The 57671-nt window shown below is 63.1% G+C and carries 51 protein-coding genes and 1 tRNA gene (1 of these 52 only partly in view); 18 read left to right on the top strand and 34 right to left on the bottom strand.

From position 1 onward, the window contains the following. Window positions 1-104: 104 nt before the first annotated feature. Together H8F26_RS08610 and H8F26_RS08605 are read left to right on the top strand one after the other, a co-directional pair. On the top strand, window positions 105-1655 hold the full coding sequence (locus H8F26_RS08610) for an IS5 family transposase (protein WP_197158770.1): 1551 nt from the start codon (window positions 105-107) through the stop codon (window positions 1653-1655). A 611-nt stretch (window positions 1656-2266) separates the two neighbouring features. Further along, window positions 2267-2944: a hypothetical protein gene (locus H8F26_RS08605; protein ID WP_231598019.1), complete on the top strand. Its 678-nt coding sequence runs from the start codon at window positions 2267-2269 to the stop codon at window positions 2942-2944. 64 nt (window positions 2945-3008) lie between these two features. Here the strand turns inward: H8F26_RS08605 and H8F26_RS08600 are convergent, their stop codons facing one another. Further along, on the bottom strand, window positions 3009-3254 hold the full coding sequence (locus tag H8F26_RS08600) for a GlsB/YeaQ/YmgE family stress response membrane protein (protein WP_197158768.1): 246 nt from the start codon (window positions 3252-3254) through the stop codon (window positions 3009-3011). Window positions 3255-3675: 421 nt separating this feature from the next. Between H8F26_RS08600 and H8F26_RS08595 the strand changes: the two genes are divergently transcribed. The 4 genes from H8F26_RS08595 (at window position 3676) to H8F26_RS08580 (ending at window position 8051) form a co-directional block, all read left to right on the top strand. Continuing rightward, entirely contained in the window at window positions 3676-5205 is a 1530-nt protein-coding gene (locus H8F26_RS08595) for an IS5 family transposase (RefSeq protein WP_231605560.1), read from the top strand. A 399-nt stretch (window positions 5206-5604) separates the two neighbouring features. Beyond that, the gene (gene acsF, locus H8F26_RS08590) at window positions 5605-6618 is read left to right on the top strand and encodes a magnesium-protoporphyrin IX monomethyl ester (oxidative) cyclase (RefSeq protein WP_197159078.1); all 1014 of its coding nucleotides are present in this window, start codon (window positions 5605-5607) and stop codon (window positions 6616-6618) included. A gap of 27 nt (window positions 6619-6645) precedes the next feature. Further along, on the top strand, window positions 6646-7347 hold the full coding sequence (locus H8F26_RS08585) for a glycosyltransferase (RefSeq protein ID WP_197158767.1): 702 nt from the start codon (window positions 6646-6648) through the stop codon (window positions 7345-7347). A gap of 32 nt (window positions 7348-7379) precedes the next feature. Next, complete coding sequence (locus H8F26_RS08580; protein ID WP_197158766.1) at window positions 7380-8051, top strand: long-chain fatty aldehyde decarbonylase; 672 nt, start codon at window positions 7380-7382, stop codon at window positions 8049-8051. Between the two features lie 21 nt (window positions 8052-8072). On the opposite strand, the gene H8F26_RS08575 is transcribed toward H8F26_RS08580, so the two are convergent. The 10 genes from H8F26_RS08575 to pglZ all read right to left on the bottom strand — a co-directional run bounded on the left by H8F26_RS08575 (window position 8073) and on the right by pglZ (window position 17645). Further along, a complete protein-coding gene (locus H8F26_RS08575; protein ID WP_197158765.1) occupies window positions 8073-8432 on the bottom strand; it encodes a hypothetical protein in 360 nt (119 codons plus the stop codon). A 362-nt stretch (window positions 8433-8794) separates the two neighbouring features. Further along, the gene (locus H8F26_RS08570; RefSeq protein WP_197158764.1) at window positions 8795-9727 is read right to left on the bottom strand and encodes a hypothetical protein; all 933 of its coding nucleotides are present in this window, start codon (window positions 9725-9727) and stop codon (window positions 8795-8797) included. Between the two features lie 127 nt (window positions 9728-9854). Then, a complete protein-coding gene (locus tag H8F26_RS08565) occupies window positions 9855-10241 on the bottom strand; it encodes a penicillin-binding transpeptidase domain-containing protein (protein ID WP_197158763.1) in 387 nt (128 codons plus the stop codon). 39 nt (window positions 10242-10280) lie between these two features. Then, the gene (locus tag H8F26_RS08560) at window positions 10281-10514 is read right to left on the bottom strand and encodes a VOC family protein (protein WP_370594683.1); all 234 of its coding nucleotides are present in this window, start codon (window positions 10512-10514) and stop codon (window positions 10281-10283) included. Between the two features lie 137 nt (window positions 10515-10651). After that, a complete protein-coding gene (locus H8F26_RS08555; protein WP_197158762.1) occupies window positions 10652-10918 on the bottom strand; it encodes a CDGSH iron-sulfur domain-containing protein in 267 nt (88 codons plus the stop codon). A gap of 336 nt (window positions 10919-11254) precedes the next feature. After that, a complete protein-coding gene (locus H8F26_RS08550) occupies window positions 11255-12181 on the bottom strand; it encodes a restriction endonuclease (RefSeq protein ID WP_197158761.1) in 927 nt (308 codons plus the stop codon). A 2-nt stretch (window positions 12182-12183) separates the two neighbouring features. Further along, window positions 12184-14355 carry a BREX system Lon protease-like protein BrxL gene (gene brxL, locus H8F26_RS08545; protein ID WP_197158760.1) on the bottom strand — a complete coding sequence of 724 codons (2172 nt, stop codon included), beginning with the start codon at window positions 14353-14355 and terminating at the stop codon, window positions 12184-12186. Window positions 14356-14361: 6 nt separating this feature from the next. Next, a complete protein-coding gene (locus tag H8F26_RS08540; protein WP_197158759.1) occupies window positions 14362-14760 on the bottom strand; it encodes a type II toxin-antitoxin system VapC family toxin in 399 nt (132 codons plus the stop codon). Continuing rightward, window positions 14757-15059, bottom strand: coding sequence for a type II toxin-antitoxin system Phd/YefM family antitoxin (locus H8F26_RS08535; protein WP_197158758.1), 303 nt, complete (start codon window positions 15057-15059; stop codon window positions 14757-14759). The genes H8F26_RS08540 and H8F26_RS08535 overlap by 4 nt, the downstream gene beginning before the upstream one ends. Before the next feature lie 48 nt (window positions 15060-15107). Beyond that, complete coding sequence (gene pglZ, locus H8F26_RS08530) at window positions 15108-17645, bottom strand: BREX-1 system phosphatase PglZ type A (RefSeq protein WP_197158757.1); 2538 nt, start codon at window positions 17643-17645, stop codon at window positions 15108-15110. A gap of 74 nt (window positions 17646-17719) precedes the next feature. Between pglZ and H8F26_RS08525 the strand changes: the two genes are divergently transcribed. Next, the gene (locus tag H8F26_RS08525) at window positions 17720-18985 is read left to right on the top strand and encodes an ATP-binding protein (protein ID WP_197158756.1); all 1266 of its coding nucleotides are present in this window, start codon (window positions 17720-17722) and stop codon (window positions 18983-18985) included. Window positions 18986-19017: 32 nt separating this feature from the next. On the opposite strand, the gene H8F26_RS08520 is transcribed toward H8F26_RS08525, so the two are convergent. The 3 genes from H8F26_RS08520 to pglX are packed head-to-tail and all read right to left on the bottom strand — an operon-like array spanning window position 19018 to window position 25561. Then, entirely contained in the window at window positions 19018-20274 is a 1257-nt protein-coding gene (locus H8F26_RS08520; RefSeq protein ID WP_197158755.1) for an ATP-binding protein, read from the bottom strand. Window position 20275: 1 nt separating this feature from the next. Then, on the bottom strand, window positions 20276-23143 hold the full coding sequence (locus H8F26_RS20135) for a TrlF family AAA-like ATPase (protein WP_370594682.1): 2868 nt from the start codon (window positions 23141-23143) through the stop codon (window positions 20276-20278). Window positions 23144-23146: 3 nt separating this feature from the next. Next, window positions 23147-25561, bottom strand: a complete 2415-nt coding sequence (gene pglX, locus H8F26_RS08510) for a BREX-1 system adenine-specific DNA-methyltransferase PglX (protein ID WP_197158753.1) — start codon at window positions 25559-25561, stop codon at window positions 23147-23149. A 21-nt stretch (window positions 25562-25582) separates the two neighbouring features. Here pglX and H8F26_RS08505 point away from each other — a divergent pair, with 21 nt between their 5' ends. Then, entirely contained in the window at window positions 25583-27076 is a 1494-nt protein-coding gene (locus tag H8F26_RS08505) for an IS66 family transposase (protein ID WP_197154297.1), read from the top strand. Window positions 27077-27151: 75 nt separating this feature from the next. Here H8F26_RS08505 and H8F26_RS08500 read toward each other — a convergent pair whose 3' ends face one another. From H8F26_RS08500 to H8F26_RS08480, 5 genes are all read right to left on the bottom strand, one after another. Next, entirely contained in the window at window positions 27152-28369 is a 1218-nt protein-coding gene (locus H8F26_RS08500) for a DNA methyltransferase (RefSeq protein ID WP_197158752.1), read from the bottom strand. A gap of 53 nt (window positions 28370-28422) precedes the next feature. After that, entirely contained in the window at window positions 28423-31908 is a 3486-nt protein-coding gene (brxC, locus tag H8F26_RS08495; RefSeq protein ID WP_197158751.1) for a BREX system P-loop protein BrxC, read from the bottom strand. Continuing rightward, the gene (locus H8F26_RS08490; RefSeq protein WP_197158750.1) at window positions 31905-32516 is read right to left on the bottom strand and encodes a DUF1788 domain-containing protein; all 612 of its coding nucleotides are present in this window, start codon (window positions 32514-32516) and stop codon (window positions 31905-31907) included. Before H8F26_RS08490 ends, brxC begins: the two co-directional genes overlap by 4 nt. Next, a complete protein-coding gene (locus H8F26_RS08485) occupies window positions 32513-33265 on the bottom strand; it encodes a BrxA family protein (protein WP_255518586.1) in 753 nt (250 codons plus the stop codon). The genes H8F26_RS08490 and H8F26_RS08485 overlap by 4 nt, the downstream gene beginning before the upstream one ends. Window positions 33266-33466: 201 nt before the next feature. Next, on the bottom strand, window positions 33467-33673 hold the full coding sequence (locus tag H8F26_RS08480) for a Nif11-like leader peptide family natural product precursor (RefSeq protein WP_197158748.1): 207 nt from the start codon (window positions 33671-33673) through the stop codon (window positions 33467-33469). 304 nt (window positions 33674-33977) lie between these two features. Between H8F26_RS08480 and H8F26_RS08470 the strand changes: the two genes are divergently transcribed. Continuing rightward, window positions 33978-34217 (top strand): hypothetical protein, encoded by a 240-nt coding sequence (locus H8F26_RS08470; protein WP_197158746.1) that lies wholly within the window; start codon window positions 33978-33980, stop codon window positions 34215-34217. 256 nt (window positions 34218-34473) lie between these two features. After that, on the top strand, window positions 34474-34671 hold the full coding sequence (locus H8F26_RS08465; protein WP_197158745.1) for a hypothetical protein: 198 nt from the start codon (window positions 34474-34476) through the stop codon (window positions 34669-34671). A 102-nt stretch (window positions 34672-34773) separates the two neighbouring features. Here the strand turns inward: H8F26_RS08465 and H8F26_RS08460 are convergent, their stop codons facing one another. From H8F26_RS08460 to H8F26_RS08435, 6 genes are all read right to left on the bottom strand, one after another. After that, window positions 34774-35067, bottom strand: a complete 294-nt coding sequence (locus tag H8F26_RS08460; RefSeq protein ID WP_197158744.1) for a hypothetical protein — start codon at window positions 35065-35067, stop codon at window positions 34774-34776. A 241-nt stretch (window positions 35068-35308) separates the two neighbouring features. Beyond that, the gene (locus tag H8F26_RS08455; RefSeq protein WP_197158743.1) at window positions 35309-35761 is read right to left on the bottom strand and encodes a hypothetical protein; all 453 of its coding nucleotides are present in this window, start codon (window positions 35759-35761) and stop codon (window positions 35309-35311) included. A gap of 908 nt (window positions 35762-36669) precedes the next feature. Continuing rightward, entirely contained in the window at window positions 36670-37122 is a 453-nt protein-coding gene (locus tag H8F26_RS08450; protein WP_231605558.1) for a GIY-YIG nuclease family protein, read from the bottom strand. A gap of 179 nt (window positions 37123-37301) precedes the next feature. After that, complete coding sequence (locus tag H8F26_RS08445) at window positions 37302-37643, bottom strand: hypothetical protein (protein ID WP_197158741.1); 342 nt, start codon at window positions 37641-37643, stop codon at window positions 37302-37304. A 125-nt stretch (window positions 37644-37768) separates the two neighbouring features. Continuing rightward, a complete protein-coding gene (locus H8F26_RS08440; RefSeq protein ID WP_197158740.1) occupies window positions 37769-37939 on the bottom strand; it encodes a hypothetical protein in 171 nt (56 codons plus the stop codon). Continuing rightward, entirely contained in the window at window positions 37939-40443 is a 2505-nt protein-coding gene (locus H8F26_RS08435; protein ID WP_197158739.1) for a VapE domain-containing protein, read from the bottom strand. The genes H8F26_RS08440 and H8F26_RS08435 overlap by 1 nt, the downstream gene beginning before the upstream one ends. 1573 nt (window positions 40444-42016) lie before the next feature. Between H8F26_RS08435 and H8F26_RS08425 the strand changes: the two genes are divergently transcribed. After that, window positions 42017-43240: a class I SAM-dependent RNA methyltransferase gene (locus tag H8F26_RS08425; protein ID WP_370594697.1), complete on the top strand. Its 1224-nt coding sequence runs from the start codon at window positions 42017-42019 to the stop codon at window positions 43238-43240. Window positions 43241-43266: 26 nt separating this feature from the next. Here H8F26_RS08425 and H8F26_RS08420 read toward each other — a convergent pair whose 3' ends face one another. Next, the gene (locus H8F26_RS08420; RefSeq protein WP_197158738.1) at window positions 43267-43665 is read right to left on the bottom strand and encodes a phage holin family protein; all 399 of its coding nucleotides are present in this window, start codon (window positions 43663-43665) and stop codon (window positions 43267-43269) included. Further along, on the bottom strand, window positions 43662-44054 hold the full coding sequence (locus H8F26_RS08415) for a YqjD family protein (protein WP_197159076.1): 393 nt from the start codon (window positions 44052-44054) through the stop codon (window positions 43662-43664). The genes H8F26_RS08420 and H8F26_RS08415 overlap by 4 nt, the downstream gene beginning before the upstream one ends. A gap of 241 nt (window positions 44055-44295) precedes the next feature. Here H8F26_RS08415 and smc point away from each other — a divergent pair, with 241 nt between their 5' ends. Beyond that, window positions 44296-47919 carry a chromosome segregation protein SMC gene (gene smc, locus H8F26_RS08410; RefSeq protein WP_197158737.1) on the top strand — a complete coding sequence of 1208 codons (3624 nt, stop codon included), beginning with the start codon at window positions 44296-44298 and terminating at the stop codon, window positions 47917-47919. Between the two features lie 77 nt (window positions 47920-47996). Continuing rightward, a complete protein-coding gene (locus H8F26_RS08405; RefSeq protein WP_197158736.1) occupies window positions 47997-49013 on the top strand; it encodes a PRC-barrel domain-containing protein in 1017 nt (338 codons plus the stop codon). Window positions 49014-49022: 9 nt separating this feature from the next. Here H8F26_RS08405 and msrB read toward each other — a convergent pair whose 3' ends face one another. From msrB to H8F26_RS08390, 3 genes are all read right to left on the bottom strand, one after another. Beyond that, window positions 49023-49472, bottom strand: a complete 450-nt coding sequence (gene msrB / locus H8F26_RS08400) for a peptide-methionine (R)-S-oxide reductase MsrB (RefSeq protein ID WP_197158735.1) — start codon at window positions 49470-49472, stop codon at window positions 49023-49025. Window positions 49473-49500: 28 nt separating this feature from the next. Then, complete coding sequence (locus H8F26_RS08395) at window positions 49501-50805, bottom strand: glycosyl transferase (protein ID WP_231605556.1); 1305 nt, start codon at window positions 50803-50805, stop codon at window positions 49501-49503. A 41-nt stretch (window positions 50806-50846) separates the two neighbouring features. Beyond that, window positions 50847-50928, bottom strand: a tRNA-Leu gene (locus tag H8F26_RS08390). A 211-nt stretch (window positions 50929-51139) separates the two neighbouring features. Here H8F26_RS08390 and accC point away from each other — a divergent pair. After that, a complete protein-coding gene (gene accC / locus H8F26_RS08385) occupies window positions 51140-52489 on the top strand; it encodes an acetyl-CoA carboxylase biotin carboxylase subunit (protein WP_197158733.1) in 1350 nt (449 codons plus the stop codon). Between the two features lie 76 nt (window positions 52490-52565). Here the strand turns inward: accC and H8F26_RS08380 are convergent, their stop codons facing one another. Beyond that, the gene (locus H8F26_RS08380) at window positions 52566-52895 is read right to left on the bottom strand and encodes a YggT family protein (protein WP_197158732.1); all 330 of its coding nucleotides are present in this window, start codon (window positions 52893-52895) and stop codon (window positions 52566-52568) included. Between the two features lie 95 nt (window positions 52896-52990). Between H8F26_RS08380 and psbX the strand changes: the two genes are divergently transcribed. From psbX to H8F26_RS08360, 4 genes are read left to right on the top strand one after another with little or no spacing between them, the layout of a single operon-like run. Then, window positions 52991-53113: a photosystem II reaction center X protein gene (gene psbX / locus H8F26_RS08375; RefSeq protein ID WP_197158731.1), complete on the top strand. Its 123-nt coding sequence runs from the start codon at window positions 52991-52993 to the stop codon at window positions 53111-53113. A 58-nt stretch (window positions 53114-53171) separates the two neighbouring features. Next, window positions 53172-54254: a Ycf66 family protein gene (locus tag H8F26_RS08370; protein WP_197158730.1), complete on the top strand. Its 1083-nt coding sequence runs from the start codon at window positions 53172-53174 to the stop codon at window positions 54252-54254. Window positions 54255-54292: 38 nt separating this feature from the next. Then, window positions 54293-54799: a Tol biopolymer transporter periplasmic protein gene (locus H8F26_RS08365; RefSeq protein WP_197158729.1), complete on the top strand. Its 507-nt coding sequence runs from the start codon at window positions 54293-54295 to the stop codon at window positions 54797-54799. Further along, entirely contained in the window at window positions 54796-55293 is a 498-nt protein-coding gene (locus tag H8F26_RS08360; protein WP_197158728.1) for a hypothetical protein, read from the top strand. The genes H8F26_RS08365 and H8F26_RS08360 overlap by 4 nt, the downstream gene beginning before the upstream one ends. 4 nt (window positions 55294-55297) lie before the next feature. Here H8F26_RS08360 and H8F26_RS08355 read toward each other — a convergent pair whose 3' ends face one another. The 3 genes in view from H8F26_RS08355 to H8F26_RS08345 are tightly spaced (at most 58 nt apart) and all read right to left on the bottom strand, a layout consistent with a single transcriptional unit that may run on beyond the window. Beyond that, window positions 55298-55525 carry a chlorophyll a/b-binding protein gene (locus tag H8F26_RS08355; RefSeq protein WP_231605554.1) on the bottom strand — a complete coding sequence of 76 codons (228 nt, stop codon included), beginning with the start codon at window positions 55523-55525 and terminating at the stop codon, window positions 55298-55300. 4 nt (window positions 55526-55529) lie between these two features. Beyond that, entirely contained in the window at window positions 55530-57569 is a 2040-nt protein-coding gene (locus H8F26_RS08350) for an ABC transporter ATP-binding protein/permease (RefSeq protein ID WP_197158726.1), read from the bottom strand. Between the two features lie 58 nt (window positions 57570-57627). Further along, window positions 57628-57671, bottom strand: partial view of a histidine triad nucleotide-binding protein gene (locus tag H8F26_RS08345; RefSeq protein ID WP_197158725.1) — the end only. Its footprint extends 301 nt past the window's final position; the window shows 44 of its 345 coding nt (coding positions 302-345); the start codon falls outside the window, past its right edge; it ends in the stop codon at window positions 57628-57630.

Genomic DNA, 57671 nt, shown 5'->3' with positions numbered 1-57671 from the left:
AAAATCCAGATCCATTGCGCCGCAGCTGGTCTCAAGCATGAGAAACCGCTAAAGTAGCCGTGAATCAGGCAATCCGTGATTGCCTTTACTCCTGATCGCTCAATATGTACCGGAGGCACAATAACGGTCAGATCTCAATCAAGGAGTTCCACCTGCCATTTGGCGGCACACTTGATCCCGAGAATCGCTGGGTTCAACTGGAGGGGCTGATCCCATGGGATGAGCTGGAAGAAACCTATGCCCCTCAATTCAGCGCCACAATTGGCGCTCCAGCCAAATCAGTGAGAATGGCCTTTGGTGCTCTCTACATCAAACAGAAGTTAGGGCTCACCGACGAAGAGACAGTCCATCAGATCAGAGAGAACGCCTATATTCAGTTCTTTCTCGGCTTTGCGGGCTACACAGCTAAGGCACCGTTTGATGCCTCGATGATGGTGCACTTTCGCAAGCGTTTTTCTGACGAGGATCTGCGCCGTATCAACGAGCTGGTGGTGCAGCGCGGCAAAGAGATCCTTCTGGAAGCACTTGCTCAGGCAGCAGACGATGACGACCATGATGATCGTGATTCCAGTGGAGGAGGCGCTCAGCTAGAACTTGATGCGTTGATCAAGCCTGCTGACTGGCCAGAAGGAAAGAATTGGGGCACTCTCACGATTGATGCCAGTTGCACTCCAGCCGACATCACCTATCCCAGAGACCTCAAGCTCCTCAACGAGGCTCGCACAACGACCGAGCGAGTCATTGATGATCTGTGCAGTCAGTCATCGGGATTCAGGAGACATCGACCTCGCTACGACCGTGGCCTTGCTCGTGCTCATTTCCTGAGAGTGGCGAAGCAAAAACGACCACGTCGCCGCAAAGTGAAGGCTGCCATTAAACATCAGCTTGGCTATGTGCGGCAGAATCTCAAGGCCATTGATGCTCTGATCGGCTGCGGGGCAAGGCTTTCCGAGCTTAAGAGGCATTGGTGGCAGAAGTTGTTGGCCTGCAGCGAGTTGGAGCGGCAACAGGGCCTTCTGCTCGCCTCTCAGACCAACAGCATTCCAGACCGCCTGGTGAATCTTGTGCAGACCCATATCCGCCCAATGGTGCGAGGCAAAGCACGTGCTGCGGTGGAGTTTGGAGCCAAAATCAGTGTTTCGGTTCAAAACGGCTTTCCGTTCTTGCACCGCATAAGCTGGAACCCCTACAACGAAGGAGAAGACCTTATCGCTCAGGCGGAAAAATACAAGCTGGATACAGGATCTTACCCAGAGCGAATCTGCGCCGACCGGATTTATATCACGGCCAAGAATAGGCATTTCTGCACGAGGAACGGTATTCGCCTCTCCGGCAAGCGATTGGGTCGCCCGCCCAAGGATCCTGATGTCACCACTGCACACAAGCACCAGCTCCGATCTGATCAAGCTCGACGCAATAAAGTGGAAGGCGTCTTTGGCTCTGGAAAGCGCAAGTATTCCCTGGATCTGATCATGGCTCGTCTACCAGCTGGTGCCGAATCCTCCATCTCGATGGCCTTTGTCGTGATGTGCGCGGAAAAGGTCTTGAGGCTGCTGCGCCTCTTTTTTGTCCTTCTTTTTGGGTGGATCTACAGCTTTTTTATGGCCTGGTCAGCGATCAGAGCGCCTGAGGGCATCTGCAAGCCATGCTTTTGAGATCTGGCCGACTTGATGTCACCGCGCTTGCCAGCCTGATTAACGCGAAGCAAACGGACGAATCCGGCGCCGATGGGCCGAGAATCTTTTTCAGGAGTCCCTAGGTAAGGAAACTCTGACGCTCCTGTAGGAGCCCTCGGTAGTGAACGGTGGCCCTCCTCGCTGAATTCCTGGTCGGACAACCCGGCCACATTCTGATTTTGGCCCTGGTCCTGCTTGCTGGCTGGTCCCTGCTGCGCTTCTCCGGTGCCGTCAGCGGGCCGTCAGCCCGCCCCCTGTTGTGGCCTCCCTGGCCTGGGGAGTGTATGCCGCCTGGTGGGAGGCCCTGGTGCAGCTACGCACGCCTAAGACCAACATACGGGTGGATCAGCAGCTGATCTGTCCGCTGCTGGCCGCGCTGACGCTGTTCGGTTTGATCAGGGGAACCAAGGGGCAAGACGGTGAGCAAATGGTACAATCAGCATGGCCTATCCCTGAAGCGTGTGCTATGCCTCATACGCTTCCTGTCACAATCAGGCGGTCTAATCAGAATTTCTCTTTCCGCATTAACTATGGTTCGCAGCTTTCGTCAAACCTCTGCAGCCCTCGGCGCTGGCCTTCTGCTGGCGGGCATGTCCGCCCCCTTCGCCCCGGCGGCCATGGCCGAGGTGCTGGTCAGGGCCCAGGGCCGTTGCAAGCTCATGAGCGGTGGCTACGCAGCCTTCAATGGACACTGCACCTTCAAGCACAAAAAGGCAGGCAACACCGATGCCTATGTCGTGGAGCTCGATGACGGCACGGAGTTCAGCTTCTCGGGTCCTAATGTGCAGGCGCTGAGTGTGCAGACCTACGACGGAATTCGCAGCGTCAGTCACATCGCCCAGTCGGACTATGAGGTGTTCAGCTGGAACGACGGGGAACCCCGCAAGCTCTCCGTTCGGCTCGACCGTGTCGAGAACCCCGACGCCCGATTCGATGATTCCAGCCAGAAGGCTGATTCCAGCACGCTCTTGGGTGCCGCGGTGGGTGCCCTGATCGGCGGTCTGATCTCCGGCAAGCCCATCACTACGACCGAGCCGGCCCGGGAGGGCGCTCCGGTGTCCGATCTGCAATCGCTGGTGGGCGCCAGGGGGGGGCAGGCCGAAGGAACCCTGACATCGAAGGGCTACACCTACCGCGGTGGCACCAAGCTGGCCGACAGTTCCTTCACCTACTGGGAGCAGCCCTCAACGAACAACTGCGTGACGATTCGCACCACCGACGGCCGTTATCAGTCGATCACCTACACCAAGCGAAGCGACTGCAACTGAGTCATCAGCATGCTCAACCCCTGGGTCTAATCAGCCCCAGGGGTTTTATATGGAGCCTCGCCCTTCAGGCGCGCCTGATCACCCGCAGCACCACCAGAAGGATCACGGCGCCGAGCGTGGCCACCACGATGCTCCCCAGCACACCCCCTCCGAAGACACCACCCAGACCGCTGAAGAGCAGGCCACCGATCAGGGCCCCGATGATGCCGACAACCAGATCACCGATCAGGCCGAAGCCACCGCCTTTGACCAGGACACCAGCGAGCCAACCGGCAATGACCCCCACCAGCAGAAACCAGAGAACGTTCATGAGCTCTCATCCTTGTTCTTGAAGATCAACAAAAACGTAGACTCGAGAGCAAGCCAAGAGCCATGCAGGCTTAAGTTCCTTACAGACTTGTAGCAAGTCCTGGGCATTCGCCAGATCAGAGAGAATGGGGGCACTCCGAACAAGCCCCTGGAGTGGCCAGGCCCCCGCAGCTCTCTGCTGCTCCAGTCACTCCTTACCTGCCACTCAGAGGCAGCGTTCAGAGGATCGGAACCAGGCTGCAGTGTCATGCAGACACCAAGATTAAATTGGCAAGCCGTTATTTTCGGGTTTGTCAGCACTGAATAGGACCTCCTGAAAAAGGGCAAAGCGGCTGCACCGCAGTGGATCCGAGCAGTTTTCAACTGTAGAATGTGCTCAATTCGGCTCGAGATCGCCGAAAAAGCAGTCCAGAGTTTTCCACATGTATCGGCGCGAGCATCGTCATCAGCTCTCGTTTGAGGATTTCTTCTTGCCGTTTGGCGGCAAACTCTCTGGTGACAATCGCTGGATCAAGCTTGCTGAGCTCATTCCCTGGGATGAGCTGGAGGACGACTACGCGTCGCAGTTCTGCAAAGGCTTTGGGGCACCTGCCAAGCCATTTCGAATGGCGCTGGGTGCACTGATCATCAAGGCTCGTATGGCGATCACAGACGATGAGCTGGTAGAGCAACTCAAGGAAAACCCGTACCTTCAATTCTTCATTGGATTAGAAGTATTCCAGTTCTCAGCACCGTTTGATCCGTCGATGATGGTCTATTTCCGGAAGCGCCTGCCGGAGTCAGTGATCAACGACTGCAACGAACGGATCGTGCGCCATGGGCTGAATGTGATCCAGGCCGCAGGTACCGACGATGATCAAGGTGCAGACAAAGGTGGCGGTTCTTCCACGGGACATAGCAGCAATGATCACACGTCTACGCCATCGGCCAACCAAGGCACACTCTTGATTGACGCCACCTGCGCACCGGTTGACATCCGCTATCCGACTGATTTATCCCTGCTCAACGAAGCCAGAGAAGTTACAGAAAAACTGATTGACGCGATGCATCCGCCGATCAGAGAAGGGTTTGGCCTGAAACCACGCACGCACCGGAAGAAAGCCCGTCAGCAGTTTCTGGCAGTAGCAAAGAAGAAGCGCCCTCGCATCAGCAAGATTCGAAAAGCGATCAAGCAGCAGCTCGGTCATCTTGAACGGAATCTTGGCAGCATTGATGCCCTGATCGCTTGCAGCGGCTGCCTTCTGGCCGCAGGAAGGCACTGGTATCACAAACTCTTAGTGGTCAGCGAACTGGTTCGCCAGCAGAAGATTCTCTACCACTCAGACAGCAGAAGCATCCCAGATCGGATCGTGAGTCTCTTCCAAGCTCACATCCGGCCAATTGTTCGTGGCAAGGCCAGATGCAATGTCGAATTCGGAGCCAAGATCTCCATTTCAGTCACCGGTGATGGGTTTACCTACCTGGATCGCCTGAGCTACGACCCTTACAACGAAGGAGAAGACCTAAAGGCTCAGGCAAGAGCCTATCGCCGTCGTCATGGTCATGATCCAGAAGTGATCTGTGCCGATCAGATCTATCGGACTCGAGCGAACCGTGCTTTCTGTCAGCGTCATGGGATTCGCCTGAGTGGACCTCGCCTTGGTCGGCCCAAGAGCGATCCTGAGCTTGTGGCAGAAGAGAAGAGACAGTTTCTTGATGATCAGCGTCAACGTAACGCGGTAGAAGGCAAAATCGGACAGGGGAAGCGGCGATTTGGATTGGGTTTGATTTGTGAGAAGCTCGCTGCCACCCAAGGATCAGCCATTGCATTGGCTGTACTGGTAATGAACCTCGAGAAGCTGCTGGGGCTTCTTTTGATTCTTTTTACCTTCTTGTTTCAGCTACTGATCGGCACTGAATCCATCCGAAGAGGCGAGGAGCGGCTCCTGAGCAATCAACCGGCTGCAGCCTGAGCAACACTCAGAATTCAGCCAAGCTTCCCCACTTTTTGCCCCGGGGGCTGGTTCTTACTTTCTCAGGAGGCCCTGAATAGATTCGATCCTCAATGCCCTCATCGGCTTTTGCAACTTCAACACAGAGGACGATGTGCAGACCCGATCTGAATCAGATTCTTGCCAGGGATTGGCCTGCACTGCCCGTTGACCTCGAAAACCCGGGAGCCGCAGAACGAACTCGACGCCGTCGCCTGCTGGCGCAATGGTGCACCATCCAGTAGTATCACGATGTCGTTATGCCGTTGATCAATGGCTGCCGCTCTCGGGGCGTGTCGGGCGCCTGAGCAGCGGCTCACCGGCTTGATCCTGCTGCGCCAGATCGGCCTGCAGCGGCGGCACCCTTGCCACCCCCCAGCGATGACCACCTCCGCCCCCCACCTGCGCGAAGACCTGCTGACGCCGCGCTTCTACACCACCGAAATCGAGAAGGCAGCCCGCACCGATCTGGACAACCAGCGTCCGGCTTTCGAGGCGATGCTGGCCCAGATGGAGGCCGACTACAACCGCGATCACTTCGATCGACGCGTGCCGCTGGGTCGGCTGCGGGACCTCAGCCTCGAGGAAAAGGGTGCCTACGAGAGCTATCTGGTGCGCTCGTGCGTGTCGGAGTTCTCGGGCTTCCTGCTGTTCAAGGAACTATCCCGGCGCCTGTTCCAGGCCGGCCGCAACGACCTGGGCCGCCTGTTCCAACTCATGGCCCGCGATGAGGCCCGCCATGCGGGCTTTCTCAATCGCGCCCTGGTGGCCGAGGGCATCCAGCTGGATCTGCCCAAGTTGAGCACCAACCGGCCGATCACCTGGTTCCCGCTCAGCTGGGTGCTCTATTCGGTGTTTCTGTCCGAAAAGATCGGCTACTGGCGCTACATCCTCATCGACCGGCACCTCAAGGCCCATCCCGACAGCAACTTCGCTCCCCTGTTCGATTTCTTCGAGCCCTGGTGCCAGGACGAGAACCGCCATGGGGACATCTTCAACATGTTGATCCGTTGCTGGCCTCAGATCAAGGACGGGCTACGCGGTCGGTTGCTGAGCCGATTCTTCCTCTGGTCGGTGTTCCTCACCCACAGCCTCACGGTCTGTGAGCGTGATGAGTTCTATGGGCTCCTCGGAATCGATGCAAACCGGTTCGATGCCGAGGTGATGCGTCAGACCAACCGCACCGCCCGTCGTGCCTTCCCCCGGGTGTTCGACCTGGAGGGCAGCAACTACCTCGAGCTTCGCGACCGGCTCGTGGACTGCTACCAGCAGATCAAGGATTCCAGCACCAAGGGCCCGCTGGGTGTCCTGAAACAGCTGGGCCTCAAGCTGCGCTTCGCCGGGCTGTTGCTGCGCCAGTTCGCCCAGCCCATGGTTCCCTCGGGGGCGGCGTGATCGGGGCCGTCCTTGATCCCATTCCCCATGGCTTCACCCCTCATCGGCGCTGAGGCGCCACGCATCTTCATCGGCTACGACCCCCGGGAGGAGGTGGCCGTCAACGTGCTTACCGATTCGATTCAGGCCCACGCCAGCGTGCCGGTGCTGATCGCCCAGGTGCGGCTCGACCAGCTGGCGGGTGTTTACACCCGACCCCGGGATCCGAAGCAGAGCACCGATTTCTCCTTCAGCCGCTTCCTGGTGCCCTTCCTGGCCGGCTACCAGGGCTGGGCCCTGTTCATCGATGCCGACATGCTCTGCCTCGGGGACATCGCCGAGCTCTGGGCCCATCGCGATAAGCGTTATGCGGTGCAGGTGGTGAAGCACCGCCATGAATGCGAGGAGGGCCTCAAATTCCAGGGCATGCCCCAGACCCCCTACGAGCGCAAGAACTGGTCGTCGGTAGTTCTGTTCAACTGCGGCAGCTGCCGCCAGCTCACTCCCGAGCGGGTCAACACTGCCTCCGGCCTGGAGCTGCACCAGTTCCGCTGGCTGGATGACGACACCATCGGCACGATTCCGCCCGAGTGGAACGTGCTCGTGGGTGTCCAGGCGATCCCACCCCAGCCGAAGGTTCTGCATTACACCCTCGGCGGCCCCTGGTTCGACGACTGCCTCTCGATGCCGGAGTCGGATCGCTGGCTCGCAGCCCACTCCGCCATGAATCGTCCCCTCTGCCCCACCTGAGTCGGCAGCACTCCCCAACCCACGAGATCCCCATGTACGACAGCCCCGCCTACCGCGCCGCCTACGCGCGCATCAATGGAATGGTGATCGTGGGCGAAGGTCTCGCCTATCGCCATTTCCGGCAACTGGCCGAGATCTTCCCCGAAGACCGCCAGGAGCTCGATCGCCTGGCTGCCATGGAAAGCGGCCATGCCCGCGACTTTGTGGGGTGTGGGATCAACCTGGGCATCAAACCTGACCTGGCCCTGGCCCGCGACCTGTTCGCCCCCCTGCATGCCCTCTTCCTGGACGCCCGTCGCTCGGCAGACCGGGTGGGACCGCTGGTGATCCAGTGCCTGGTGGTGGAAAGCTTCGCCCTGGCCGCCTACCGCGGCTACCTGCCGGTGGCCGACCCCTACGCGGCACCGATCACCCGCCGGGTGATGGCCGACGAGGACGAGCACCTGAACTACGGCGAACGGCGGCTGAGCCCCGCGGGTGATCTCGCCCTCGACTGGTGCACCCAGGCCCTGCCGATCACGTTGGCGATCCTCAGGCCGCTGCTGCCGGATGTGGCCGCCATCGGCATGGAGGCCACGGAGCTGGTGGCGGAGTTCGCCGACCTGCTCCAGGGAAGCCTGGAGCGGATCGGCATCGGCGGGCCTGCGGCGCGTCGCACGATCGCCCGCTCAGTGGGCCGCGCTCTCGCTGCGCCAGCCCCCTGAGCAGCGGGACATCCAGCCGATTCAGGCGTTCTCCATGGCCCTCATCGGCGCCAGGGGAGCGACCGGAGGCAGATCCGAGGCCCACGGCTCCAGGCCACCGCTCGGCAGCTCCACCCTCTGGCAGTCGCCGCCGAAACGGAGCTGCAGCCAGGTGATCACAGCGGGATCGAGGGCCGCGACGGCTTCGGCGCTGCCGTCGTTCAAAGACAGCTCGCGCACGGCGGAGCAGGGCAGATACCAGAGGTCGGTGGGGCCGTCCTGGCGTGTGCGGCGCTCCAGGAACAGCTCCCTCAGCTGGCCATCCCCGCTGAGGGCTCCTTCCGGGGCCAGCAGCAGCGTCAAGGACTGGAGGGCGCGCCCGGGGGTGGCGGTGAACGGCATGGCAACCATGATAACGAGGTCAATGCAACACAACACTAGCGTGATAACGTGGCCCCGAGTTCGGCTCCAGCGCCTGGGGCATCGGTGCCTCTGTGTGTGCGTTGTCGAAAGGATGTCGGCGTCAGCCATCCCAGCTCGGCTAGTTGTGGAGATGAAGCCGGCCGCCGATGAGCCCACTCTTTTGCTGTTCGGGCTGTGGCGTTCAGATCGAACGCTCGCTCCGCCTCTACCTCCAGCAGAAAGGACGGGTACTGTGCTCCACCTGCATCGACCGGCAGGAAGAGGATCGACCGCCTCAAGCGGAGCCTGATGGATCCCAGGACGGGATCCACCGCCGCGCCTGAGCTGCCGATGACGTCAGATCAGAGGCTGATCCAGCTGCTGGAGGCGCGGTAATTCACCAGATAACTGGAGCTGCTGTCGCCGCCAAACAGGATCTCCAGCTCACCGTCAGCGGACAAGTTCTGGAGACCGATCTGAGCAACACCACTCTCCAGCTGGCCTCGCCCGAGCAAACGCCCTTGCTGATCCTTGATGCGGATGCTGCCTGTCTGAGCGGTGCGGTAGGCACGCTCGGGGCCTTCGCCGCTGTAGCCGGTGGACCATTGATCCGGCCGTGCCATCCGGCTGAGCTGACGGCGGCTCTGGCGATCCCGGCCGACGATCTTCACCTCCAGCTGAAGTTCATTGCTCTGGCCCCGCCGCAACGAAGCACGGGCCTTGGTATCGGTGATCAGATAGCTATCGCGGTAATTGGAAGCAGGCTGTTCATACCAGCTCTCCATCAAGGAGAGATTGAGCGGCACCACGGCATCCTGCTGCTCAGTGAAAGGAACGGTGGCCCCAAAACTGGAGCCCGACTCCATCACCTGGCCGAGGTACTGATATCCGCTGCCATTGTTGAGCAGCTCGGCCGAGGTCAGGGATCCGTTGGCAAATCCCAGTCGTACGATTGCCACATCCTCTGGATTGAGGGGATTGCCGGTGATGGCATCATTGCCACGGATCTCAAAATCCACCGTGTGGTTGCCGCCACGTGAGCCCATGTAGCCAGAACCGCCATTCTCCAGAATCACGCTCCCCACTTCGCCATTGTCCGTGGGAAGGAACCCGAGGCGGATCTGGGCGGTGTTGCTGAGACTGGGGCTCCATTCGCCCGTGATCGGATCGCGAGGGCGCCAATCGTCGGCAATCAGCGTCTCCCAGCCCTGAAGTGCAGGGAGGCGGGTGTCTGGGTTCAGGTTTTCGCGGATGGCGGGATCATCAACCAGCGGCTGCTCATAGCGATACAACATGCTGTGCTTTCCGGCCTTCAGGCTGGCTCCGCCGAACCCGAACCCATACGCCCCAGGGCTGAAGCCCACATCCTGACCATCCTGGTCCTGAACCAGGTACCCCCCGGCCACTCCCACCGTGGTCGGGTCAGAGTTGAGCAGGCTGATAGAGCGGCACGTTCGACACCTTCATGGCGCCGCGCAGCCCCATCGGCTGCAGCCACTCACGCATGAATGGGTTGGCATCCCCGGTGTAGGGAATCACTTCCTCGACGCTGCGCACGGCGCCCAGCGACAGGCCGATCAGGGCATTGGCGATCTTGAAGGTGGAAGCGGGCGAGAAGCGCTGCTCAGCCCGCTTGCGGTTGTGGCCGCGCAGTTCCCCGCGGCCTTCATCCAGCAGCACGAAGGTGCCAACCACACCGGCGTCGCGGAACAGGGCCGTCACGGCCGGTTCGTCTCGCCAGGGCGCTGCGGCTGCAGCTGTGGGCAGGGCCAGCACAGCCACCGCGATCAGCGTGAATGGCTTGACCATGGATGTCGGCAGGGAATGCAGGCAAGCCTCGCCCAACCCTCAGGGCAGCACCAACAGCAACTGGTGATTGCCCTCCGGATCCAGCAGCCAGGCCTCGGCACCAAAGGATTCCTGCCGCGGCGGATCTCCCACGCTGGCGCCCAGCTCCAGGGCCGCGCTGATCCAGGCGTGGAGCACGACAAGGGCACCTGTTGCATCCGCCTCTCGTTGCAGGCAGAGCGCCAGTCGCCCCGGCTGCCGCGGCTGAGGCCGGCTCCTGGATGGGGCGTACACCTCCAACCAGCCGCCGGCCGGCCAGGGGACGCGCCAGTGCGTTCCGCACAAGCCCGGCTGTGGCTCTACATCAAGCAGAGCGCCATAGAACTACGCCAGGGCGGCGGGATCGTCGGCGGCCAGCACGATTGAGGCGCTCATCCCCATGGCCACCACCAGGGCCGGCGGGGCTGGGCGGCATGGCGGCCGACGCAGAGGGGATAGCGGTGGGAGCGACCACAGCGGCACATCAGCATCGTGGCCGCCTCGCTCAGGCGCACTTCGCAGGACACCCGGCCAGTGCCCAGATGGGCGCCATCGCAGAACCAGCCCTGACGGCTGCGACCACAGCGGCAGAGCTGATGTGCCCCAGCGGGCAGTTCAAGCGGTTCCGGACCTGGTGTGGCGGCATTGGGCTCAGGCATCGGTTCAGCCCTCCCGTTGAGGCCCCAGCCGAGCGTGGGGCGGCTTCAGCGGCTCCATCTTTGACCAATTGCAGTCCCGGTGGGGTGGGGCGGGGCTGGATACGGGGAGCCGACAAGCCAACCCGAGGCAGGTTGGACGCCAAGCCATCGCGGCAGACTATTTCCAATATCTGCTTCGGAGCATCCAGTATCTGGACGTGGAGTTCAGCGCGCGTCTGGCATGCAGAAGGCGTCGGTCACCATCAGGATGCTGGAGCCCGCATCCCCAAATCGTCTGTGGTCGCTGAGGTTTATCCCCGGGATCTCCGCCTGCGGTTAGGCCTGGGGAGATCGACATCACTCCTCGCTACCGAAGTAGTCGAGGTCAATCTTCGAGATCTTGATCACTTCCTTTGTCTGGATGCCTACGCCATACTGGATCATAAGAGCAGCCAGTTTCACGCCATCGACGAGGACCAGGCGAGGATCTCTGATGCTCGCAGCAAATTGAAGAGCATCGGCAGTGAAGGTACTTGTGGTAACAAAGATCCCTTTTCGACACCCGCCCTGGGTCATGGCGCCGACAAATGCTTGCACTTTCTCGCTGGAGACTGAATTCTCAGAGTATCGCTTGGCCTGCATATAAATCTGATCCAGGCCAAGCTTGTCCTCATTGATTCTGCCGTCTATGCCACCATCAGGCCCACGTGGGACTCCCTGCATAGATTGCCTGGATCCTCCTCCATAACCCATAGCAGCGAGCACATCCAAGACCAGACCTTCAAAGGCATGGGGATCCATCCTTCGCATCTGATCGAGCAGATCAGAAGCAAGTTGATCCTTGATCAACCTCACGCCTGACTCAATTAGATCTTCAGGCGTGCTGTCTTCATTGCTGAACTCACCGCTGAGATCAGGAGGGGATTGCAATCTCAACTGCTTGGAATTCTGGTGCGCTTTCCATTCCTCAAAATTTGTAAGATCCGCTCTTTTGATCGGCCTATTCAGCGCCAGGAGTCCCCGGGCGTTAGGACCAAGAGCAAAATGCCCACGTTGCGGGCCGATCAAGGCCCCAGCCTTCCGGAGATACGACGATGCCCAACCAATGCGGCCACGGACAAGAGACTTGCCATTACTCTCCTGAGTGACAGCCATCTGCTCATCCGTTAAGCTCATCTTGCGCACAACAGCATCGATGGCATCGGAACGAGCGAGTTCGCCATGCTCTTGGAGGACTTCAAGCAGCGGTCGCATGAACTCATGAAACTTTGGGATGTCGGGCATAGTCACAACTTATCCTCCGGCTGACGGATGTAGTTGATCTCGCAACCCTTCACCAGCCTGGCTTCCTGCACTGCGGCGGCGGCGTTGAAGACATTGAACTCAAACCATTGGAAGAGATCCAGACCACGATCGAGGGTGATCTTCCAGCCCGTGTTGGTGGTGATGCTACGGGCGTGGAAGTTGGGACTGGCGTCAATCTCCCAGGTGAACGGCGTGCTGGTCCCAGCGAAGGAATCCTGTAGCTGGCCAAGGTTATCGACCTGCTTCTCCATCGCGTCCTGATCGGAGCCGGTGATCAGGTGCACGGTCACCTCGTCGCCCACTGGCGTGATCTCGTTCACCATGCGCAGGAATTCCACCAGGTTGCGGATCTGGTGGAAGGCACGGATGTAGGGGTCCCGGATGATGATCCCCGTGGCACCACGAAGATAATCGCCGAACAGGCGCCGGTAGCTCCAGCCCTTGGAATTTTCTGGTACGACCAGATGGTGCTCCTTGAGAGAGGAAGACTCGGGCTGTGGGAACGTCGCGTCCGCCTGGAGCGGGGGAGACGTGGACGCATCCTCAGGGGACTCAATGCCAGAGGCGCCGGAGGATGCCACCGGAGAGGTGGTTCTGGATTCGGTAGCCTGACTACCCTCACCAGGGGTGAGTTCTGTGGCACCACCACCCGTTTGGCTGGCGAGGGGCCGAAGGCCAGCGAAGGCCGGGTACTGCGTCTCTTCCGGTGTCAGCACCGTCACCGTCTTGCCGGTCTCCAGGTCGCGGTAGATGAAGTCGTTGGCTTTGAAGGTGTCGTCGATCCGGAGGATCTGCTCCCGCACCCGTCGGCGGCATTCCATGGCGAACTCCAGCAGCTCGGCGATCTCCTCCTTGCTGGCCTTGCCATCGGGGTGGAGGATCTTCATCAGACCCGAGAAGGTCTTCTCGAAACCAGTCTGATCGCGGGTGGATACCTCCGAGCTGATCTCAAAAAACGGCTTGTAGAGACCGGTGTAGTCCTCGGTGCGCAGGTGCTTGAGCACCTCGGCGATGTAATCCACCACAAAGCCATAGCCGGTGCAGAACAGCTCATGGCGCACCGGTGCCACCTCCCAGCCGGGATTGAAGGCATGGATACGGTCGATGAAGGCGGAATCGATGTATTTATCCGGTAGCGGCTCATAGAAGTGGGAGTGCTTGAGCATGTAGGCCACCGACTTCTGGGTGTTGCCCATGAACACCATCGAAGCCTCGGCTGAGAGCTGCTCGATACCGCGGGAGAAGGTGCGGTTGGCCATGTAGTTCTTCATGATGTCGACCAGCGTCTTGTCGACCTTCTTGTCCTTACCGGCGAATTCGTCGAAGCAGATGCAGTCCCAATAACCTACCAGGCCGATCTTGCCATTGGCATTGCTCACGAACAGCTTGGGAGCAGTGACCTCCGAGCCTGAGATCAGCATGCCGTGGGGTGAGAACTCGGCAAAGATGTGGGATTTGCCGGTTCCCTTAGGGCCGAGTTCCAGCAGATTGTAGTTGCGCTCACAGAACGGGATCAACCGGATCAGGGTGAGCAACTTGGCGCGGCGGCTGAAGTGTTCCGGATTGAAGCCCACGCTCTGCATGAGCACATCCATCCACTCATCAGTGCTGAACTTGGCCCGGGCCGCGAGGAATTCGTCGTGGTCGACGCCGGCCACCTGGATGGGTTTGACGGTGGAGATCTGCCAGGGGCTGGCCTTGGGGTCGGTGGGGAGTTCGTACTCCACGTCAGTGATCGCCCAGATGCCTCCCACCAGCAGCTTGGGGTAGCGCTTGATGAAGTCCACCTCAATAGGGACTTTCTTGAGGCCGAGGTTAGTGAATTCCACCTCATAAAAGCCGGCCTTGTCGTTGAGCTCCACGGTGAGCTTGTCGATCACCTTGTGGGTGCCGCGCTCTTTGATCGTGGACTTCACCAGCTCCGCCTGGTTGCGATGCACGTAGTGCTTGGCGAGGATGCGCCGTACCGACTCCAGGCCCTCTGCGATCAAGGTGGGGTCGTCGGTGGCGCAGTGCTGGCCCAGCAGGTACTCGAGCACATAGGTGGGCACCACCGCGTTCTGCTTCAGCTCGGTGGTGAGGTCTTTGCGGACCACCAGACCAGGGAAGTACTCGAGGATCTTCTGATCCAGGGGGCTGTGCTCAGAAGCCATGCGATGTCACCAGAGGATCTGACAGGGAAAGGTGGAGAGCTGCGGATCGGCGGTGAGCAGCACCATCCGCTCAAGCTCGGCCTGGGCAGCGAGCATGCGATCAAAAGGATCACGGTGCGGCTGGTTGTAGGCACCAGCCCGCAGGCCATGAGCCAGGGCGATCGGCAGAGCCTCGAACCCATCTGCCTGGAGCAGGCCTGGTAGATCGCCGATGACGCTGGCCAGCTCCGGCAGCTTGCCGCGGTGGTGCTTGAGGCTCAGCTCCCATACCGTGGCCGCACTCACCAGAACCGGGGTGGCGGAATCGATCAGCAACTCCCGCACCGCGCCCGAAAGTCGCTCTGGCTCGAACCACCACCACAGCAGCACATGGCTGTCGAGCAGGTAGGTCGCTGCGCTGCTCATGGAGTGGGTGCCCCAGACATCACGGGGCTGTCCTCCCATGACGCCAGCTCATCGGCATCCATCGGCTCCAACAACGCATCGGGATCATGGAGAGGGCCCTGAGTGCGCAGTCGCCCAGGGATGCGCTGCGGAGGTGGTGGGGCGAGGGGCATCAGCCGCGCCCAGGGCTTGCCCGCTTTGGCCAGCACGATGGTCTCGCCGGCGTGGGCGTCATCGATCAGGCGGGACAGGTTGGTCTTCGCCTGATGCACGTTCACGATTCGCGGCGTGGAGTGAGGCGCAGAGGGGGCGGTCTCCATGGCGTCGCGACAAACCAGCCTACTTAGTTTAGGCATGGACTAAGGCCATCAGAAGTCGTCGAAGTCGCTGCCGAAGGGCCGCTGCAGCTTCAGCTCCACAGTCTTGTAGGCCTGGGGCTGGCTGACACCCTCCAGCAGCTGCTCCAGGCGCAGCTCCAGGGTCTGGTTGTTGTAGTCCCCTGCCGCGTTGGAGAGCTCCAGCACCACCTGCTGCTCCCGCTCGCGGGCCTCGCTGGCGGCGGAATCCAGCAGCACGGTGCGGTGGGCGCAGAGCAAGGCCCCATCGGCCTTGGCGTACAGGCCGATGCGCAGCTGCAGCGGCAGGCGCTTGCGGGGTTCCACGGGCTCCAGCTGGAACAGCCCGAAGCTCAGCTTGCCCATGGTGATCTTGGCGGGCACCCGCAGCAGCTCGGCCTCCACCACGCGGCTCTCGTCCTTGCGTTCGCGCTTGAGCCGGATCACCGGCACCACCACCTCCTGCAGGGAGGTGCCGCCATGCACGAAGCGTGAGCCGGAGCCCGAACGGGGATAGCGATCGAGGCCCAGCGGGAATACCGCTTCCCAACTGCCGGCCAGGCCCAGCTCAGCGGCGGTGAACACCTTCTGCCCGGTACTGGGCTTGATGCCCGTGCCCAGGGCAAAGCGGCGGTTCTTGAAGGTGAGCTCCTTGGCCGCGGGAAACTCTGAGCGGTCGTTGGCATCCACCGGTTCCTGCTGGAACAGGAAGCCGTGGTCGGCGGTGATCACGGCCTGGCTGCCCTTGAGGCTGCTGATCTTGCGCAGGATCGCGTCCAGCTCCTCGAAGGCCTGCTCCACCGCCTGGCAGGTGTCGGCTTCCGTGTCGCGCTTGTCGCCGATCCGATCGATCCGGTTGTGATACACAACGATCACGTCGTGCTCCTTGATCAGTTCGGCTCCCTCTTTGGTGGTGGGCAGATTGAGGAAGTCTTCCGCCTGAATCGCCTTGGCACGGCCATTGGCATAGGCCTTGAGGATCTTGTCCCGGTTCTCGGTGCCGGAGGCGCTCTGGCCATCCACCGTTGCGGTGCCATCGGCGGGATTGATGCCGAGCTGAGCACCCGGGAGCAGGGCCGCCATGCCCACCTGGGTGTACGAGGGCAGCGCCCCCAGTAGGGCATCCACCTCGGCCTTCCAGCCCTTACCCGCCTGAGCGTTGAGGCGCTCGGCGTAGTCGCGGGCGGCCTCGTAGCGCAGGGCATCGGAGATCACCACAAACAGGCGCTTGAGGCTCTTGGAGCCCAGCGGTGCATGCACGTAGCGCATGTGGAACTCCTTCTGCCGCGGCAAGGCCGTGGAGCTCCAGCTGCTCAGCTGACTCACCTGATCGCTCCAGCGGTTGGTGAGCGGCAGCAGCACGTTGTTCACGTACTGGTTCTCCAACCATTCCCGCAGCGGCTTGAAGAGGGTGGGCTGCTGGTAGGTGCGGGCATGGAAAATGCAGCGCCGGTAAGCCTGATCCAGCCGCCACCAGCTGTTGCAGTAGCGCTGCAGCCCCTCCTCAAAACCGGGCACCTGCAGATCAGCCTTCGCCAGCAGCTGGCGGAAGGTGATCGCCTGCTCCAGGGCGCGGTAGCCGTGCAGGTGCTTCTCAAACCAGCAGGAGCTGCTGCGACTGCGGATCGCATCCAGCAGGTCGGCGTCTGAGGCGTCGCCCTGGAAACGCTGCAGCAGGCGGCTGAGCACAAAGCGCTCGATCAGCTCATAGCTGTCGTCGTCGTCTGGGTCGTAGCTGTCTGGCGCATCGTTGAGCTGCTCTTCAACGCGCAGCACACCGGCGAGGTGATCGCTCCACTGCTGAAAGGCACTCCTTGCGCTGAGGCTGTCCTTCCAGATACTCAGGAACACCCGGGCGTGGGGCAGCAGGTCGCCATCGGGCCCGATTGAGCTCACGCTATTGAACAGGGCAACGGCGAAGTCGCGCAGGTTGGGCTCGGGGCTGGCGTAGCCGAACTTCTCGCCAACCGCCTTCCAGAAATAGCGGCTCAGCTGGTGGTTTCCATAGAGGGTCTCCACCGGGTCGTCGCCATCGGGGTTGGCCGGATCGAGCTGCCCGAAGGCATGCAGCAACAGCTTGTCGATATCGGGCGGCTGCTTGGCCAGCACCGCCAGCATCTTGAGCCGCACCGCGGCGTCACCGTCATTGGGACGCAGCAACTCCTTGAGCTTGGTGGTGCGCACCGGTGAGCGGAAAAAGGCCTTGTGCTCCTGGGCCAGCTCTTTGAACTCCAGCGTCAGGCCCGCTTCCTGGATGTCGAGGGAGGCTCTGTCGGCCGTGAACTCATGGCCCGCCAGCAGCAGATCCAGCAGCCAGTTGTCAGGTTCGGCTGGTTTGGCGGAAGGGTTGTAGAGGAGGAAGCGCTGGTCGAGGGGGGCGCGGCTGATCGCCACCTTCACAGAGAACTCGTTGCCCTCCACCCGCAGCTTCTCGGCCTGAGCGGGCTGGTACTCCTCGAAATCGGAGGCCCACTCGCCGTTGGGGTCGTACCACAGCACGACGCGCTTGCGGGCCAATGCGGCGTCGAGGCTCTCGTGGATGCGGCTGGTGGCGGCAGGGGAGCGGGTCATGGGCAGGTATTGCCAGATCGGCCAATACATGACCAGTATTGACTGGCTGACGCCCGTTGCCAATACGTCGAGCCATGGCGCTGCCCAACCTCTGGGGCCTGTACAACCTGCGCTCGTCGCCCTTCTTCCAGGCCACGTTGCGGGTGGATTCGGAGGCCACGCCGCTGCGGCTGTTTGTGGGCCGGCAACGGGAGCGGCAGCTGCTGCTCACCACGATCGGCAGCAGTGCCAGCTCCCGCCAGGCCGTGGCCGGCCGGCCGGGGATCGGCAAAACCACCCTGGTACAGACGGTGAAGGCCGATGCTCAGGCGGAGGGGTACTGGAGTTCCGACGAGATCATCCCCATCAGCGCAGAGGTGGCCAGCGAGCAGTTGTTGGGGCAGCTCCTCTCGGGTGTGTATGACGCTGTTCTGGCCAACTGCCCCACGGCAGCGGGGCCTGAAGTGGAAGCCGCCCAGCAACTGGTCCGCAGTATTCGCCTGCGGGGCGGCGGACTCACGCTGTCGGCCTTTGGTGTGGGGCTTGGCGGCAGCCAGAGCGAAAGCGTGGCCACGCCACCAGGGGCATTGCTGCTGGACGGACCGAGGGTGTTGCGTGATCTCTTGCGCTACGCCATCGGTCGGGGCGCACGCGGCATCGTGCTGCACCTCAACAACCTCGAAAACCTCAGCGAGGCAGACGCCTCGCGGGCCGCCGATCTGCTGCGCGGGATCCGCGATCAGGCCCTGCTGCACGACGGTCTGCATCTGATCGTGGTGGGCACCACCGATGCGGTGCGCACGGTGGTGCAGAGCCACACCCAGATCCGCTCGGTGTTCAGCAATCCCCTGGTGCTGGAGCCTCTGGATCTGACTGAGGTGAAGCAACTGCTGGCCAATCGCTACGAGGCCCTGCAGCAGGATCCCGCCAAGCCATGGCGGCCCCCCGTGACTGATGCCGTGGTGCAGAAGCTTTACGAGCTGTTCCGAGGGGATCTGCGCGGCCTGTTGAAGGCCCTGGAAGATGGCATCACGGCCTTGCTGGGGCTGACGAGCGGAGGTGCCGAAGTCGCGCCTGTGGGGCTGGACGATCTCTTGCTGACCTTGCGGCAACGCAACCAGGCGGAGCTGCAGGAGCAGCTGGGCGACACGGCCTGGGAGCGGTTGGTGGCCTGGGCACAGGTGGATCCGGCCTCGATTCAGACGCAGGCCGAGTTGGTGGGGCTGTGGGTCGTGAAGCAACCCTCGGTGTCGCAGACCCTGCAGCAGCTGATAGAGGCCGGTGCCGTTGAGGCTTTGCCACGTCGTGGACGGGAGGCGATTCAGTACCTGATGACCGGCAAGGCGCGCTTGGCGCTTTGAACCTAGGACTGCTCTGATCAGCAAGAGCAGCATCACAGAGAACTAGGAATCGTGAGCAGTAGCTCGTTGTTGTCAATGAGGCGGTAGTTAGGAAGCTGACCTGACAATTCCTGTGTTCGAGAAATAATCAGGGGCACACCTTCACCGCGACGGTCCATGATGTAGCGGCGATGGCTGATGCCCACAGCAGTCTCCACAGGGCAACGCGCAAGCAGGCTGGCAATCAGCTCGTTGCGGCAGGCCTGGCGCAGAGGAAGGCTCTCGGTAGTCATCGTATTCGGCAGCATGCCCGGCGAAAAGATTTCGAGGCGATCGTCAAAGAGACGGAGTCTCACTTTGCTGCCGGGGATGGAGTAATCGCGATGGGCAACGGCATTGGTGATCGCTTCAAATACAGCCAACGCATCAAACTGTGGGCGATCAATTCGACCTCCCTCCAGCGTCTTTGCAGCTCCCGTGCGGCTGTTGCGAGCCACAAACCTGCAGGCCGCTGTGATCTGTTGATCCAGTGGGCCTGTGAGATCTGCAGCATCACGCTGGTACATGACATCCTCTCCCTGGGGCGCTACCTCGGTGCCCGCATAGGCCACAGCCTGGATGTAAGCACCCTTCAGGAATTGCTGGGGATTGAGGCTGGTCAGCAGCACTCCCGCCACTGAAGGATGGAGAGATCCATCTTCCGCTTCGACCACCAGGCCTGTCTTCGACTGCCAATTTGCGTCAGGTGATAACTGAGGCTGAAAGCGTTCGAGCAACTTGGCATCAAGATCCTCACATTGAGCAGACAAAACCGGCAGCTCATCAAATCGGATCAGGCGGCTCTGGCTGCGCTGCTGAAACAGCTGCGCCAAGTATTCAGGCGGCATAGGGCGCTTCGAGGAGCCAACCCTGTGCAAGTAGCCAGCGGGGCTCTGATGCACAAACAAACTGGGTGCGATGTCAACTCTGAGGATGGCGTGCTCCAAGCCCAGAGAATCAGGCAGGGTGAATCGCTCAATCACCGGGGCCAGTGGAGGTTTGATGCTGTCTTCAACAGCCTGGCGGACTAATGCCTCGACGAGATCAAGGCGATCAACAGGAATTCCCAGCACCTCACGCGTCTTGTCATCGATGCCGAGCAACAGGGTGCCGCCTGTTCGGCTGTTGGCAAAGGCCGCAAGCTCATCAGCCAGGTCGTTCTGCGATGGGCCTCGCACTGATGCACCTGAGAAGCGAACTTCTTTGCATTCCAGGAGGCTGTCTTCTCCCAGGCTGAGCTTTGAGATCAGATCATTGCGGCTCAGTCTCATCTCACACCTCCCGCCCAAGCCTTGCCCAGCGACGAGCCAGGGCCTCGCGGCCACCTTCCATCACTGAGCAGACATTATTCTGGATCTCAGGATCTTGAAGTGCTCCTGAACTCTGCACATAGCATTGACCACGACCGAAATCCATCACGGTAACAAGCTCAGCATCGCCATTCACAACAACATTGGGATTGTGGGTCACGATCAGGAGTTGCCTGCGCATTTTATTGGCTCGGATCTGAGCCACTACGAGTTCGGAGATGAGCTTATTGTCCAGATCATCTTCGGGTTGATCCAAGACCAGCGGAGCATCGCCGAACGAGAGTAGGAATGCCAGCAGAGCAGATGCTCGTTGCCCCTGGGATCCCTGCTGAATGGGCTCCCAATCACGGCCATTACCGCGATGGCTGTAGGTGATTCTTAAGTCATCGCTTGGCAGCCAGCAGCGAATCGCATCCGCAAAGCCAGGCTGTGCCAGCTTGCGGTCAAGATTCTTCCGAAACTTGGCTCCCAGTGTCTGGTTCTCATGTTCATCCAAGAGCGAGCGTTTGATCGCTGCCACCACGTCCAGTCGGTCGGTCGCCGAGTTCATCTGTTCCACCAAGGCACTCAGATCGCTTTCGAAGCCATTGCCATCCAGATCAAGTAGCTGGCGGAGTTGGGACCCGAATGCCTCAGGCTCATATCCAAAAGCAACAACCTCCATCCGCACATAGGGGTTGGCCTGGAGCACGCCATCGAGGAAGGCTTGGCGAAAGCCACTGCGCTTCTGGTGTGCCTGAAGCAGGTCGTGCCATTGCCGTTCGTTTGCCTGTTCCAGAGCCTGGCGCTCCAGTGCAATGCCGTCGAGTTCCTGCAGCAGTGCTTCGAGGCGATGCCGCTCTTGGAGCCACTGCCCCATCAACCCCGGGTCCGTCAGCCCGCGCTCAGCCAACTCAGACTGAAGCTGCTGCGCAGCCCGTTCCACAGCTTCGGCTCTGCTGCGCCAAGCCTGGATGCCTGGATGGTGCGATTGATCTCGTGCCTGGCGCCCGATTGCAGCGGCCAAGTGCTGCAGTTGCGCCTGTGCAGCCACTAGCGCAGCATCGATCTCCTGCCGCCAGGCCATTGCATCACTGTCGCGATCCGGATCGAACAACTCCGCGGCCCAGTCATCCAGCGGCAGCTGGCTGGCGAGTTGCTCCAGCGCGGCTGGCAGGTTCTCCAGGTGTTGACGAGCGCGATCGAGTTCTCGGCGTTGCCGCACGGCTCGTTGCTGATCAGCCAGCACAGTGCCGGGATCCAACTCAGCCAGATCGTTGAGTTTGCGCCGCAGCTCGCTGAGCTCCCGTTCCCGTTCCGCCCGCTCGGCAAGACGCCCTTCCAGCTCCCGAAGACGGGAGCGCTGGCTGAGGTAGGTGCGCCGAAGCTCCTCGATGCGCCGACTTTGAGACGCCAGGCCAGCCCCCTGATCAATCATCTCCATCAGGGCGTAGCGGCCCTGATCCGCCAGAGCGGCGATCTGTCCCTGGGAGAACAGCTGAATCGGGAAGCGTTCCGCCGTGATCGCCTGGCTGGTGGAATGCTGCCATTGGCCGCTGGAGCTTAGCTCTTCCACACTCCCCTGGGGGTGATCCAGTTGCCAACGCAGGCGGTGGGGTACCCCATCGCGCTGCAACTCCAGACCAATCACAGTGTTCTGGCGTAGGCCTCCAGCGCTCGGTCCGCGAGTGGTCGGCAACTGACTGAAGGATTGAAACTGTCGATACGCCTCGGCCGATTGCCCCAGTGCTTCCAATTCGCCGGAGCGCTGTAAGACGAGTCTCAAGGAATGAACCCAGGTGGATTTGCCACTGCCACGGCCGCCGATGATGGCGTTGAACCAAGGGTTGAGGCGAAGAGTGGCAGCGGTTCCCTGACCCATGCAACGCGCGTCCGAGAGGCGCACTTCGCGCAGGACAAGCGCCGGTGGCTGGGATGGTGGCCCGAGCCTTGCTCTCCCTTGGGCCTCGTCGCCACCCCAACGCTCCACCGCACCCTCGTTGCCATCCAGCAAGGCGAGACGCAGGCCTTCGAGGGTGGGGCTGGCCATCTTTACCCAGGTATAACGAGAACCAGGAGACCGTGCTCCTTGGAAGCTATGGCTGTCGCTGCCGATCACCTTTGTAAGGTTTGCAGCCTGATCACGAATACAGGCGGGATAGGGACGATCGAGGTTCTCCCACTCCACGGCGAGCAGATCACCTATTTCCAACAACTGCTTGAGGGTGGTGGCATCGACAACACTTGCTTGGCTGCCTTCACGAACGGCAAACAAAGCTTTCCCTGTGGGACCAGGACGATCGGCGTGGGCAGGGATGGGGATGGCTCCGGCTTCACGGACAGCTGCGATGGTGTCAAACAAGCCTTTGCCGGTGACTCCATCACTGCTGCCGCGAGTTCCGGAGTACCCCACAGCCCCAAGCAGACTGTCCACATCCGCGCCAGCCCGGCTGGGATCGAATAGTGCCAGAAGATGGAAACCGCCCTGCACCGATAGCTCCACGCCAGGAAACAGGACAAGGGGCCGGAAGCCTGGCCCGGCCTCCTGCTCCATCCGTTGGTAGGCAGTCTTCAGATGATCGATCCAAGCACCTGTGTTGTGGTCGGTGATCGCGACGCAGTCGATACCGGCTGCCATGAACTGGCCCAACCAGCGCTCGGGCGTCACCTCCTCATCAGTTCCGATGGCCTGCTGCCAGTGGGGGGTGTCGTAAGAAGCTGGCGTGTGGGCGTGGAAATCAAAGGTCCACCATCGAGCACCGGGGTAGGGCCATGCTGCTGGACTGGGCGATGCTGAGCGCTGGGCCACTGGGAAGGTATCCGCGCTGATGGGGGCCTGAGTATCAAGCATGCCTCAGTTCTCCTTCGCCGCCAGCCCTGGAATCGGTGCCAGCACGTCCTGCAGCTTGAGGTAGTTCACCTTCACCCCGTCATCGAGATCGAGCTCGATGCGTTGCTGGGCCAGGGGCAATAGGGCGTCCTGCTCCCAGGCCTCGCACTCCTTGAGCACCTTGGTGATCTTCTCGGCCTCCTTGCGGGCGGCGGTGCGCTCGCGGGTGGGAAGGGAATCGTTGAGCTGGTCGAGGCCGAGCTGGGCCAGGCGGGCCTCCAGCTTCTGCAGGTAGGGCCGGAAGTAGTTGTTGAGCACCTGGTTGAGGGTGTCCTTGGTGTAGCGGTGCAGGTAGATCAGGCAGGCGAAGCCCTTCTTAGGGCTCTGCACCATCCAGTAGATCGGTCGCTTCTTGTAGGTCTGCAGGTGATCCTTGTAGAAGTCGCTGCAGAAGTATTTACGGATGTCTTTGCCGAGAGACTCTTCGATGAAGCGGAGGTTTTCGGTAACGGTGCTCTCGGGGAAGGTGACCTCCAGGAATTCGCGGGTGCGTGCAACGATGTCGTCTTCGAACCACTCACCGTCGAGGACGGGGATGATGGCATCGGCGTCGGGCTTGAATTGGACTTGGCCCAGGGGCTTGCCGACTTTTTCTTCGTAGGCGGCGAGGTGGGCGGCCTGGCTATCGCGGAAGTCGGCCAGGATCAGACTGGCCTGATCGAGGCTGTAGCGGCCCATCATGCAGCCGGTGGCGTAGGAGAGAAAGGCGGTAACATCCGTAGTGACTTCGGCGGAGGCGAGGGTGATTTGGTCCTCAGGCACCTCGGGCTGCAATTCTCCTTCCAGCCCGTAGCCAGCAATGAACAGCCGGTTGTTCTCCGTCTCCAGATCCTGCATCCGTCGGATGGCGGCGGTGCTTCGCAACTCCCAATTCCGCCACGTTGCTTCCAGCGTATGCGACCTAACATCTTCCCTTAATAACGGTTGCACCCGGAAATTCCACGATATCTCGCGATTGTCCCAGTCGACTTTGGCGAGCTCGATCAATTCATTTACGCAGGCCTCTACGTCGTGTTGACAGATGCCACTCGGCAATGGAAAGCCGTTCGCATCCTTCAGGGTGAAGTGAAGGGTTGGATTTAGAAGGGAGACAAATACATCTGTAACCTTTGAATTCAGGAGTCCAAGCAAAAAGAACACCCTGAGTTCATCGCTTCTGAAGACCGAGGGACCTGTTGTATCAAAGATAAAGCCTTGGGGATAAAAACGTGCCGAAGTTCGCCCTGAAGTGACATCGCTCCAGCTTGCGCTCTCCTTAAAATAGAAATCCCTGCTTTTCAGTCGAACATTTGAGCCTTGATTAAGGGTGGCCGTGAAGGCCCAGAGCTCCTCCCCGTTATTCTCCCAGTTGATTACAAATTCCTGATTCCCATACCACCTGCGAAAGGCCCCGCCTTTGTTTAGAGGATACCATTTGAAATCGTATCCTTCCGTGTCCTCAAGACTTTTCGCATTCTGATTAAGCAATGAGAAGGATACTTCATGCCAAAGTCGCAGAAACCGCTCGTTATCTGACGTGGCAAGACCCTGCTTTACTGGAGCATTATCCCCCAAGAGCCTTGCAGACTTAAAAGTTGCCCTTACGATAGAGCTAACCCAGTAGGCAACTGGACTGCCAGGGACTTCCCTGAAGTCATGCGATGATGCGCGGAAATACCAGCCACATTCTGGGTTTGCCACCGCCTCCCGCACCTTTGGCCCCATATTATTAGCGCCTTTAAAATCCACCAAGCGAACAAAGCCCCCCTTTGATTCAGGCCTTGCGTAATTTTCGAAGACATATGCACATATCTGAACTGTTGCGCCGTCGAAGCCGGTCAAAGGTAGTTCTACCAGTGACAGTAGCGTGCGCTCGTTGATAACCTTAGTGCGCAGATTCTCGTGCGACGAGATGTACATCCACACATTTGGAGTCATAAAGCCTGCCAAGCCCTTGGCGATGACAAGGCTCCCCCCGCGCATAGCAAAAGCAGAAAAAAGGTCGGCCTTGTATGGCTCGTAATCAGCCTGAATAAGCGACTTTAGTCGATTATTCATCTTCTTTGATCCAAGATACGGAGGATTAGCTGATATAATGTGGTACTGCTGGGTGAGTGCTTCGGCTTGTTCGAGAACACTTAGGACCTTGCGGTGGGTCTCGTGCAGGAAGAGCTGCCCCCCGCGCTCCTTGGTCTCGACCGCGTGGCGGACCTCCGCGATGGCCCGTTCGTCGAGGCACGGCTGAATCAGTGAGCCGAAAGTCTTAGCCTCTTCGAACTGACGAAGCAGCTTGAATAGGCTTTGATCAAAGAGTTCTTGTAAGCATTCAGGGGTCGGGACAGCACGCGGCGAACATCGTCTCTGCTGAACCCTTGACGGCGTCCTGATTCCCGTTTGCATCTCAGGCAGAGACTGCTTGAGATGGGCGCCCCTCCTGCTGGCATTTCCGAGGTGGACTGGTTGTCGTGGCCAGCTGGTGCCAGGGAGTTCATCCTGGCTCAACAGGAGGAGATGGTGCAGCTCCGCGTCCAGCTCACCGCCCTGGCGACCGAACTGGCCCATCTGCGCGAGCGGATCGGCCGCAGCTCCCGCAATTCTTCCAAGCCTCCCTCCAGTGATGGCCAGGGGTTTAGGCCGCCCGAACGACGCAAGGGCAGTGGCCGCAAGCGCGGCGGCCAGCCGGGCCATCCCGGATCTGGGCCGGAGCTGCTGCCGATCGAGCGGGTGGATGAGGTGGTCGAGCACCACCCCCAGGCCTGCCGCCGCTGCGGCACGTTGCTACAGGGTCAGGATCCCGAGCCCTTGAGGCACCAGGTGATCGAGATTCCACCGATCACGCCTCTGGTGATCGAGCACCGGCTGCACCGCCTGGTCTGCCCCTGCTGTTCCACCAGCACCTGTGCCTCGTTACCGGCGGAGGTGGAAGTAAGCCATTACGGTCCCCGGCTCAGTGCTCTGGTGGGTCTGCTGGGTAGTGCCTTCCCGTTGAGTTTCAGCAAGACCCAGGCGCTGCTGGATCAGCTGCTGGGGGTACAGATCAGCCGGGGAGCGATGGCCACTATCCGCCAGCGCTTGAGTGCAGCACTGGAGCAGCCCATGCAGGAGGCCCTTGCGTTTGCCCGTCAGCAGTCGGTGGTCTATGTCGATGAAACCGGTGCCCCCACCGGTAATGCCGATGGGGGCAACCCCGATGGCCGGCGCGGCTGGGAGTGGGTCATGGTGACCGCCATGGGGGTGACAGTGTTCTTGCAGAGCCTGAGCCGCTCGGCTGCCGCCGCGATCGACCTGCTCGGGAATGCCTTTGGCGGAATTGTGGTGAGCGATCGCTTCTCCGCCTACAACCATCTCCCGCTGGAGCAGCGCCAGCTGTGCTGGGCGCACGTGATCCGCGATCTCACCGCCATCGCTGACCGTCAGGGCGCCAGCGGTGAGATTGGAGCGGAGCTGCTGGGCCTGCAGCAGCAGCTGTTTGCCCAGTGGCACCGCTACAAAGACGGAACGATCGACTGGTCCACGTTGCAGCAGGGCTGTCGGCCGATCCGCCAGGCGTTTGTGGGCACGCTGCAGCGGGTTGTGGAGCTGGGCTGCCAGCGCGGCGAGCGAACGCCGTGGGCCAAGACGGTGCGTACCTGCCATCAGTTGCTGCAAGTGAGCGATGGCCTCTGGACCTTCCTGGAGATTGAAGGGATCGAGCCCACCAACAACGCAGCCGAGCGTGCCCTGCGCCATTCGGTGATTCAGCGCAAGATCAGCCATGGCGTCCAATCCCGCCAGGGTGCGATCTGCCGCAGCAGGCTGCTCACGGTCACCACCAGCCTGCGGCAACAGGGCCGTGATATCTGGCAGTTCCTGGAGCAGGCCTTGATCGCCCATCATCGCGGCGGTGAGATGCCATCGCTGTTGCCGAATCCCTGAGCCGGCCGTCATCGATCGTGGTGTCTGTGGTTGCTCGTTGATCAGCGATCAAGGGTGGAATGCTGCGCTGCTGCGTCACGGCCCCTGAACGGATACGAGTTCTTCAAGGCCCAGGGCCTCGATGTAGTCATTGAGCTCCTCCCCTTTAATACGTACATCCTGCAGTTCAAGGATCTGGGGGCGCACCAGCTGTTCCGGCTGAAAGAAGCGACGGGACTGTTCGCGGGACTTCAAGAGGAGGGCCAGCTGTGCGAGCTGAGTGGCGCGGGGGCAGATCTCCAGTCCGTAGAGATTGTTCTGAAGGATCAGACCGGGAATTTCGCTGGGCGCGTAGCCTTCCTCCTCGTAGATTAGGGACAGCAGATCGAAGGCATAGGTGAGCATATGTCCGCTGCCGCAGGCCGGGTCCAATACCTTGATCTCTTCCGGCTTGTTGATCTTCAGGAAATCCGTTTCGGCCTCGCCGTCGATGTAGTAAGGCATCTGCGCCTTCAACCCTGACGATGGCCGATTCAGCAGCCACAGCCTGCCCAGAGAGTTCTCCACCAGATAGCGCACGATCCAGTGGGGCGTGAACAGCTGGGTGACGGCCGGGATGTCTTCGGTGGGCACCGCCTTCTTGCGGGCCATCACCTCATCTTTTTTCTCGGCGATATAGAACTGATATAGCCAACCAAGGATCTCCACATCCTGGCAGTCGTCATCACTGATCTCACGGCGGAAGCTACCGGCAATCGACCCCTCACTCAGCAGGTCGTCCGGAAGCAACAACTCGCTGGCATCATCGAGACCTTCAAAAAGATTGGGCAGTAGCTCGTGATAGAAGCGGCACGTCGCCAGCACCAGTTCGCGGTAGACCTCGCCCTGGGGATCAGCACCTGGGATCGCTGTTTGGATCTGACCATCGAGCAGACCATGCAGCCGACTTTCATTGGTGTGGCCTTTCAGCGCCGCAGGCAGACTCCCCGCACGCATCAGCTTGAGCAGCTCAGGTTGGGTTTCGCCCTCTCCAGCAGGCATCAGCACCTTGCAGCCAAAGGGGTTCCAGCCACGGGCATCCAGATAGCGCAGGGCGCATAGCCGGTTGAACCAGGTGTAGGCCGCTCGCTCCAGCAGCTGCTCACGGTTCTCGGCATCGTGCTCCCTCAGCTCAGCGATCTGCTTGGCGTAGGTGCTGAGCGTGTCTGGGGTCTGACTGTGCAGCAGCAGATCGAGCTTGCGGCCTACCGCCTCCAGTAGCTGCCGGCGCATGGCCGGGGCAAAGGTCTTCAGGGCAGCGGTGTTGACGGGCATGGATCAGGGCTGGATCGGTGGGGAGGGTGGTGGAGAAAAGACTGCGGCTGCGATCAGAGACTGATCCGGTGGCCTTGATCCAGCTCGGCCTGGGCGGCTGCGCGCAAGGCATCGAGCCATTGCTGCAGCTCGGCGCTGTTGGTGATCTGGCTCAGCGGACAGTTCACCTTCAGCGCTGAAGCGGCAACCACCGTGATCTCGGCAGGCATCGGAGCGTCCTTTGGCGCTGCAAGGGCCGCCATGCGTTGCAGCTGTTTGGGCACCTCTTCCGCCCGATAGCGGTTCATCCTCAAGAGCGCAGTACCCGGCTTGCTGGCGGCTTGCACATCGGCCTTGGCCTGAGCTGTGGGGGCAAGCACCTGGGCTTGCTGCTCCTCATCCAGCTTTTGGAAATCGGAGTCGGCCTTTAGCCGTGCCTCCTGCTCAGTGATCTGTTGCAAGGCGTCAGCCTGAGCCTGCTGCAGGCGGTGTTCCAGCTGCTTCTGGAGTTCCGCCATGGCGTTGTTGGCCTGGGGGATCAGGCCGCCGGCATAGGGCTTCTCGCTGCTGAGCAATGCCCTCAGGGGTTGCACCAGATCAGCGGGCAGATCGGCGAACTCATCGCCGTAGCGAGTCTCAAATGCCTTCACCTGGTCGTAGACCGCCTTCTGGTTGCCATTGAGGAACTGCTTCAGGGGGGTGAGCAGGTCCTCTTCGGCATCGAGCCAGTTGTCCTTGAAGGTGTCCAGCTGATTGAGCAGGTAGCCGTCGTCCTTTTTGGTCATCGCCTCGGCTTGCTCGGCCCAGGGCTTCACCGCAGCAAGGAATCCATAGGTGCCGGCCTGGGCCGCCAGGTCGCGCAGGTCCTGCGCTTCCTCGCGCATCGCCATCCGGAAGGCTTCGCAGGTGCTGCGCGCATCGGTGCCGGGACTCTGCACATTGAACAGGTCCTGGTGGAACCTCTTGAGTGCATTGATCGTGCTGGTGTCGTACACCTCCTGCTTGCGCACGTTCACGCCGCCCAGCTTGCGGCTGTTGGTCAGCGCATCGATCACCTCCACGCTGCTCAGCAGTTCCTTCTCCCGCAGCTCCAGCTTTCCGAGGCGGTACAGCCGAGCGATGAAGGTGAGCGTGGCCCAGTTGCTCCAGCCGTAAGGCCGCGCCTCGAACTTGCGCACCAGGTCTTCTGCGCTCAGGCGCTCGCCCAGCTTCTGCTGGCGCTCCACCTCCACCAGCACCTCCTGCTCTGCCTCCGACAGCTGCACTGCCAGGCCGTCGAGCAGGTCGTCCTGATCTTTCACCACCGCGGCCACGGTGGTTTCACTGAACGACCCGTGCACCATCTTCAGCTTGGAGAACGCGGAGCGGATCAGCTCCTGGTAGGCCTTGCTGAACCGGGTTCTCGGATCGCCTTCCCCAACCGAGAGGGTCTGGCCGTTCACCACGAGCGCAGCCGTTCGCAGTTGCTCTTCGGCCAGGCGGGTGATCTCCTGCCGGCGTGCACCGCTCTGCTTGGCGCGAATCGCCAGGATGGCGTTCAAGGCTTCGTCTTCGCTGCCGCTGTTCTGACGCACGTAGAGGTCGGTTTTCAGCTGGCTGCGGATCTGCTCCAGCAGCCGCTCCTTGCCCGGTAACACCGCCATCAGTTCGGTGCCGCCCATGTTGCGGCTGTGCAGGATCGCCTCATTGCCGTAGTTGGGGTGCTCCGGCGTCACCAGGTTCACGGCCACATCGGTGTCCTTGCCCTTGATCAGACCGTCGTCGATCTTCTGGGAAAATGAGTAGTCATTGCCGTTGTCCTCAAAACGGATCTTGTTGCTGCGCAGCACGTCGTCAAACACAATCCGGTGCAGGGCCTTGATCACTTCTGAGTCGGACACCTCCGTGCGCTTGATCTCCTGTTCAACGTCCTTTTCTTTGTCGGTGAGGAATTCGTAGACCTCACCACTGCGCTGCAGGTAGCTCTGGCTCTCCAGGTTGATCAGCGCATCCTTCACCGCCTGCTCATGGGCGCGGATATCAAAGTTGGGCTCATTGATCAGCAGGATCGCGATATTGCGTGCCGTGCTTTTGAACTGCGGCACCCACTTGAGCAGGAATAGGGCCTTGAGGATGCGCAGCTCCAGCTCGCCCACCTGGTTCTGGGCGGTCACCATGGTCTGCTTCTTATCGCTTCGGATCACATCATTGATGCCGTCATAGAGCTGATCGAAGCTGGCCAGCCGCCCCACAGGCATCTCCTTGATTGCCTTGGCCACCTCCTGAAACACCGAGAGCATCGAGCGCTCTCCGACCGCCATGTTCCGACCTTCAAAGATGCTGTGGGTGGCCAGACTCTGGATCGCCTGCTGGAACAGGCTCAGCTGGTAGGGATGGAAGGGGTAAAGGCCGCAGAAACCTTGGCAATCACTCCAGCCCTTGAGTTGGATTGAACCGTCACCGAATCGGAACAGGGTAGTGAAGTTCTCCTTCTCCTGCTCGTAAATGCTGATCAGCTGCTCTGGTTCCTGTGGATCTTTTTCAAGAAGGCGCCGCTGAATTACCTCCTGAACGTCGGCACTTGCAAGGTTCATCTTCGTCTTGAAGCGACCTTGAATGCGGCTGAGATCGTCTGCTTGCTCAAACTTTACCTGGCCCAGAACGCCCTCTAGGTCAGCCTGGGAGGTGATGAACACGGTGGCCCGACCGTTCGTGGCGGTGGCCAGGCTCTCCACGACGGTCTGGAGGTTGAGCAGGCGACTGCGTTCCTGGCCAATAAACTGACCAGCCTCATCCACGAAGAAGTTGAGCCGAAAACCAGGGGGCTTGCTGTCGAGGTACTCCTTCACACGTTGACCAAAGTCCTCGATCGACAACTTGAAGCTGTCTTTGGCATCATCGATAATCCTGAGAGCGTCACTTTCGCTCACCCCAGCGTGGATTGAGTATGCCTTGGCGAAATCGCTTTTTGTGGCCGTTAGAACAGCTTTCCTGTCGTTTTCCCAATCAGACCCTATGGTTTCACGGTAGGTCTTCTTGAAAGAGTCAAGCTTCCCTCGCTTGTCGAGATCATATTCAAACTGGGCGATGTAGCCTTGCTTGCCATAATAGCCCTGTAGTTCGTTGAGAACCTTGAAGAAAACATCCAGAATCGGAGATTCCTTGTCTCCGCCCTTGGTGTCGAACTTCTGGTCGATGTTGAACAGGATGCTGCGAGCTGGGATTGCAGTAGCTTTCTTTAGGTCCGCCCGGAGGATTTCGTCGCCCACCTTGGGCAGAAGGATTTCGGCTGGGCGGTGTCCCTGTTCTCCCACGCGTTTCTCGATGTCGAGCATCAGCGAGAGCATCTTCAGCAGGTGCGATTTGCCCGAACCAAAGAAGCCCGAGATCCACACGCCATTGGCCGTGGGGTTGTGCAGGTAGGCGTCGGTGAAGGCACCCAGGCCCTTGCTCACCTCGCGGGTGACGACGTACTCGTCGAGTTCAACCTGGAGATGGCGCTCGTCATCAGCCTTGATCACCCCATCAATCGGGCGATCAACCGGCTTGGCGAAGAGCTCGCGGATGGTTTTGAAAGTCATGAGCTCTTGATGTCGAAATAGTCGAGGTTGGTGGCCCGGTAATGCGGGTTTTCGATCTTGCTGGCTGTCGTGGTGCCGAAGAGCCGTAGGTAGGAACCGCCGTCAGCATCCTGGGAATACTCACCTGGGAAAAAGACAACCACTGGATGGCGCACCATTGCTGGCTGCAGCGCCTCGAGAATCGTGTGGGTACGCAGGAAGGGATAGATCCGGCCTGACCCCGTGATCAGGCTGACCTGGGTGTCCTTCCCCAGCGCCTCCATCAACTTCGGCACCAACGCTTCAGTGGGCTCTGCCACGTTCTGCAGAGTGTCGAACAGATCGCCCTTGCTCCAACTCGGCTCTTTCAGCAGGACCTTTTGGAGCCACCCTTCAGATTCCAGCAGCTGCAGCACCAACTCAAACAAGTCCACGTGCTTCACCCGCAGGCCCTGCTTGCGCAGGTATTGCTCTGCCCCCTTCACCACCACCCGCAGCTGGTCTTCGTCGGCAGGGCTGTAGGTCTGGATGAAGATCGGCACCTCCTTGGCCACGCCGCGCATCTCCAGGAACTCTGGGCGGGTGAGCACCTCCTGCAGTCGCTTGTCGAGGCCGCTGACGCTGCTCATGCCGCCTTCCTCCGGGCAGCGCCCACCTTTTTGGCCGCAGGCTTGGGTGCAGCCTTGGCCTTCCCAGCCTTGGCCGACCGAGCAGTGGAGCTGAGCAGGAACCCCGCCATCAAGGCCGGATCGTCGTCCTCCAGCAGCTCCTGCACCTGCGGTGACACCAGGGGGCGCTGCACAGTGCCGAGCGTGCCGCCTTTCCCTGCCTTGCCGTACAGCAACCCGGCATCCCGCAGCATCTGCAGCAAGGCCGATCGCACCTTCTGCTGCGACGAGGGTGCCAGGGCCTCCAGCTCGGGGTGATCGCGTTCGGTGGCCTCGTAGAAGGCCGCCATGTCAGAACGGCGCAGCACGGGGTCCAGGCTGCTGAGCTTCCCAATCAGCACTTCTCGGGTCACGTCGGCCGCGATCTGGATGCGCTTCAGTACCGCCAGCCAAGCCATGGCGATGCGCTCGTCGCTGGTGCCATTCGCCAGGAGCTCCAGTTGGGGGGTAGTGAGCCGCTGCAGCCTCTGGCGCAACTCCGATTCCAGCCGTTTACCCGTGCTGGCCGAGCGGGCCTGCAGAGCGTTGCGCTCCAGCACCGCAGCTTTGGTGCGCGCCCAGTCGCCGTCCTCCTCGAGGTGGATGCCGGCAATCACGGCGGCCAACTCAGGCCGGAGACTTGCAGCGGTGAAGCTCAGGCAGTACTTCGGGGCCCTCGTGGCCGCAGTCGCCAAGTGGTCCAACGGGGAATGCTGGGCTGATCCTGGCACCGGTTGTGCGGTTCTGGCAGCCAAAAAAGCGAGCTCCAGCAAGCGATTTGACCTTCAACCTATGGCTGATCCCCTCGATACAGCGTCGATGTCCTGCGAAAGACCGCACCTATGCAGAAAGTGCATAGGCATCGGGTGGGATAGGCCTGATTGACCCCGATGGCATCACTGCGGCCAGCTGCATTCATTCGGCAGGCAGCCTCACTCACCAACAGCAGCCGCCATCACCTGCTCCTCCAGCAGGTGCTCCGCCTGGGCCCGCTGCAGATCCAGTCGCGAGATGCGGTAGCCCAGCCGCCGGGCCGTCAGGATCAGCTCCGCGCGGGTGCGGCAGCGGTGGAGAGCAGCCCGCAACGTGGAATCGGCCTCAGCCTCTGCCACCAAGCGCTCCAGTTCAGACCAGCTCATCGGCATAACCCGCCGGTTCCTGCAGGATCGCGGAGGATCTGCGCCGGCGCCAGGTTCCGCAGAGCACAGCCCAGGCTCGTCCCACTGCAACCAACCGCTGCCGCGCCTGAGGCGGGGCTGCGGAGATGCCCCACATCAGCTGACGCTCACGGCCGCAGGTAGCCGGTCCTGCCGCCATGCAGGGGCTGAGGCCCTTTGCGCCCCATCCGGTGAGCTTGCTCTGGGCCTCTCCAGCCGTCTCAACTTCAGCCACAGCAGTTATAGCCTTCAGCTCTGGCTAAGCGAGGAGTGCTGCAGCCGCGGGGTGATCCGCTTCGCGGCACTCCTGAAGACATTCGCCAACGACACAATGACCAGTCGCCACGAACGCCTGGCTGAACTACGCGCCCAGCTGTCCGAGCTCAATGCCCGCGGCAGGGCCACAGAACATGGATCTCCTGAGATGTTTGCAGTACTGGCTGAGTGGGCGCCGGTCCATGTCGCCGTGCTGGCCCTCGCCGATGAGCTGGAGGACCTCCCGCGCGAGGGTCCACAGACGCCCTGATCAGAGCACAAGATCTTCACTGAACGGGGACAGGGCATCGCTCAGCGTGGGGTGACCTGACCTTCCTGGGAATCCACAGCAGCCATAGGTCGTAGGTCGGCGTATTTCTCGTCTCTGCGGGTCCAGTGGAAGGTCTTGGAGAGCCCAGATCGATCCATCCACCACCCCAGTGAGCAAGATCACGAGACTCAGAGAGGCAGCTCACCACTGCGGCCGCTCCGGCGAATTATGGTGATGGGGTCCCCGAAACAGACCCATGACCAACACCATCCAAGCCCGTCGCCGTTCCCTCGCCCTCGGCGTCCTGCTCGTGATCATGACCGCCACGACCAGCCCGGCACACGCTGTTCAGAAGCAGCGCAGTGTCTTCTCCGGGTTAGCCAGCTCGGTCTGCACCGCCGTCATGTGGGCCATGGGTCAGTCGCCCGATACGGCCTACACTTGGTGCCAGTGATCCAAGGCTGATCGCGAGGCGGACGACAGCCGGTTGATCCACGAGGAGCATGACCTGGTCGCCCAAAGGGGGCCGTAGCCCCCGGGCGGCCGGTGGGGCCGATCAAGCCCCCTTCAACTGCCCTTCCGGAGCGGGTGCCTGGGACTCGACTTCGGCATCGAGGCAGGCCTCGAGTGCAGCATCGATCTCACCGGTGCGGGCCAGGAACTGCTCCATGGCCGGCAGCAGCTCCTCTTCCAGGAGAGCGATTTCTTCCTCACCGTAGGGATGGTTGATCCAGGTGCGTGCGATCGGCTTGCTGTGGTGCGTGCGCAGGATCCAGAGCAGGGCCCTGTGGCAGGACTCGACCAGGGCGACGGGATCTTCCCGGGTGAGGGCATCGAGAGAGGCGGACATGGGTGGTGGCGCTGGTAGCGCTGTGACGGGGCGCCCCACGCACCGCCGGGAAGGCAAGGGCGGTGGAGCGCAGCGACGCCGCTTGCGCAGCCCTTGCCCCCGGCGGACAGATCCAGAAAGGGAGTGACCTGGGCATTGTTGATCACGCCCTGCTGGACTGCTCTCAGACTTGCTGATCGAGAGTCCTGGAATTCGCACCAGGTCCAGCTCAAGGCAGAAGTTTCAGACACTGGCCGTGACGTTATGAGCCCAAAACGTCTACCGGCGACTGACCATCGGCAATCCGGCGAAGCTGGTCGTCGGGCATAGCTCTGAGCTGCCGTGTAATGTCCACGGCCTCGTCTTCATTGATGACCTGGACACGCTCAGACCGCTTGCCACGAGTTTTCTCGAACCAGATGATTGCGCTGAGATCACCTGCGTTGACCCTGTCCCAGAGCTTCTTACCGGCAACAGCGAGACCATTGGCGCGCCCCTTTTTAAGGGCTGCAATAACCATTGGTTTGTGCAGCCACGTGTAGAGGGTTCGCTCGCTAACACCAACCAGGCAGGCGATCTCAGCATTAGCCAGGCCGATGGCTGCGAACTGCTCGATCTGGTGCAGGTCGCGCGGAGTAATGGTGAGCCGTGGCCGACCACCGCGGCCTTTGCTCACCGGGGTAGTTGCACGTAACGCATCAAGCTGCTTGGCCATTGCGCACCTCAGGCAGCGGTCGAAGTCAATGCATTATCGGACGGATGGCCCTCTCGTGTCGCATGCAGAAGCAAGGGATGCGTATGCCAGCGGATCCGCTGCGGTTGAGAGGTGCCGCGATCCAGGGCGTCGATGGTTTAGATCGAGCTGATGATGGTGCTCAAGGGGTTGTCTCCAAGGCGTAGGGATGCAAATGCGCACCCGCAAAACAGGGTTGAATTACAACCAAACCTGGAGAGTGGATTAAGTGGCTGTTAACCCACAGATGCAAGCGCTTCTGAAGAAAATCTTAGAACTAGACGAATCTGGGTGGACTGTCGAGAAAGATGGGAGGGGGGGGGGCTTCCCCGTACTTATCGACCATAACGGGGAAGAAAAAAGCATCTATGGCAACGTCCTGCTTGGATCCCCAGCAGGTTTCTCGTGGCTCGGCTTCTTTTTCGCGGACGTGACTTGTGCTCACATCGGGGAATGGAGTTACTTCGTAGTCGTGACCCTGCTATCAAACATGGCACTGTCCTTCTGGCTCTACAATAACGACTTGCTCCCAGGAGGAAGGCTAGTCATTGCGCAAACCATAGCTTTCTGTTTGCATTGCCACTACGGATTTGCATGCCCATACTTAGGATTCTTGGGGACGCGACCAAATGGCTTTGAGCCCCCTTCTGGAACGCAATAATTATCGCACTGGTGCCAACACTGGCCTTAGTCATGCTATCAGGCTTGACTAGAATGTCTTGCGGGCTTCCAGGAGTTCGGTTGCTACCATTCCGGCAATAACATAAAGCAATAGCACCATAGACCAGTCTCGCGGCACTGCCGGATCGACGATCGAGCACACCCGTCCCGATCAGTGGCGATGGACAAGAGCCCTTGCTGCAGCAGCTTTTCCAGCCGGAAGCCGAGCATCACCCCAAGGCCTTGATGGCTTCCATCACGGCACCCTCTTGCTCCTCCGTCAGATGGAACAGTTCGCGGTTGTTGGCGTCCGTGATGCGCTGGGAATCCATGGCGCCATGGATCGCAGCTTCAAGAGCCCTGGCCCTGTCCATGCTGCCCACGTCCACACAGGCGAGAGTCTCGGCGGCAACAGGTAGCACGTTCTGCTCAGCATCCCGACGACGGGGGTTGGTGGTGGCGCCAACCTTGTACCAGGCGGTGCCATCAGGCATTGACCACCGCTTGAAGTAGATGCAACCAACCGTTGAAACGCTTGCGCATACGCTATTCAGCAAATTCAACAGGGCATCATCAACCCTGGAGTCATCGGAAGAACGGTCTTGATCCTCCAGCTTCCTAATGCGTCGCCTAAGCTCGATTTGACGCTCGCGACAACGATTGATCATCGGCATGCCAACCATTCCCTCAGAAGCCTCGGAATATCTTATATTCTTCTCGCAACAATCAAGCCACTCCTTAAGTCTGTTGATGTCATTGCACTCGCCAGGGTCTGACTCGCTCAAGAAAACCTCCCAAAACGCATGGGAACCGGGCCTTGCAGGCCAGTACGACCTTTCCACGAACAGCGAGAACAGCGGCTCTAATCATACAACCGGTAGATCTTCGCGGCGGCATTGATACAACCCAGGGAAATATGCAACTGGCCAAGCTTACGCGCTTGGACTTGTAACGTGCTGAGCTGTGACAAGAGCTCTGCGATCATCCAAGGGCGTTCTACTTCCCAATCAGAACGAATTTGCTCTCTGGCGATAGTAAGGTAACCATCCACGGATCTTTCCCTTACCCCCCAGTTTTCTGCAGCAAACTGCAAACAATCGCGGCGGGTACCTCCGGAGGAAACAATCTCGACCAGGGCCGCAACCCGTAGTCCCGTTGCGGTCTGGTGGCCTCGGCGCTTCGGTTCGCGGGTGGTGGGGTCCATGCCTCAGGTTTCCGGTGTGATCACGACCGTGGCCGCCGGCTGGCTGTCCTCCTCCTCAGGCTGCTCCATCAGCTGGACCACAGCAGACGGCTCGGCCCATTCAGCGGTGAGCGCCAGCGCAGCGATCAGGGGGCTACCGCCGCTGTATCAACGCCAAGCTCAGCAAGGGTGCCGTGCAACTTCTTCAGAGCGTGTTGCACTTCGCGAACGGAGCGCGCCCGGCGGCCAAACAGTGAGATGACGAACAGCGCGGCAACCCATTGCATGGCATTGGCGCTGGGGCAGGTGGTGGTCATCAGGATCCCCCCCCGCAGGGCCAGATCCAGGACTTCGGCTTGAGCACGGTGCCGCCGCTGGGGTCGGTGAGGTGGCAGTTCTCACTACGGCCCAAGTGGTCGAGCATCCGGTGGCCGTTGACCGGTGGCTTCCCGTCGCGGCGGATCTCCACCGGGCTGTTGATGGGGATGGCAGCTACGCGGTCACGGTGGTTCGGCTTGCGGCGCCGTTCCGATGTCGGCGGCGGCTGATCCGACCTATCCGACCTCCCCAAGGGAGGTTGAACCGTGAGATCCGTTCCAGTGCAAGGGATTTTGGGAGTGTTCCAACCGTTCCAACCATTTTCCGGATCGCTCCCCCGCATATGCGACACATATGCATCAGCCCTTTCGGCGCCTTGTAGAGCTCTTATCTCTTTTTCTTGTTCCCCTTCAAAAAAAGGTTGGAACAGTTGGAACGGGGCGGTCAGACGCCTGTCATGCCAAGGCATCTGGCCGTTCCAATCTCCCTGGAATTGATTGGAACAGGTTGGAGCAGTTGGTACGAGGGCCGGAACGTATCCCCACCTCGAATGGCCTCCGCCGTAGCGGAGCCGCTTCCGTTCCCATCGGACGGTCTCGCCGTGAGTAGTGAAGTCGGATGCCCTGACGATCCGCGTCACCTGCATCTGCACACGGCGATCGACCTTGCCGATGTCCTGCCCCAGTGCCTGCTCGATCAGCGTGTCCTGGCCGATCCCCTCACCGTCGGGGAGCAACTGCTCAAGCACCTTGCGGATCGGTCCCTCCCAGACGTGACTGAGCCGTGCCTCAGCGGCCCGTCCAGCTGCAGCTACCGCGGTTGGGTGATTGGGCGGAACCCAGTTCCTCAGGCCCCAGTCAACCCAGGTGGCGACCGTTGCCCAGATTGAGTCCCGGTGGTGGCGGATCCAATCGGGGCGCATGGTGCCGCCACGAACATCAACGACCCAGAACCGCCGGCTACCGGTGGTGTCGTTCAGGACTTCGACCTCATTCGAGCTACCGAACAGGACGCACCGCCGGGGATGTTCGCCGCAGGTGGTCGCCCATTTCTGCACATAGCGATCAACGGTGCGTGAGGTGAAACCCTTCATTTCGGCAGCATCACGACCCAGGAGAGTCTTTTCTGCCTCGTCAAATTCAAACAACCAAGCGGAGTTGAGTTTCTGGAGAAACTCACGGTCCTCTAGGTGCTTCGGTATGCGGGTGGCGGAGTCATACCAACCGGCGCCGGCCAGGGCGCGTATGCACTCACCCTTCCCCTGGCCCTGATCGCCCAGCAGGAGCAGCATCTGATCGTGCTTGTAGCCGGGTTCGATGCCCCGCAGATAGGCGCCGGCCAGGTGGCGGGCCATCAGCTCCTGGGAGAGGGTGTCACCGGGCAGGACGCCGAACGCGCCAGCGATCGCTTCGATGCTGAGCAGCTTCAGATCGTCACGTTGGCGCAGCCCCTTGAAGTAGGCGGCGATTGGGTTGAAGGGGTTGGCAGCGGCGACGTAGGCGAAGGTGTCCTTCGCGGCCTGCTTCGTGGTCTCCAGTCCGTGCTCGTGGGCCAGAAACGTATCCGCGAAATCGAACGCGTCCATGGGTGCACCGTTCAGCTCCACACGGCCAGACAATTCATTCAGTCGGACCGCATAGGTGCCGCGGATGAAGGACTGGAGCTGCTGCTTCGTGGGTTCGGAGGGGCAGGATGCGGCGGTGCCGTCCTTGGGTGCGGCGGCCTTGGCGGCGATGGTGCGGGCAGGCCCCACACGAACACCAATCCGCTTCGCTGCTTCGGTGGTGAGCAGCTCGGCGGTCATGTCACCCAGTCCGGCCTCATTCGCCAGGCGTGCAATGGACCGGAGTGCTTGTGGTTTCCAGTCCGTGCGTAGGTTGCGGCTCCAGAGGCTGCTGATTTCGCGCAGCAACTCACGGGCTGAGCGCCAGCGGAGCGCACCGAAGTCACCACCGGCCAGACGGAACTCGGACGCACCGCCCTTGTGGCCGGCGACATCCGAGGGGAAGAACGACAACCGGCAGCCGCGCTCCAGTCCGGCCCGGATCAGTGCGCCCCAGACGGCGGGATTGAGGCTTGCATCAGCGTCGTAGACGATCTGCTTCACCGTGGGCGCCAGCAGCCGGGTGCAGCTCACACCGGGCAGACCCTGCACGGTCTCACCGGTCAGAAGGTGCAGGCTGATTGCATCCTTGAACCCCTCCGTCGCCAGCGTGGGTTCGCCGTCGCCCACCGTGACGGGTTGCTGTTTCGCCTTGGGGCGGTTGAGGTAGCGCACGGGCTTACCGTCCGGCCCCATCGGCGGATCATCAAGGCGGCACTGAGCGAAGTCACCGCCGAAGGGCAGCAGCAGGCCGGAGCCGCGCCAACCCTTGAAGCGGAACCCTATGGTGCGCACCTCTTCAGCGGAGAGGCTGCGGGCGCCGAGCTCCAGGGCGATGGCCGGACCGGCCTCACCCACTTCGTTCAGAAGGTGGTCCCGATGCTCAGGAGACAGGCTCACAGCAGCACCCCCAGCAAGCGATTGCGCTTGACGGTGAACTGGTCGACGCGACAGCTGACGGACCGTTGTGAGTCAGGCCGGGGAATTCCTTGCGTTTGCATCGCTCAGGCCCTCCTAGGCTGAGCGGTCCGCACCGCTCTCTTGCCTGCAGGGGAGCAAGCCTGCAGTTCAAGGTCTGCGCGGGAGAAGACCTCCACCGCTGCGGGGTCAATCCGCTTGAAGCCCGTGAAGGCTTGGTCGCAGTTGAGGCGGTGCCATTGCAGTGGCGCGCGCGTGGTCAATCCACCTCGCCGGAAGTCAATGCCTTCTCGGAACGGTGAATGCTCTGACCCGCGAAGGCGAAGCAGAGTCTTGGAGTGCAACCCCAGCTGGGCTGCCATTTCGGCAGTCGTCAGCCACATACGGGGACAGGGGTCAGCCATGGGCCTCAGGCGCGTTCTCTTATCGCTTTCCTGCCTTCAGAGGGAAACTCGATGCACGAGTCGACCTGTCAGCCCAAAAAGCCAGTGGTAGCAACGCATTAGCGGATATTTCCGATGGTGCGAAGCATCTCCGCTCGCGCTGCCAAGAAATCCCTTCCGTTGATGGGGATCCCCCCATCTGCCGCGCCCGGGCATCCCGCTTCATGCGGTGGGACATGGGAAAGGCACACAGCTATTGGAAGCTGATGGCCAGGGGCCAGCACCCTTCATGTGGTGTCGGTTCCGCCGCCTACAGAGCAAGCCGGCTGCTTGCACAGGATGAGTGCCAAGCCCCAGCCGGTGAGGCCAGGAGGCCAGGAAGTCTTCAGGGGGTCGTTGTGGTGCCTTTGCTGATCCTGGTGATGCACGACACGATGCCCCTGAGTGGGCAAACCCAACGTGCACTGCGCCGGGTCATTCCTGTCCTGCGGCGGCTCGGATAGACCTTCGTACCGCTGGCGGAACTGCTCAATTCCAAGTAACCGCGGCGGCAGGAGGGTTCAGCGCAGAGCCAGATGCCACCTCGCGCAAAGGGGCACAAGTCCGGCACCTTCCAGTGCAGCCGAGCGGCTGGTGAATGGAGAAGAGCACGGCTGTAGCGCCGCTAGGGCAAAGACCGTTCGCCATGGAGACGGAGGCCGCCAAGCCGCTCCAAGCGCTACCCGCCACCCACCTTTGGTCACGCCTTTGGTCACGGATGGAAATCATGGGGGCATCAACCACCCAAAAACCCAGTCCCCACCTACTAAAAAGGCCCCTTCCAGGGCCCATGGGTCATTTGGGTGATAAGGCTGACCTCACCCCATCTCCCTTAGAGATGTCAGGCAGCCACAGGGGCAGCTTGACGGGAGAAACGAACGATGTTGTTCGCTGTTACGGGTTTGCTCTTACCGAGCAGGCTTCAGTCACCCTCCTCATACCCCGTCGAAACCATTGCAGCCCCGGGACGTGCCCGGATCCCGGCAAGCAGCCAGAACGAAGAAGGCGAATGGAGCTGAGCGGAATCGAACCGCTGTCCGAAGCACTGGTGTGGATCACCTAGTCCGGCCGAAACCGGACTCATTCATTGTGGCAGCACAGCGACGTCCGCAGGGGGCACCAACGCCGTGGGCATCACCGAACCCATCCAGGGGACAACCGCCCCTGGCGGAACCCAGCCCGGCGGCAGCTTCGCCGCCACAGCGGTGGTGCCTCCTGGGCTTGAGCAGCCCGCCGCTGCTGAGCTGAGCGCCCTCGGGGCCACGGACGTTCAGCCCCTGCAGCGGGCGGTGGCGCTGCGCTGCGACCTGGCGACCTTGTACCGCCTACACCTGCAGGCTCGGCTGCCCTTCCGGATCCTGCGGGAGCTGGCCCGGTTTCCCTGCCGCAGCCGCGAGGATCTTTACCGCGGGGTGCAGCAAGCCGCCGACTGGGCCCTCTGGTTGCCGCCCGATTGCCGCTTTCGGGTTGATGCCAGTGGCCGCGCCCCGGGGCTGAGCCACAGCCACTACAGCGCTTTGGAGGTGAAGAACGCCCTGGTGGACTGGCAGCGCCAGCACTGGGGCGAGCGCTCAACCGTGGACCTGGAAACGCCCGACCTCAGCTTTCACCTCCATCTCGCTCGGGGCCGCGGCGGGCCCGAGGCGGTGCTGAGCCTGGAGGGCAGCGGCGGCAGCCTGCACCGCCGCGGCTACCGGGCCGCCATGGGCCTGGCCCCGCTCAAGGAAAACCTCGCCGCTGGGCTGATCAGCTTCACCGGCTGGGATGGCCGAGTGCCCCTGGCCGATCCCCTCTGCGGCAGTGGCACCCTGCTGATCGAGGCCGCCTGTCTCGCCCTGGGCCGGGCGCCCGGCCTGAGCGGGCCGGGACGGCCACCGCGCCGCTTCGCCCTGCAGGGCTGGCCCGACTTCCAGCCAGACCTCTGGGAGACGGAGCTGGACCAGGCCAGGGCCCTGCAGCGCGATCACGGGCCCCAGGGGGATCCACTGGCTCCGATCGTGGGGCGGGAGCAGGATCCGAGCGTGCTGGAGCAGGCCCGCACCAACGCCGCTGCAGCCGGTGTGGACGACTGGCTGGATCTGCAGGCGGGCGACGTCCGCGATTTCGAGCCCCCGGCAGCCGCGGGAGTGCTGGTCTGCAATCCGCCCTACGGCGAACGGATCGGGGAACGGGACGACCTCGAGCAGCTCTACGCCGATCTGGGCACCATGCTGAAGCAGCGCTGCGGCGGCTGGACCCTGTGGCTGCTCAGCGGCAATCCCGAACTGACCGGTGCCCTGCGCATGAAGGCCAGCCGGCGCATCCCGGTGAGCAACGGCGGCATCGATTGCCGCTGGCTCAACTACGACATCCGCTGAGGCGAGATCCGCTGAGGCAAGATCCGCTACCGGCCGAACAGGGCTCGGCCGGTGCGGGTCAGGCCGGCCGTGGTCTGGGGCAGATAGGGGCCCTTGAGCAACTGCCCCCCCACCCGCAGAAACAATCCCGCCACCACCAGATCGATGCTGGCGGCACCGAGGGCGGCCTGGATCCAGCTCCAGCGCAGGGCTCCATGCAGCCACAGCACCAGGGCCAGCTCCGCCGCCACCAGGGCCAGCAGCACCAGGGTGAGCCCACCACTGATCAGCAGCGCACCACCGATCAGGCGGCGCCGTTCCTGATCGACCTCCTGCAGCGCGATGCGCACATGCAGGTCCATCACCGAAGTCAGTAGGGCCCCCACCCGGCCGGCCGCCACCCGGGCCGGGCCGGGTTCCCGTCGTTCCTCCTGCCGCTCCTTCATGCCGAGCGCCGCCCCGAACCGAGCAGCAGACCCACAATCAGGCCCACGCCGGCCGCGATGCCCACCGCCAGCAAGGGCCGCTCCCGCACCGGCTTCTCGATGCGGGGGCGCAGGGTGGCATTGAGATCGTCGAGCAGGCTTTCCAGCTGGCGTTCCAGGGGCTCGATGCGGTCGATCAGATGGCGGCTCTGGTCGCCGGCGACATGCAGCAGGTCTTCCAGCTGGTGATGCACGCCCTCAGCGGTACGGCCGGTCTGCTGGGCGATCACCGCGGCGAGGTCGTCAAGGCTGCCGCGGCTGGCCTCCAGGGTGTGACGCGCCACCTCCGGCCACTGCTTCTGAATGATCGGCAGCAGGGCTTCAAAGCGCTCGCGGAAGCGATCCTGCAACGACCCGGTGGAGCCATCTCGCTCAGCAGCGTTCTGCGTGGCGTTGTCCGATGCGTTGTGCGCTGCATTCTCAACGGTGTTCTGAGCAGAGGCATCTGCAGCACTCTCAGCGGCGGCCTGAGCATCGGCGGAGTCCCGGTCCATGGCGGCGACGGTGTTCGGGCGGCTCACCCAAGCTAAGGAGTGGACTTGAGCGTGGAACCACCTCCGCTACATTTCGGCTGCTCGGTGGGCGGGCCTGGTGGTTCACATCAATCAGGTCGAGCTGTCTCAGTTCAAATCGTTCGGCGGATCGGTGGCGATCCCGCTCGAACCCGGTTTCACCGTGGTGACCGGCCCGAACGGCTCCGGCAAGAGCAACATTCTCGATGCCGTGCTCTTTTGCCTCGGCCTGGCCAACAGCCGGGGGATGCGGGCCGAACGGCTGCCCGATCTGATCAACAGCGCCGTGCTGCGCCAGGGACGGGCGGCCGAGGCCTGCGTCACCGTGCGCTTCGACCTGGGCGACTGGCAGCCCGATGAGGCGGAGGCCGGCCTCGATCCCCCCGAGGAGGGTCCCTGGATCCAGGCCGGCCAGAAGGCCTGGAGCGTCACCCGCCGCCTGCGGGTGGCCCCCGGTGGCACCTACAGCAGCAGCTACAGCGCCGATGGGGTGACCTGCAACCTGCAGCAGCTCCAGACCCAGCTGCGGCGCCTGCGGGTCGATCCCGACGGCAGCAACGTGGTGATGCAGGGCGATGTGACCCGCATCGTGTCGATGAGTGCCCGGGAGCGGCGCGGCATCATCGACGAGCTGGCCGGTGTGGCCCTGTTCGACACCCGCATCGCCCAGACGCGCGCCAAGCTCGATGAGGTGCAGGAACGACAGGAGCGTTGCCGCATCGTGGAGCAGGAGCTGCTCCTCTCGCGCCAGAAACTGGAGCGCGACTGCGCCAAGGCCCGCACCTACCAGGAGTTGCGCCAACGGCTGATCACCGGACGGCTTCAGGCCCAGGTGCTGGAAGTGGACGCCGCCCGGCAGCAGCGCGACCAACTGAATCGCCGCCGCGAAGCCCTGGGCCGCCAGCAGATCAGTGATCGCGAAGCCATCGCAACCGCCGAGGCCGAGATCCAGCAGGCAGCCCTGGCCCTGGAGCAGTTGCAGGCGGAGGTGAAAGCCCTCGGGGAAGATCAGCTTCTGTCCGTGCAGGCCGAGCTGGCGGGCCTGGAGGCCAGTGGCCGCGAACTGGCCCGGCAGGCGGAGCGGCACCAGCAGGAGGCCGAAGCCCTGCAGGCGCAACGCCAGAACCTGGCGCAGCGCCAAGGCGAGCTGCGGCGGCAGCGGCAGGAGCTGGATGCCGCCGAAGACAGCGCTGCCCTGGCCACCGCTGAAGGCCGCTGCCGCGACGCGGAGGCGGCCGTGGAACTCTCGCGGCGGCGCCTGGGCGAGGTGGCGGGGCGCTCCGGCACCTGGCTGGAGGAGCAGCGCCAGCGCAGCCAGCAGCGCCAGGCCCTGCAGAACCAGCTGGGACCGCTGCTGGCCGAGCAGCAGCAGCTGGAGGAACGGCTGCGGCAGTGGCAGCAACGGCTGGACGAACTGCAGCTGGAGCGGCAGCAACAGGACGGCAGCCATGCCGAGGCCGCCACCCGCCAGCGGGGCCTGGACGAGGAGCAGACGCAGCTGCAGCAGGCCCTGGGGCAGGCGCAGCGGCAGTTGCAGGATCTGGCGGAGAACCTGGCCCTGCAGCAGCGCACCCGCCAGCGCCTCGAGGTCGAGCAGACCAACCTGGAGCGGGAGATCGCCCGGCTGGACAGCCGGCGGGACACCCTGCAGGAAAGCCGCGGCACCGGAGCGCTGCGGATGCTGCTTGAGGCCGGCCTGGAGGGCATCCACGGACCGGTGGCGCAGCTGGGGGAGGTGGAGGAGCGCCATCGCCTCGCCCTGGAGGTGGCGGCCGGCGCCCGGCTCGGCCAGGTGGTGGTCGACGACGACCGGATCGCCGCCCGCGCCATCGACCTGCTCAAGAACCGGCGGGCCGGACGGCTCACCTTCCTGCCGCTCAACAAGATCCGAGGCGGCGGCGGCGGGGCCAGTGGGGCGGCGGCCCTGCAGCGGGGAGCCGCTCCCGGCACCACCCGAGGTGCCATTGGCGGCGATGGCCTGGTGGGTCGGGCGGTGGAACTGGTGCGCCATGAACCCGTCTACGCCGAGGTGTTCCGCTACGTGTTCGGCGACACGCTGGTGTTCGACACCCTCTCCAGCGCCCGCCGCGAGCTGGGCCGTTGCCGCGCCGTGACCCTCGATGGGGAGCTGCTCGAGAAGAGCGGCGCCATGACCGGCGGCAGCCTGCAGCAGCGCAGCGGCCAGCTCAGCTTCGGCAGCGCCCAGGAGGGCGACGAGGCCGAGCCGTTGCGGCGCCGCCTGCTGGAGCTGGGCGAGAGCCTCCTCGCCAGCCGTCGGCGGGAATCGGGGCTGGCCCAGCAGCTGGAGGCACTGCGGCCGCAACTGCAGGCCCAGCAGCAACGGCTGGCGGCCCTGCAGGCCGAAGCCGGGGCCGCGGAACGGGCTGCGGCACCGGAGCGGGAACGGCAGCAGCGCCTTGATCAGCGACTGGGCGAGCTGGAGACGGCGGCCCTCGCAGACCGGCAGCGGCGGCGGCACCTGCTCACAGCCATTCCGCCCCTGCAACAGGCCCTTGCCGCCCTGGAGCAGGCCGAGACCAGCGCCGGTGGCGGCGGCGACGGGGCCCACTGGCAGGGCCTGCAGAAGGAACTCGAGAACGCCGATCGCAGCCTCTCCGAGGCCCGCCTGCAACGGGACCAGCTGCTGGCGGCGCGCCGTGAACGGGCCCTCAGCAGCGAGCGGGTGGCCAGCCAGCTCGATGCCCTCGCCGGCGACGAACAACGCCTGGCGGAGGCGGTGCGGACCCTGGTGGCTGAGCGGAGTCGCTGGAAGGAACAGCAACAGGCCGAGCAGGAGCGCCGCAGCGAGCTCGAAACCCGGCAGAGTGCCCTCCAGACCCGCTTCGGGGAGCAGCGCCGGGCCCGGGACGCCGCTGAAGGGCGCCTGGCCGGACAGCGCCAGGCCCTGCAGAACCTGCAATGGGAGTTGCAGCGCCTCGGCGAGGAACTGGCCGCCCTGGCCGAGCAGGAACGCAGCGAAGCCCTGCGGCTGGCCCAGCTGGAGCAGGCCCTGCCGGATCCACTGCCGGAGATCCCCGAGGAAGTGCGGCTGGCAGGACTGGAGACGCTGCAGGCCGAACTGGCTCGGATCCAGCAGCGCATGGAGGCTCTGGAGCCTGTGAACATGCTGGCCCTCGAGGAACTCGAACAGCTGGAGCTGCGGCTGGCCGAGCTGGCAGACCGGCTGGAGGTGCTGAGCAGCGAGCGGGAAGAGCTGTTGCTGCGGATCGAAACGGTCGCCACCCTGCGGCAGGAGGCCTTCCTGGAGGCCTTCGTGGCGGTGGATGGACACTTCCGTCGGATCTTCGCCGGGCTCTCCGACGGCGAGGGCTACCTGCAGCTGGAGAACACTGAGCAACCCCTCGAAGGCGGACTCACCCTGGTCGCCCATCCCAAGGGCAAGGCGGTGCGGCGCCTGGCGGCGATGAGCGGCGGCGAGAAGTCCCTCACCGCCCTCAGCTTCCTGTTCGCCCTGCAGCAGTTCCGCCCCTCGCCCTTCTACGCCCTCGACGAGGTGGACAGCTTCCTCGATGGCGTCAACGTGGAGCGCCTGGCGGCCCTGATCGCCAGCCAGGCCGACGACGCCCAGTTCCTGGTGGTGAGCCACCGCCGGCCGATGATCGCCGCGTCCACCCGCACGATCGGCGTCACCCAGGCCCGCGGCGCCCACACCCAGGTGGTCGGTTTGCCGCCTGCGGCCTGAGCCGCGCACGTGGGTCACAATGAGCCGACTGGACGCCAGTCGCCAGCCCCACCGCCGCCCAGCACCGGCCCCCGGACTTGACCTCTTCGATCCCCCCCGCCGCCGATCCGAACGCCTCGGCCCCCAGTGATCGGCTCTGGCTGCGCTCGGAGCTGATGGGCACCCTGGTGATCACCCGCGACACCGGACGCCGCCTCGGGGTGGTGGGAGAAGTGGTGGTGGACATCGATCGCCGCGAGGTGGTGGCCCTGGGTCTGCGCGACAACCCCCTGACCCGCTTCCTGCCCGGCCTGCCCCGCTGGATGCCCCTGGACCGGATCCGCCAGGTGGGCGATGTGATCCTGGTGGATTCGGCCGACTCCCTGGCGGAGGGCTTCAATCCGGACCGCTACAGCAAAGTGATCAACTGCCAGGTGATCACCGAGGCGGGCGAGACCCTGGGCCGGGTGCTGGGCTTCAGCTTTGACATCGAGACCGGCGAACTCACCACCCTGGTGCTGGGCGCCGTGGGCGTACCCCTGCTGGGTGAGGGCGTGCTCAGCACCTGGGAGCTGCCTGTGGAGGAGGTGGTCAGCAGCGGGCCGGATCGGATCATCGTGTACGAAGGCGCTGACGAAAAGCTCAAGCAGCTGGGCTCGGGGCTGCTCGAAAAACTCGGCATCGGCGGACCCAGCTGGGAGCAGGAGGAACGGGAGCGCTACCGCCAGTCGATGGTGCCGGTGGAGAACCAGCTCGCCGCCGGCCAGCCCGCCGCCCAGGAACAACGGCGCATCCAACCCGCCACCAGCCGCTCCTTTGCGCCACGGGAAGAGCTGGAATACGTCGAACTGGAGGAACGCCGCCAGCGCGAGCCCCTGCGTCAGCGTCGCTATCTCGATGAGGACGAGCAGGAGTACCGCTCCTCCCCCTCCAGAGGCCCTGAACGGCTGTCCGATCCCCGTGGTGACCTTGATCGCGGCCCCAGTCCCCGCGAGGATTTTGGCCGGGTGAGCGAGGAGCCGGAGATCCGGCGTGGCCCGTTGCCCAGCCGCCGGCCGGCAGCACCGGCCGATCCCCTCGACGTGGACGCCGAAGACCTCACCGATCCCTGGTGAGAGGGGCGGTCAGCCCTCACGAAACGCCAGAGATGCGGAGTTGACGCAGTAGCGCTGGCCCGTGGGACGCGGGCCATCGTTGAACACGTGGCCGAGATGGCTGTCGCAGCGCGCGCAGCGGATTTCGGTCCGGACCATGCCGTGGCTGCTGTCGGTCAGCGTTTTGATGGCGCCGCTGTCGACACCTTCCCAGAAGCTGGGCCAACCGGTACCGGAGTCGAACTTGCTGGCGGAACTGAACAGCTCGGCACCGCAGCAGACGCAGTGGTACATGCCGCTGCCCTTGTGGTTCCAGTAGACGCCGCTGAAGGCCCGCTCGGTACCACCCTGACGGGTCACGGCGTACTGCTCGGGCGTGAGACGCTGACGCCATTCGGCGTCGGACGCCTCAACAAACGACGGAGCTTCGGAACTGAAGCTGCCTGACGTGCAGCTGGCCCCGGGCTGAACATCCGACATCGCGATCAAACAGCGCTGGAGGATCAGCCTAGGCAGCGCTGATCGGGGGCAGCAGGCCTCGCACCAGCTCGGCCAGGGAGGCCACGGCACCGGGTTGGCCGCGCAGGCTGCGCAGGTCGTCGCGCAGGCCCGCCAGCCGGGCCGGATGGTCGAGCCAGTCGGCCGCCTCCGCAGCGATCTCGGCCGGGGTGATCGCCCCCACCCGCTCCGGCACCACGAGGCGGCCCGCGGAGATGTTCGGCCAGGCCAGGAAGCCGCGCTGCCGCATGCGCCAGGCCGTCAGGGCCACCCCCAGCAGCCAGCGCAGGATCGGCAACCGTGCCAGGAGTCCGATCCCGCCATCCCAGGCCTGCATCACCGCGAGATGCTGGGTCGGCACCAGCACCAGCATCGGCACCCCCAGCGCCCCGAGCTCGGCGGTGTTGGCACCCACGGTGGTGAGCGCCAGCCGACACTGACTCAGGGCCCCATGCACCGGATGGGTCTCGAGCAGGTCGATGCGAGTGCCGGCAGGCGTCACCAGGGCACGGCCCCCGGCCAAGGGGGATGGGGCGGTGCCGGAGCCAGGCGCCGGCAGAGCGCGCTCCAACCTCGGTTCGCCGGTGCCGTAGTGCTGCTGGATCGGATTGGCCGGCCCGGCGTAGGCCAGCAGCTCCTGGACCGACGTGGTGGGCGCCACCGGCAGCAGGAAGCGGCAGCCCGGCCGCAGGGCCGCCAGACGATCGGCCGTGTCCAGCAGGAAGGGCATGCCCACCTGCAGCTTGGCCCGCTTGGAGCCCGGCAGCAACGCCACCCACTCCCCCGGCGGCAGCGGAGCTTCATCGCGGGCCTGCGCCGACAGGTCGGCCATCAGATCGCCCACCACGGTGCAGCGCTGGCGCCAGCGGGGCTTGAGCCGGTCGGCCGCGGCTGGCCCCATGGCGGCGATCCGGTCGTTCCAACGGGGCCAGCGCGCCACCCATTCGGCATAGGTGAGGTGGCGATAACCGAGCCGGGCCGAGAGCAGCACGGTCCAGAACTGGTCACCGCCCAGAAACACCACCACTCCCTGACGCGGCCAGGCGGCATGGCGGCGCGGACGCAGCAGCAGGCCCCAGAAGCGGTGGGCCGGCCAGATCCGCTCGAACAGCTGCCAGCCCTCGGCGACGCCATGCTCCGCTCCGGTGGCATTGGGACAGGGCACCAGCACCAGCCGCAGACTGAAGGGTGCATCCGGAACCAGGGGCCTCAGGGGCAGGAGCTCGTGCAGCCGCCGCGCCAGGGGACGAACCCAGGTGGTGAGCTCACCCGGGCCATTGCACACCAGCGTGATGGCGGCAGTGGAATCCGGCACGGAGCGGACCACCTGATGGAGAGCAGGGTGTGAAAAAAGAGTGCGGATGGCGAGACTTGAACTCGCAAGACCGAAGTCACACGCCCCTCAAACGTGCGTGTCTACCAATTCCACCACATCCGCAGGGATCGTCTGGAGGCCAGGCTCCATCCGGGTGGGAGACGGCCGGAACCGCTCGGCCAGCAATATACCTAGCGCCCGTCCCCACGGATCTGCGCCCTGGGATCGCGTCGGGGATGGCAAGGGGGCCTGTGAGCGCTGATACAGTCCGCTCCGGCCTGCACGCAGCGGCCAGCCCGCAGTTTCCACTGCCCCGTCCCTGCCTCGTTCGCGGATGCCCATCGGCAAACTGCTGATCGCCAACCGTGGCGAGATCGCCCTACGCATCATTCGCAGTTGCCGCGAGCTCGGCATTGCCACGGTGGCCGTCTACAGCACGGTCGATCGCAACGCTCTGCACGTTCAGCTGGCCGATGAAGCGGTCTGCGTGGGCGAAGCCCCCAGCAGCAAGAGTTACCTCAACATCCCTAATATCCTGGCGGCCGCCACCTCCCGCGGTGCCGACGCCATCCATCCCGGCTACGGCTTCCTGGCCGAGAACGACCGCTTCGCCGAGATCTGCGCCGACCACGGCATCACCTTCGTCGGCCCCTCGCCCGAGGCGATCCGGGCCATGGGCGACAAGTCGACTGCCAAGGCCACGATGCAGGCGGTGGGAGTCCCCACCATCCCCGGCAGCGAGGGACTGCTGGCCACGGCAGCCGAAGCGGCCAGCCTCGCCGCCACCATGGGCTACCCGGTGATGATCAAGGCCACCGCCGGCGGGGGTGGTCGGGGCATGCGGCTCGTGCCGAGCGCCGATCAGCTGGAGAAGCTGTTCAAGGCGGCCCAGGGGGAAGCGGAAGCCGCCTTCGGCAACCCGGGCCTCTACATGGAGAAATTCATCGACCGCCCCCGGCACGTGGAGGTGCAGGTGCTGGCGGATCGCCACGGCAACGTGGTGCACCTGGGTGAGCGCGACTGCTCCATCCAGCGCCGCCATCAGAAGCTGCTCGAGGAAGCCCCGAGCGTGGCGATCAACGCCGATCTGCGGCGCCAGATGGGAGAGGCGGCGGTGGCCGCAGCCCGCAGCATCGGCTACGAGGGTGCCGGCACCGTGGAATTCCTGGTGGACCGCGAGGGCAAGTTCTATTTCATGGAGATGAACACCCGCATCCAGGTGGAGCATCCCGTCACCGAGATGGTGACCGGAGTCGACCTGATCGCCGAACAACTGCGCATTGCCGGCGGCGAACCGATCAGCGTCCGGCAGGACGAGATCAAACTCACCGGCCATGCCATCGAGTGCCGCATCAATGCCGAGGACCCTCGCCAGAACTTCCGCCCAGCCCCGGGCCGGATCACGGGCTGGCTGCCGCCTGGTGGTCCTGGCGTGCGGGTGGACAGCCACGTCTACACGGGCTACGAGATCCCACCCTTCTACGACTCGCTGATCGGCAAGCTGATCGTCTGGGGGGTGGACCGGGAGGCCGCCATCAAGCGGATGCACCGTGCCCTGTCCGAGTGTGCGGTGACCGGCATCCCCACCACGATCGACTTCCACCTGGCTCTGCTGGATCGCCCCGAGTTCCGCAGCGGCGATCTCCACACCAAATTCGTTGAAGAGGAGATGCTGCCCTTCTAGGGCGCCATGGCCAGGCCGAAAGCGCCGCCTTTGAATTGCAGAACGGCAACCAGGCCAAGGCCCTGAGCCACAGCCCCTAAGCCACAGTCGAGCTGCGCAGCAGCATCAGGGTGAGCAGACCCTGCTGGCCCACCAGCAGTTCGCGCACCAGGCTGATCAGGCCCACCCACACCACCGGGGTGACATCCACCCCGCCGATCGGTTGGATCAGGCGGCGGGTGGGGGCCAGCAGGGGCTCGGTGGGGACGCTCACCAGCCGCATCACCCCCTTGGCCAGATCGATCTGGGGGTACCAGGTGAGCACGATGCGAAACAGGAACAGCAGCGTCCAGCCCGCCAGCAGCAGCCCCAGCAGCAGGTGTGCCAGCGGCAGCAGCTCCAGGCGGGGCAAGGCAGGGGGCGTCACAAAGCTCTAAGCGGCTGGAAAGGAATCGTAGGAACCCGCCAGCGCTGCCTAAGATCGCCCTTCAAACCCTTGGCGTCTGCGACGCCATCGCCGCCATGACTCCTTCCCTCGCCAACTTCCTGAGCAGCCTCGCCTGGGGGGCGGTGATCGTGGTCATCCCGATCACCCTGGCGCTGGTGCTGATCAGCCAGAACGACCAGGTCGACCGTCGCCTCTGATCAGAACATCCACGCCGGGTCCTTACAGTGGAGCTGACGCTCCGTTGGACCGTGCGCTGTGGTTAATGCCAGTCTGAACTGGGCCAGCATCGTTGGCATCGTGCTGGCGGTAGGTGGGGCCTTCCTCTATTTCATGAGGAGCTTTAAGCCTGCACTGGCCCGCGATTACGACGTCTTCTTTGCCGCCGTGGGCCTGCTCTGCGGTGGCATTCTCTTTTTTCAGGGCTGGCGTCTCGATCCGATCCTCCAGTTCGGTCAGTTCCTGCTGGCCGGCACCACGGTGTTCTTCGCCTATGAGAGCGTGCGTCTGCGGGGCGTGACCACCGAACAGGCACGACGCTCGTCCTACTTCGAAGACGAGGACCCGATCGAACCGTCCCGCCCCCGCATGGGTGGCGGCCGCGACTACGACGACGACTACGACCGGTTCGATGAGCCCCAGCCGGTGCGCCGTGGCATCCGCTCCCGCGATCCCGACGACGGAGACCAGGACGATTTCTACCGACCCAGCCGGGTCAGCCGTGCCGCCATTCCGGAGCGTGCGGCAAGCCGGCGATCCAGTGGCAGTGACCAGTGGGACAACGCTGGTCCTGGTCCAGACGAGCGATCCGGACGCCCGCCCCGCAGAGCTGCAGGCGATCTTCGTGGTGAGACCCGGGGCGATGCCCGGGGCGAAGACGACAGGCCACCACGGGCCTCCCGCTATGCAGCAGGTGCCCCTCAGGGCGACAGCGGCAGCTTCGGAGCCCGCCGGCGCCAACGGGAGACCACCCCGGAACCGCGCCGCGGCAGCCGGCCCGGCGCCACCGATGGGATGCCACGCTCCAGCCGCCGCCCCAGTGGCTCTCCCGACACCTCCAGCTGGGGCAGCTCCACCGGGGTGGGCCCCGCCGGAACCCCTCCGCCGCGCAGCTCAGCCCAGCCGGGCCCAGGATCGCCTGGCCCGGCCCCGGGTGTTCCGCAGGGCACCTCCTACCGCAGCCGCCCAGGCGCTTCCGCATCAGTGAGCGATGCGGAGTTCACGCCGGTGAGGCCCACGGAGCCAGGCCCAGCTCCTGGCCAGACCACAGGTCCCACCCGGACCAACACGCCCAGCGACACCAGCCCGTCCCGGGATAACAGCTCCCGGTTCGACGACTGAGACCTCCAGCCGGCCTCAGCCTGGCCCTGCTGATCGGCTTGTCTGGCTGCGCCCTTCCCTGGGGGCTGCGGCGCCAGGCCGCCGTACCGTTGGGGCTGGGTGCTGAAGGCCGGGAGCAACCGGCCCTCAGCGGCGACGGACGCCTGCTCGCCTCCCTGGTCGAGCGCGGCGGCCGTACCACGGTGCTGCTGCAGGAGCGGCGCAGCGGCAAGGTGCTGCCCCTGCGCCATCTACGCACGCATCAGCCGCACGCCTCACCCTCGCTGAGCTGGAACGGTCGCTACCTGGCCTTGCTGATCCAGCGGGGCCAGCGCCGCGATGCCGTGATCGAAGATCGGCTCAGGGGCTCCCTGTTGCCATTGCGCCTGGGCGGTGATCGGGAACCGCAGCGGCTGAGCCTCGCCCCCGATGGCCAGCGGATCGCCATTGAGATGGTGGTGGCCGGCCGCCGCCAGGTCGAGGTCTACGACCTTGGCGGCTGGCTGGAGCCGGATCTGCCGGGTGCCCAGGCCTTGCAGGGTGGTGGCCCTGGCCCGCAGCCATGAGAAGCCGCGTCCGCCTGGCGAGCCTTCGGTTGATCCCGTTGGCACTGGCCGCCCTGCTGGGCGGATGTCTCGGAGGCGGGCCGCGTCCCCTGTTCGGACTCAACGCCCAACTGGCCCGGGAGGGCAGCAGCCACGACCCGGCCCTGGCAGGGCCCTGGCTGGCCTTGATCCGCGGACGGCAGGGACGGGAGCGGGCAGAGCTGCTGGATCTGCGGCGCACAGCTCCCGTGCCAGTGCCGGGCCTGAACCGGCCCGATGCCCAGCCCCTGAGTCTCTCGGTAGATCAGCGGGGAGAGCGCCTCGCCCTGGTGCGCCAGCTGGAGGGACGCACCGAACTGCTGCTCTATCGCCGCTCGTTGCAGAGCCTGCAGCGGATCCCCATCGAACCGGCCGGAGTGCCGCGCCTGGTGAGCCTCAGCGCCGATGGCAGGGTGCTGGCCGTGCAGGTGAGCCGCGGCGGACTCTGGCAGGTGGATCTGATCGAGCTGCCGTGAGCGCTCAGGGCACCAAGCCGGCCCAGTGCAGGAAGGTGTCGCGGCTGAAGGCCTCAATCAGCAGCACCGCCGCAAATCCGAGCATGGCGAAGCGACCGTTCACCCGCTCGGCATAGCCGCTCCAACCGAACGCGGGCTGGTCGGGCGTGGTGGCACTGGTCGCCGGAACGTTGGCGTCAACTGGGCTGTCGGCAGGGGCTCCGGCGGCGTCTGGGCTGGTGGCGGAGCTCATCGATTCAGGCATGGCGTCCCACGTCATAGCCGGCCGCCGGTAACAACCGCCAGCCGCCACGACCATCGAGTTCGAGAACCGTGTCGTGGAACGCCGTGAGAGTGGGGCGATGGCCCACGCTCACGAAGGCCATGTCCCGCTGGACCAACAGGTCGTAGAGATGCCGTTCGGTGGCCACATCGAGGGCACTGGTGGCCTCATCGAGCACCACGAAGCGGGGCGCGCTCAGCAGCAGGCGTGCGAAGGCGAGACGCTGCTGCTCCCCCAGCGACAACAGCCGGGGCCAGTCCTGAATGATGTCGAGATCGGGATAGCGATGCACCAGCTCCGGCAGCTTGACCTGTTCGAGCACATGGCGCAGTTGCTCATCACTGAAGCGATCGCTGGGCTGGGGATAGCAGAGCTGCTCCCGCAGGCTGCCCAGGATCATGTAGGGCTTCTGGGGAATGAACAGCAGCTCGCCTTCGGGGGGGCGCTGCACGGCACCCGCCCCAGCCGGCCAGAGGCCACTCACCAGACGGAGGAAGGAGGTCTTGCCGCAACCGGAAGGCCCCACCACCAGCAGGCGCTGGTCGGCACCGATCTCGAGGCTGAGGTCGTGGATCAGCACGCGCTGGGTGCGCGGCGGCACCAGATCCACATGACTCACCAGGATCGAATCGGGCCGCACCGCCAGGCCATCGGAACCGATCGGCGCTACCGCGCCTGCCCCCCCAGGGGAACCGGTCAGTCGCTGCTCACTCGCCTCGAGCTCGGCCATCTCACGACCGATCTCCTCGACCTTGCCCTGGAAACCCTCAAGACGGCTGATCGAAGCGGAGAAAGCGGCCAGCTGGTCGATGTTGTTGACGATATAACTCACCGAGAACAGAACCTGGCTGAAGGCAATACTGGCCTGGCCGAAGACACCGAAATCGACCTCCTTGGCGAAGTAGATCGGCGCGATCACCAGCCAGGGCAGGAAGCGGGAGAAGTAGTCGTAGGAGCGCTGGATCACACTGATCATCGCCGTCCAGACGATCAGGCGGTCATAGTTGCGAATCGCGCCGCTCAGCCGACGCCCGGCCTCCTTGCCCTCCTGACCTTCGCCGCGATAGAAGGCGATCGCCTCGGCGTTGTCACGGATATGGACGAGGCCGTAGCGGAAGTCGGCCTCAAGCTTGAGCTGCTGGTAGTTGAGGATCACCAGCTTGCGACTGGCGAAAACGATCAACGCCGTACCGAACACGGAATAGGCCAGCAACAGCAGCGCCAGTCGACTGTTGATGCTCCACAAGACGATAATGAAACTGAAGAATGTCAGCAGAGCCGAGAGGATCTCAACCGTGACACTCAGACTGGTCGAGGTGAAGCTGGCCGCATCCTGCGAAATCCGCTGATCAGGGTTATCGATCTCCTCGGCAGATTCGTCGTTGGGATTCAGAACATAGTAGGCACGATTGGTGAGATAGCGTGTCAGCAAACGACCGCTCAGCCACTCTCTCCAGAGCAGCCCCAACTTGGGGATGAGATAGCTCTGAATCGCCCGGATCGGCAAGGCCAACACCAGGCAGAAGGCATAGATCGCCACCGTTTTCCAGAATCCATCCTGGTCATAGGCCACCAAGGTGTTATCGACATTGCGGGCAACAAAGCTGATGCCCACGTTGATGCCATTGATCACCAGGATCAGCAGGGTGATCACCCCCAGCAGCAGCCACGGCAGCCAGCGCCCCTGACGCAGCCGGCCCCGCAGAGCTCCGAAGGCAGCCAGGCCCGCCACGAACAGCAGCATCACCACAGCCCCGATCGGCCCCTGCCAGATCGCGTTGATCTGCTGCGGCACCCCCGGCAGGAAGCGGTCGCGCAGGTCGGGAATGAAGGCCCCTGCCCCGGCCACCACGGCGGTGAAAATCAGCAGCGTGACTCCCACCACCACCGCCACCAGGGCCAGCACCAGCAGCAGGAACTGGCCGGCACTGCTCTCCTCCACCGGCAGGAAATAGGGCTGGGCCAGGCGCTGCAGCTTCGCGAGCTGATCGCGGAACGCCTTGAGCGGATTCATGGAGCGCAGCAGATCAGGTCATTGTCGCCGCTGCCGTCCCCTGGCCTGGCCCCCCGCCTCAGCCGGGGGGCCAGGCCAGGGGACGGCCGCCGATCACGTGCA

It is taken from the genome of Synechococcus sp. CBW1006, assembly GCF_015840525.1.
Lineage (GTDB): Bacteria > Cyanobacteriota > Cyanobacteriia > PCC-6307 > Cyanobiaceae > CBW1002.
Note: the sequence above shows the minus strand (reverse complement) of the source record. Positions and strands in the feature narration are given on the sequence as shown.

Coding starts and splice junctions, on each gene's coding strand:
- H8F26_RS08610 (WP_197158770.1), top strand. CDS start 105: ATGTACCGGAGGCACAATAACGGTCAGATCTCAATCAAGGAGTTCCAC.
- H8F26_RS08605 (WP_231598019.1), top strand. CDS start 2,267: ATGTCCGCCCCCTTCGCCCCGGCGGCCATGGCCGAGGTGCTGGTCAGG.
- H8F26_RS08600 (WP_197158768.1), bottom strand. CDS start 3,254: ATGAACGTTCTCTGGTTTCTGCTGGTGGGGGTCATTGCCGGTTGGCTC.
- H8F26_RS08595 (WP_231605560.1), top strand. CDS start 3,676: ATGTATCGGCGCGAGCATCGTCATCAGCTCTCGTTTGAGGATTTCTTC.
- acsF (WP_197159078.1), top strand. CDS start 5,605: ATGACCACCTCCGCCCCCCACCTGCGCGAAGACCTGCTGACGCCGCGC.
- H8F26_RS08585 (WP_197158767.1), top strand. CDS start 6,646: ATGGCTTCACCCCTCATCGGCGCTGAGGCGCCACGCATCTTCATCGGC.
- H8F26_RS08580 (WP_197158766.1), top strand. CDS start 7,380: ATGTACGACAGCCCCGCCTACCGCGCCGCCTACGCGCGCATCAATGGA.
- H8F26_RS08575 (WP_197158765.1), bottom strand. CDS start 8,432: ATGCCGTTCACCGCCACCCCCGGGCGCGCCCTCCAGTCCTTGACGCTG.
- H8F26_RS08570 (WP_197158764.1), bottom strand. CDS start 9,727: ATGTTGTATCGCTATGAGCAGCCGCTGGTTGATGATCCCGCCATCCGC.
- H8F26_RS08565 (WP_197158763.1), bottom strand. CDS start 10,241: ATGGTCAAGCCATTCACGCTGATCGCGGTGGCTGTGCTGGCCCTGCCC.
- H8F26_RS08555 (WP_197158762.1), bottom strand. CDS start 10,918: ATGCCTGAGCCCAATGCCGCCACACCAGGTCCGGAACCGCTTGAACTG.
- H8F26_RS08550 (WP_197158761.1), bottom strand. CDS start 12,181: ATGCCCGACATCCCAAAGTTTCATGAGTTCATGCGACCGCTGCTTGAA.
- brxL (WP_197158760.1), bottom strand. CDS start 14,355: ATGGCTTCTGAGCACAGCCCCCTGGATCAGAAGATCCTCGAGTACTTC.
- H8F26_RS08540 (WP_197158759.1), bottom strand. CDS start 14,760: ATGAGCAGCGCAGCGACCTACCTGCTCGACAGCCATGTGCTGCTGTGG.
- H8F26_RS08535 (WP_197158758.1), bottom strand. CDS start 15,059: ATGGAGACCGCCCCCTCTGCGCCTCACTCCACGCCGCGAATCGTGAAC.
- pglZ (WP_197158757.1), bottom strand. CDS start 17,645: ATGACCCGCTCCCCTGCCGCCACCAGCCGCATCCACGAGAGCCTCGAC.
- H8F26_RS08525 (WP_197158756.1), top strand. CDS start 17,720: ATGGCGCTGCCCAACCTCTGGGGCCTGTACAACCTGCGCTCGTCGCCC.
- H8F26_RS08520 (WP_197158755.1), bottom strand. CDS start 20,274: ATGAGACTGAGCCGCAATGATCTGATCTCAAAGCTCAGCCTGGGAGAA.
- H8F26_RS20135 (WP_370594682.1), bottom strand. CDS start 23,143: ATGCTTGATACTCAGGCCCCCATCAGCGCGGATACCTTCCCAGTGGCC.
- pglX (WP_197158753.1), bottom strand. CDS start 25,561: ATGCAAACGGGAATCAGGACGCCGTCAAGGGTTCAGCAGAGACGATGT.
- H8F26_RS08505 (WP_197154297.1), top strand. CDS start 25,583: ATGGGCGCCCCTCCTGCTGGCATTTCCGAGGTGGACTGGTTGTCGTGG.
- H8F26_RS08500 (WP_197158752.1), bottom strand. CDS start 28,369: ATGCCCGTCAACACCGCTGCCCTGAAGACCTTTGCCCCGGCCATGCGC.
- brxC (WP_197158751.1), bottom strand. CDS start 31,908: ATGACTTTCAAAACCATCCGCGAGCTCTTCGCCAAGCCGGTTGATCGC.
- H8F26_RS08490 (WP_197158750.1), bottom strand. CDS start 32,516: ATGAGCAGCGTCAGCGGCCTCGACAAGCGACTGCAGGAGGTGCTCACC.
- H8F26_RS08480 (WP_197158748.1), bottom strand. CDS start 33,673: ATGAGCTGGTCTGAACTGGAGCGCTTGGTGGCAGAGGCTGAGGCCGAT.
- H8F26_RS08465 (WP_197158745.1), top strand. CDS start 34,474: ATGACCAACACCATCCAAGCCCGTCGCCGTTCCCTCGCCCTCGGCGTC.
- H8F26_RS08460 (WP_197158744.1), bottom strand. CDS start 35,067: ATGTCCGCCTCTCTCGATGCCCTCACCCGGGAAGATCCCGTCGCCCTG.
- H8F26_RS08455 (WP_197158743.1), bottom strand. CDS start 35,761: ATGGCCAAGCAGCTTGATGCGTTACGTGCAACTACCCCGGTGAGCAAA.
- H8F26_RS08450 (WP_231605558.1), bottom strand. CDS start 37,122: ATGGTTGGCATGCCGATGATCAATCGTTGTCGCGAGCGTCAAATCGAG.
- H8F26_RS08445 (WP_197158741.1), bottom strand. CDS start 37,643: ATGGACCCCACCACCCGCGAACCGAAGCGCCGAGGCCACCAGACCGCA.
- H8F26_RS08440 (WP_197158740.1), bottom strand. CDS start 37,939: ATGACCACCACCTGCCCCAGCGCCAATGCCATGCAATGGGTTGCCGCG.
- H8F26_RS08420 (WP_197158738.1), bottom strand. CDS start 43,665: ATGAAGGAGCGGCAGGAGGAACGACGGGAACCCGGCCCGGCCCGGGTG.
- msrB (WP_197158735.1), bottom strand. CDS start 49,472: ATGTCGGATGTTCAGCCCGGGGCCAGCTGCACGTCAGGCAGCTTCAGT.
- accC (WP_197158733.1), top strand. CDS start 51,140: ATGCCCATCGGCAAACTGCTGATCGCCAACCGTGGCGAGATCGCCCTA.
- psbX (WP_197158731.1), top strand. CDS start 52,991: ATGACTCCTTCCCTCGCCAACTTCCTGAGCAGCCTCGCCTGGGGGGCG.
- H8F26_RS08360 (WP_197158728.1), top strand. CDS start 54,796: ATGAGAAGCCGCGTCCGCCTGGCGAGCCTTCGGTTGATCCCGTTGGCA.
- H8F26_RS08355 (WP_231605554.1), bottom strand. CDS start 55,525: ATGAGCTCCGCCACCAGCCCAGACGCCGCCGGAGCCCCTGCCGACAGC.
- H8F26_RS08350 (WP_197158726.1), bottom strand. CDS start 57,569: ATGAATCCGCTCAAGGCGTTCCGCGATCAGCTCGCGAAGCTGCAGCGC.